The organism is Kitasatospora sp. NPDC097643, from assembly GCF_040302625.1.
Classification (GTDB): domain Bacteria; phylum Actinomycetota; class Actinomycetes; order Streptomycetales; family Streptomycetaceae; genus Kitasatospora.
Genome location: NZ_JBEOSA010000029.1, coordinates 1 through 57671, shown reverse-complemented (window position 1 = coordinate 57671; position 57671 = coordinate 1). Strand labels below are relative to the sequence as shown.

Here is a 57671-nt window from a genome sequence, read left to right as displayed (position 1 = left end):
CCTCGGTGGCGCCGACCATGACCGGGCTGATGCCGAGGCCCATCAGGACGAACCAGAGCGACATCACGCCGGTACCGGAGCCGGTGTCCAGGGTGGACATCCCGTACATCGCGGTGGTGGTGATCAGCATGCCGGCCACGATCGGGATCCGCGGGCCGAGCTTGCCGATCGCCACGCCGGCCAGCGGCGAGCCGACGATCATCATCCCGGTCATCGGCAGCAGGTGGACCCCGGCCTCGACCGGCTTCATCCCGTGCACGTTCTGCAGGTAGAAGGTCACGAAGAAGATCGCGCCGAAGAACGCGAAGGCCATCAGGACCATCAGCAGGGTGCCCGCCGACAGCGGCACCGAGCGGAACAGGCCGAGCGGGATCAGCGGCTCCTTCGCCCGGGTCTGCCAGAGCGCGAACAGCACCATCAGCACCACCGCGCCGCCCAGGAGCAGCAGCGTGGCCGGGTCCCCCCAGCCCCACTCGGGGGCCTTGATGATGCCGAAGACCAGGGCGAACATCGCCACCGAGAGCAGCGCGATGCCGGGCAGGTCGAAGGACTTGGCGGCCTTCTCGGCCCGGACGTCGCGGAGGATCCACAGGCCGAGGGCCAGGGTGAGCAGGCCGACCGGGACGTTGATGAAGAAGACCGACTCCCAGCTGACGTGCTCGACCAGCAGACCGCCGACGATCGGACCGGCCGCCGTGGAGGCGCCGATCACGCCGCCCCAGATGCCGATCGCCATGTTCAGCCGCTCGGCCGGGAAGGCGCCGCGCAGCAAGCCAAGCGCGGCCGGCTGGAGCAGCGCGCCGAACAGGCCCTGGAGGACCCGGAAGGCGATCACGGTCTGGATGTTGCCCGCGAAGCCGATCGCGGCCGAGGTGGCGGCGAAGCCGACCGCGCCGACCAGGAAGGTGTTCCGGTGGCCGAAGCGGTCGCCGATCTTGCCGGCGGTGATCAGGAAGACGGCGAGCGCCAACAGGTAGCCGCTGGTCACCCACTGGATCTCGGCGGGCGCCGCGCTCAGCTTCTCCTGGATGACCGGGTTGGCGATCGCGACGATCGTGCCGTCCAGGGCGACCATCATCACGCCGACCGCGACGGTGAGCAGGGTCAGCCAGGGGTGCCCCTTGAGACCGTCCCCGCCCGGTGGCTGCTGCTGCGGCGGATCGTCCGCCCTGGTGTTCCTGACGACGGACTGGCTCATCGGGGGCCCTCCGGGGGCGTGGCGGCGAACGGAACGTGGAAGTGGCGCCCCGGCCCACCCGTCCCCACGAGTACCCGGCCCGGCGGACGCCACTTCCGGGAGATTATGTCAGCTGCTGACATTCGGCAAACACTGACTTCTGCGCCAGGCTGACATTTGGCAGAGCGCTAAGGTTGACCTCCGCACCCCGCCCGCACCACCGCCCGGAAGGCCCCGCCATGGCCGCCGCCCACACCCCCGCCGCGCCCGCCGCCCCGGACACCACCGGACGGCTGCCCGGGCTGCGCGAACGCAAGAAGCGGCAGACCAGGGACGCCCTGGTGCAGGCCGCCCACCAGCTCTTCCTGGGCCAGGGCTTCGCCGAGACGACCGTCGACGAGATCGCCGCCGCGGTCGACGTCTCGCAGCGAACCTTCTTCCGCTACTTCGCCAACAAGGACGAGGTCGCGCTCGCCGTGATGGCCGACGCCGAGAACCACTTCATCGAGTGCGTCCGCCAACGCCCGGCCGGGGAGAGCCCGTTCGAGGCCCTGCGCGCCTCGATCGTCCAGTCCTGGCGGGACCTCGCCACCGCCGACCGCACCGGCGCGGGCTCGGTCACCAGCGCGCTGGAGCTGCTGCGGATGATCGAGGAGACCCCCACCCTGCTCGCCGCCCACCTGCGCCGGGTCACCGAGCAGGAGCGGGTGATCGTCCGGGTGCTCGCCGAGCGCGAGGGCGTCGACCCGGACCAGGACCTGCGCCCCCGGGTGCTGGCCGCCGCGTTCGGCAGCGTGCTGCGGGCCGCCCACCTGTCCTGGACGCCCGACCACGAGGACACCGGCCCGGAGGCCATGATCGCCCTGATCGACCGCCACCTGGACCAGCTCGGCCCGGCCCTGGCCGGCCACTGGCAGCACTGAGCACGGTCGCCCCGGCCCACGAGTCCGGCCCGGTGGCGCCGGGCCGGTGACACCTCTCCGGGTGATCCCCGGACAACGCCCGCCCGAAGGGGGCGTGGACCACATGGCCCACGCCCCCTTCGGCTGTTCCGGCGCGTCTCCGGGGGCGCGCCGGACGCACCCCCGACACGCGCCCGCCCCGCGATGTGTCCGCATGCGAAGCACCACGCACTGTGATGTCCTGTCACCGTCGGCGACCACCGCTGGACCGCGCCCGCCCACGGCCCGTCCGCCCGCATTCGCCCCCTCCCCCGCACACCTCCCTCCCCCAGAGGAGTCCCATGTCCGTGTCCCCACCCCATCCACAGCCCGGGCCGCGGGCCCGCCGCCGGCTGTCCGCCACCGCCGTGGTCTGCGCGGTGACCGCCGGCACCCTGCTGGGCGCCGTCGGCCCGGCCGCCGCCCACGGTGAGCCGACCGCCCCCGGGCAGAGCGACCTCACCCCGCACATCGCCTCCCCCCGGGTGATGGCCGAACTGCGGGACGACGAGGTCGCCGCGCTCGGCCCCGAGCACGCCGAGGAGCACGCCCGGGCCCGCGCGGCCATCCGCGGCATCGGCGACTACCCGCAGACCACCCGCACCAACCGGCTGAACGCGCTGACGGCCTCCCAGACCAGCACCAACGCCGCCTTCGACCCGGCCACCTTCGGGAAGTTCAACGAGTACTTCCCCTCCCCCGACTTCGGCGACCACGTGGCCCTGCTGCCGACCGGCAAGGTGCTGCTGTTCTCCTTCGAACGGATCGAGACCAACCCGGAGAAGGAGCCCGCCCCCACCCAGACCACCGGCAAGGAGAACGCCGGCCGCGCCTTCCTCTGGGACCCGGCCAAGGGCACCGGCAAGGACGCCTACAAGCAGGTCACCCCGCCGCTCGTCGACATGCCGGACGGCCTGAACGAGCAGCGCCCGGCCCCGTTCTTCTGCTCCGGCCACTCCTTCCTGCCCAACGGCATGCTCGGCGTCTTCGGCGGCAACCTGGGCGGCAACGGCGGCACCGGCGCCAAGCTCTCGCTGATCTTCGACCCGTGGACCGAGACCTGGACCCGCAACCCCGACATGGCGGTCGGCCGTTGGTACCCCTCGGTGGTGACCGGCGCCGACGGCCGGCAGCTGATCATGTCCGGCCAGTCCGAAATCGGCTGGGGCACCCCCACCCCCGTCGTCGAGCGCTTCCCCGCCAAGGGCTACCCCGTCCCGACGGCGAGGACCGACACCCCGAGGAACACCCCGGTGGACCGGTTCAGGGCGGACGCCCCGTTCACCCTGGACTACCCGCACCTGTTCTCGCTCAACGACGGCAACGTCTACGCCTTCGGCCGCGAGGCCCACCAGCAGTGGAAGTTCGACCCGGTCGCCGAGACCCGCAGCGACCTGCTCGCCCGCCCGGACGGACGCAAGCGCAACTACGGCTCCGCCGTCCCGCTGCCCGGCGGCGTCAACGGCCCGGACTCCGCGCTGATCCTCGGCGGCGACCGCGACAACCCGAGCACCCTGCGCTTCTCCAACGGCAGTTGGACCGCCGAGAAGTCCCGCGCCTTCGGCCGCACCCAGGACGACACCATCCTGCTGCCCGACGGCAAGCTGATGACCGTCAACGGCGCGTACGACATCCGCGACTACGGCAACGGCCCGTACAACCCGAACGCCGACCTCAAGTACCGCCAGGTCGAGCTGCGGGACGGCCAGGGCAACTGGAAGCTCGGCCCGGTCCAGCGGCTGCCGCGCGGCTACCACTCCAACGCCGTGGTGCTGCCCGACGGACGGGTCATGGTGACCGGCGACGAGCTCCAGCAGATCGCCAACAACCCGGACATCAACGGCACGGTGAGCGGCGTCCCCGGGACGACCGGCCCGGTCACCATGAACGGCACCATCGAGATCTACGAGCCGGCGTACCTGCACCAGGGCGACCGGCCCCAGCTGACCAACACGCCCACCACGCCGGTCGGCTACGACCGGACGTTCCTGGTCAGCACCCCGACCCCGGGGCTGGCGAGCAAGGCCGTGCTGCTGTCGCCCACCACCTCCACCCACTCGGTCAACACCAGCCAGCGGCACATCGACCTACGGATCACCAGCCGGGCCGGCAACCGGCTGCAACTCCAGGCCCCACCGGACGCCAAGGCCGCACCGCCCGGCTGGTACATGCTCTTCCTGCTCAGCGACCAGGGCGTGCCCAGCGTCGCGCAGTGGGTCCAGCTCGGCCCCTCCGCCTGATCCCCTCCCCCGACCCCGAAAGGACCACCCATGGCAGCGGATCTGCGACTGCGCGAGAGCGACGAGATCCAGGGCGACATCATCGCCGGCTTCAAGAAGGACAACATCACCCTGCTGTTCCTCAAGTTCGAGGACGCCCCCCGGGCCCGCGAGTGGCTGCGCCGGCTCACCCCGCAGATCTCCACCACCCGCCAGGTCGCCGCGTTCAACGAGGCGTTCAGCGAGGCTCGCAAGACCTCCGGCGGTGACGACCCGAGGACACTGACCGCCACCTGGCTGGGCATCAGCTTCACCCACGAGGGCCTGCGCGTGCTCTCCGGCACCGACCCGTTCGGGCAGACCCCGGCGCCGGTCGGCAGCGGCCTGGAGGCGTTCAAGGAGGGCTCGGCCGCCCGGGCCGGCGCGCTCGGCGACACCGGGGACAACTCCCCGGAGAACTGGCTGTTCGGCAACGGAAAGAACCAGCCGATCCACGCGGTGCTCAAGATCTCCGCGGACAGCGAGGACGACCTGAGCGCGGCCATCGAGGCCCAGCGGATCGCCGCCGCCGAGGCGCGGATCCTGATCGTCTTCCAGCAGAACGCCAAGACGCTGGAGGGCAGCCGCCGCGGCAAGGAGCACTTCGGCTTCAAGGACGGCATCAGCGAGCCCGGCGTCCGCTTCTTCGACCGGCCCAGCGCGACCAGGCCGGACGAGGTCGAGGGCCACCCGGGCAGCCGGATCATCCCGGCCGGCGAGTTCGTCTGCGGCGAGGAGCCGGCGCCCGGCAGCTTCACCGACTTCCCCGAGTGGTGCCGCAACGGCTCCTTCCAGGTGGTCCGCCGGCTCGCCCAGGACGTCCCCGGCTGGTGGTCGCAGGTCTCGCTCAAACTGCGGGAGCTCAAGCGGGCCAAGGCCGTTCCGGACAGCGCCACCGCCGAGTGGCTGGCCGCCCGGCTGGTCGGCCGCTGGCGCTCCGGCGCCCCGGTCTGCAAGCACCAGCTCGCGGACACCCCGAACGACCCGACGTCGTCCAACGACAACGACTTCGACTTCCGGGACGACCTGGAGGGCCTGGTCACCCCGCTCTGGTCGCACCTGCGCAAGACCAGCCCGCGCGCCGGGCTCCAGGCGCCCACCCCCAGCAACCCGCCGCTCGACGCCGCGGTCCTGGACGGCCGGCGGATCATGCGCCGCGGCACCCCGTACGGGCACCCGTTCGACCCGGCCTCGGAGGGTCCGGGCGGCCCCGACGACCCGCGCGGCCTGCTCTTCATCTGCTACCAGGCGGACATCGCGCGGCAGTTCGAGTTCATCCAGGCCGACTGGATGGACGAGCCGAACTTCCCGCCCGGTCGCACCCCGCAGCCCGGCAAGGACCCGGTCACCCAGGAGGCGCCCGACGTCGACTACGAGAGCCGGGACCAGGACGGGTCGATCAAGCACACCCCGCTGAGCTTCGAGCAGTTCGTCCAGACCACCGGCTCGGTCTACGCCTTCATGCCGTCCATCAGCACCCTGAAGGCGCTCTCCGAGGGGCGGCTCACCGGCGGATCCGGCCAGACCCAGGAGCAGGGCCAGCAGGGCGGCCAGACCCCGGTCCCGCAGGGCAAGGCCTACCCGTGCGACGAGTACCTGCCCGTCCCGGACCAGTTCCGGCGCGACGGCCAGAGCCAGTACTGGGTCGGCCACGGCGACCGGTACCGGAAGATCTCGGTCGCCGACGGCTCCGCCCACACCGACCGCACGGTCAAGGGCGACTCCCCGCTCGGCAGCCACCCCTGCTTCCAGGGCGTCAGCCGGATCGACTGCATCCTGCCGATGCCCGACCTACAGAACCCGGGCGGCAAGAGCTGGTACTGGGTGTTCCACAGCAGCAACGGCCGCCAGCAGTACCGGGTCGTCTCGATCACCTGCGGCGGCCGGCACTCCGGCACCCTGGAGCGCTCGGACCGCGACCTCGGCGCCTGGGGCTCGCTCAGCGGCGTCGAGCGGGTGGACTGCTGGCTGCCCGTCCCCGACCAGCAGCGGGTCGGCGGCAAGAGCTGGTACTGGGTGTTCCACACCAGCGGCGGCCGCCAGCGCTACCGGCTGGTCTCGGTCGCCGACGGCTCCGCCCACACCGACGTGGTCGAACGCACCGACCGGGAGCTCTCCCAGTGGGGCTCGCTGAACGGCCTGAGCCGGGTGGACTGCTTCCTGCCCGTCCCGGACCGGCAGCGGGTCGGCGGCCTCAGCGAGTTCTGGGTGTTCTCCGGCCAGAGCTACCGCCGGATCTCGGTCGCCGACGGCAGCGGCCACCCGGACCGCCTGGTCGCCGGTGACCGCTCCTGCGACGCCTGGGCCTCGCTGCTCTGACCCGGCCTCAGGGCCCGGCCTAGGGAACCCGCCCCCGGTGCGCCCGCGCGCGCACCGGGGGCGGGCTGTCGGCGGCGTGCGGTGTCGGTGGCGTGCCCTAACCTGCCGTCATGGTGACGTTCGACGAGTTCCGCGCGATGGCCCTGGCCCTGCCGGAGGCCGCGCAGGAGCCGACCTGGGACATCGAGACCCTGCGGGTGCGGGGCAAGATCTTCGCGATGGGCGCGCCGGGCGGCGGGAGCGTCACCGTCAAGGCCTCCCCGGAGGACCAGGCCGAACTGCTCGCCGCCGAGCCCGAGGTGTTCTCCGCCGCCCCGTACGTCGGCCGGCACGGCTGGGTCAGCGTCCGGCTGGACCTCGTCGACCCGGAGGAGCTGCACGACCTGGTGACCGAGGCGTGGCGGCGGACGGCGCCCAAGCGGCTGGTCCGGGAGTTCGACGCCCAGGACGGGCCCTAGGACAGGCCCCGGACCACGGAGGGACGTCGGGGCGACACCCCCGGTTCATGTGATCCATCCCACAGTTTGGTCGGGTCCGTCACCCTCCTGTGACCTCTAGGCTTGCGCAGGAAGTTGGCAGTCGAATTTCGCACCCTCCGGGCACCGCCCGCGAAACGGTGACGGGCCCGAGGGAGTTGGTGCGGTGCGCATCGGTCGACGGTGGAAGCGGGTACTGATCGGAGCGTTCGCGGGCTGCGCCGTGCTCGTCGACGCCGGTGCGGCGGCCGCCCAGGCGGCGGCCTCCACCGAGCAGTTGGCGATCTCCACGCCCCCGGCCGGCAGCGCCGCCTGGGTCCAGGACCACTCCTTCGGCCGCACCCTGCCCGACCCGGCCACCACCAGCCCGGCCGCCGCGGCCGAGTTCTTCGCCTCGCTCGCCCCCACCGAGCTGGACCGGCTGATCAAGGACTACCCGCTGGTCGTCGGCAACTACGACGGCGCCCCGCTGGACCTGCGCTACCGCGCCAACAAGATCGCGCTGACCGCCGAACGCGACCGCGCCCTCGCCCGGTCCACCGACCAGAAGCTCGACTCCGAAACCCGCGACCTGGCCGTTTCCCGCGCCAACGACGTCGCGCACCTGCTCGCCCCCGACCGCCAGATCCTGGCCTTCGACCCGCGCGGCCGCGGCCTGATCACCGAGGTGTGGGGCGACCTCGCGGACGCCGAGCGGATCTCCGTCATCGTCCCCGGCTCGGACGCCGACCTCGGCCACTTCGACCAGTCGGCCGAACCGCTGCGCGGCCCGGCCGGGATGGCCCGCGCGCTGTTCGCCGAGGAGCAGCGGCAGGACCCGGGCACCCGCACCGCGGTGATCGCCTGGACCGGCTACGTCACCCCGTCCGGCCTCGGCCCGGACGCCGTCACCTCCCGGCTCGCCGACGTCGCCGCGCCCCGGTTGCAGCGACTGCTGGCCGGGCTGCACGAGACCACCCGGCCGGACGCGCCCCCGGCGCTGCTCTGCCACTCGTACGGCTCGGTGGTGTGCGGCAACGCCGCCCCCGAGATCCCGCGCGCGGCCGCCTCGCCCTCCGACACCTCCGGCGTCACGGACATGATGGTGTTCGGCAGCCCCGGCATGGGCGTGCAGAGCACCAGCGAACTGGGCTCCGGCGTGCACGTCTGGGCCACCCGCAACCCCAGCGACTGGATCGGCAACGTCCCGTACCTGGAGGTCGGCGGCCTCGGCCACGGCGCCGACCCGACCTCGAGCGGCTTCGGCTCCGAGCAGATCTCCTCGGCCCGCTCCTCCGGGCACAACGGCTACTTCGCCGAGGGCACCGACAGCCTGCACAACTTCGCGGCGATCTCGCTCGGCCGCTACCAGGACGTCGTCCGGCAGACCTCCGGCTCCTGAACCGCTACTCGTAGAGACGCAGGGCCTCCGCCGCCGCCCGGGCCAGCTCCCGCCGGGCGGCGGGCGGGGAGAGCACCTCGACCTCCGCGCCGAAGGCGAGCAGCGCGCGGACGGCCGCCGCGGACGGGAAGGCCATCGCCACCTCGACCCACTCCTCGACCGGCCCGGCGCAGGGGCTCGGGGGCTGGGCGGTGACCCGCCCGCCGTGGATCCGGACGAACATGTCCAGCCGCCCGCGCCGGACCCGCACCCGCACCGGAAGTTCCTTCGGCAGCCGCTCCACCTGCTCGCGCAGCACCCCCCAGACGGCGGCCAGCCCCACCCCGGGGCGGCGGCGCACCGGCTCCTCGATGGTCTCGGCGACCAGCACCCGGTCGGCCCGGAACAGCCGGGGCTCGCCGTGCAGGTCGGCCACCAGGTACCAGACCGCGGCCTTGCTCACCAGGCCGTACGGATCGACCAGGTACTCCACCGGCGCGGGCGTGCCGCTGTGCCGGTAGCGCAGCCGCAGCCGCCGGTCGGCGAAGACGGCGTACTGCAGCTCACCCAGGTCCGGCCCACCGGCGGGCCAACCCGTCGCGGACGACTGGTTCCAGCGGGCCGGGTCGACCAGGATCCGCTCGCTGATCCGCTCGGCGGCCGGGCGGTGCGGGGCCGGCAGCGCGGCCATCACCTTGCGCAGCGCCGAGCCGAGCGCGCCGTCCAGCCCGAGGTCGCTGTGCGCGCCCTGGGCGGAGAGGACGAACAGCGCGCGGGCCTCGTCCGCGGTCAGCCCGGTGACGTCGGTGCGGTAGCCGGGCAGCAGGCTGATGCCGCCGTGCCGGCCGCGTTCGGTGAACACCGGCACGCCGGCGGCGGAGAGCGACTCCACGTCCCGGTAGATGGTGCGGACGGACACCTCCAGCCGGTCGGCCAGTTCGGTGGCGGGCACCCGGCCGCGGGTCTGGAGCAGGAGCAGGATCGAGAGCAGGCGGTCGGCCTTCATGACGGAAGAATCCCAGAAATCCTGACGGCGGTTGTCAGGTTTTACTGGGAGATTGCTCTCCGAGGACGAAACCCGTTCCGCCATAAGGGAGCTGACGACCCATGACCAACCACCAGGACCCGCGCCCGCAGTACCTGCTCGCCCTCGGCCAGCTGGAGAAGCTGTTCGCCGAGGTCACCCCGGAGGCGCTCGACCGCCCCACCCCCTGCACCGAGTTCACGCTGCGGCAGCTGCTCAACCACGTGGTCGGCGGCGTCCACCGCTGTGCGTACATGGGTGAGGGCGGCTGGGCCGACGACGTCCTGCCCGGCATCGTGGACCAGGCCGACGACGCCTGGCCGGCCGCCCTGGAGCGGGCCCGCGCCCGGGTCGCCGCCGCCTGGGCCGACGACGCCAAGCTGGAGCGCCCGACCCACGCGCCCTGGGGTGTCGTGCCCGGCCAGATCGCGCTCGGCGGCTACGTGATGGAGGTCGTCACCCACTCCTGGGACATCGCCCGGACCCTCGACACCGGGTTCCAGCTGGACGAGGGCCTGTCGCACACCGCGCTGGCCATCGCCCAGGCCGTCCTCCCGGCCGAGCAGCGCGGCGGTCCGGTCCCGTTCGAAGCGGTGCAGCCGGTCTCCGAGGACGCCGACGTGCACACCCGCCTCGCCGCCTTCCTGGGCCGCGCGGTCTGATCCCGGCCCGTCCACCGGCAGGCCGACGGGGCCGGCGAGCGGTACGACACCGCTCACCGGCCCCGCCCGGCCGGGCTACTCGCGCCCGACCTGGGTGAACGCCATGTCGGAGTAGCGCTCGCCCGCCACCCGGCCCGACACCGGCTCCAGCAGGGCGAGTTCGGCGTCGTCCAGGCGCAGCGTCGCGGCCGCGGTGTTCTCGGCCAGCCGCTCCCGCCGACGGGTGCCCGGGATCGGCACGACCGTCAGGCCGTGCACCTCGGCCCGCTGGTGCACCCAGGCCAGCGCGACCTGCGCCAGGCTCACCCCGCGCGCCGACGCGATCTCCCGCAGCGGCGCCAGCAGTTCGGTGTTGGCCGCCGCGTTGTCGCCGGTGAAGCGCGGCTGGGTGCGCCGGACGTCGTCCGCCGCGAGCTGCTCGGCGGCCGCGAAGGCACCGGTCAGGAAGCCCCGCCCGAGCGGCGAGTACGGCACGAAGGCGATGCCCAGCTCGGCCGCGGCCGGCACCAGCGAACGCTCGACGTCCCGGGCGAACACCGACCACTCGGACTGCACGGCGGCGATCGGGTGGATCGCGTGCGCCTCGCGCAGCTCCGCGCCGGTCACCTCGGACAGGCCGAGGTGGCGCACCTTGCCCGCCTTGACCAGCTCGGCCATGGTGCCGACCGAGTCCTCCAGCGGCACCGCCGGGTCGCGCCGGTGCATGTAGTAGAGGTCGATCACGTCCACGCCGAGGCGGCGCAGCGAGGCGTCCACGGCGGTCCGGATGTGCGCCGGGTCGTTGCTGATGCCCCGGTAGCCCGGGTCCTCCTCCTTGCGGACGAGCGCGAACTTGGTGGCGAGCACCACCCGGTCGCGGTTGGCCCGGACGAAGGGGCCGATGAACTCCTCGTTGCGGCCGAAGCCGTAACCGTCGGCGGTGTCGTACAGGGTGACGCCGGCCGCCAGGGCGGCGTCCAGGGTGGCGAGCGCCTCGGCCGGGTCGGTCGGGCCGTAGAAGTCGCTCATGCCCATGCAGCCGAGACCCTGGACTCCTACGGTCGGGCCGTCGGTGCCGAGCTGCGCGGTGGGAAGGGCGGGGACGGTCATGCGCTCTGCTTCTTCTCTCTGCTGGCTGATCGTGGCGGGCTAGTCGTGGTGGCAGATCGCCGGCCCGTCGGCGGCGGCGATCCGCCCGGCGTACAGGTCGATCTTGTAGTCGAGGACGGCGAGGGTGGCCTGGAGGTCGGCGATCCGCTGCCGGACCTCCTCGCGCTGGTCGACCAGCAGCTGCCGGCGCGCCTCGAAGGTCCGCTCACCCTGGCGGGCCATCTCCACGTACCGGAGCATGTCGGCCACCGGCATGCCGGTCAGCCGCAGCCGGCCGAGGAAGGCCAGCCGGTGCAGGTCGGCGTCGCTGTAGCGGCGCTGGCCACCGGCCGCGCGGTCGACCGGGTCGAGCAGGCCGATCCGTTCGTACCAGCGCAGGGTGTGGGCGGTCAGTCCGCTGGCCGCCGCGACCTCGCTGATGGTGTGCCGGGGCGTCCGGTCCGGATCGCCGACCGGGCGGCTGTACACCTCGGTACAGCTCCGCAGGTCGAGCTCAACGGGCGCGAGCGTGGCCATGATCGGTTCCCCCTGTGGTGAGCGGTGACAACGACGCTAACGAGTTGGAGTGCACTCCAAGCAAGCCTTCCATCCGGGTGCTCACGCCACCCTCCCCCAGCCTCCGGCCGGGAGGTACCCCCAATCCGCTTCCGACTAGAGTCGGGCGCATGGAGAGCTTGCGGATGATCGACAACTGGCCGGTGCCCCGTGCCGCGGCGGCCGTGGTCCGGGGGGCGGACGGCGCGGTGCTGGGCGCGCACGGGCCGCAGCGGCACCTGTTCCCGCTGGCCTCGGTGACCAAGCTGCTCACCTCGTACGCCGCGCTGGTCGCGGTCGAGGAGGGCGTCTTCGAGCTGGACGACCCGGCCGGGCCCGCGGGCTCGACCGTGCGCCACCTGCTCGCGCACACCTCCGGCCTGGGCTTCGACGAGGACCGGGTGTTCGGCGAGCCGGGCAAGCGCCGGCTGTACTCCAACGCGGGTTTCGACGCGCTGGCGGCCGCGCTCGCCACGGCCGCCGGGATCGAGTTCTCCCGGTACGTCGCCGAGGCGGTCTTCCAGCCGCTGGGCATGCACGACACCCTGATCAACACCGCGCACAAGTCCCCGGCCGGCGCCGGCGGCCTGTCCACCGTCGCGGACCTGGTCCGCTTCGCCGCCGAGCTGCAGTCCCCCAAGCTGCTGGACCCGTCCACGCTCCGCCGGGCCACCCGCGAGGTCGCCTTCCCGGGCACCAGCGGCGTGCTGCCCGGGTTCGGGCACCGCCGCCCGAACGACTGGGGTCTCGGCTTCGAGATCCGCGACGGCAAGGCGCCGCACTGGACCGGCACCACCAACTCCCCGGCCACCTTCGGCCACTTCGGCCAGTCCGGCACCTTCCTGTGGGTCGACCCGGAGGCGGGCGTGGCCTGCGTCGCGCTCACCGACCAGGACTTCGGCCCGTGGGCCGCCGAGGTCTGGCCGCAGCTCAGCGACGCCGTCCTCGCCGAGCTGCGCTAGAACGCAGCACTCAGCCGTACGAGACCGGCGAGTACATCTCCCAGAGCAGGAGCTGCGCGCCGGCCTCCCCGGCCGTCGGGTCGACGAAGGCCTCGCCGGTGATCCGCACGCTGTCCCCCGGCGCCATCGAGCGGCCCTCGCCCTTCGGCCCGGGCACCGTCCGGTAGCCGAGCGCACCGGCCGTCAGGTGGGCGTATCGCCAGGGGGCGTCCGGCAGTCGGGGCAGCGGCTGCCACGGCCCCGCGGTCGCCAGCCAGAGCGCGGCGTCGCTGCGGCGCAGCCGCAGGGTGTCGGCACCGGCGTCGCGGTCGAGCCCGGAGGCGAGCAGCGTCAACCCGCCGTCGGCCGGTTCCACCCGGCGCAGACCGTACGCCGGGGGCGCGTCGAACACGTCCGGCTGGAGCCACATCTGGACGAAGCGGACCGGGCCCTCGGCGCCGCCGACGTTGCGTTCGGTGTGGCTGACCCCGGAGCCCGCGCTGAGGTGCTGAACCATCCCGGGGCGGACCACCCCGCTGTGGCCGTGCGAGTCCCGGTGCGCCAGCGCGCCCTCCAGCACCCAGGTGAGGATCTCGGTGTCCCGGTGCCGATGCTCCTCGAACCCGGCGCCCGGGGCGAGGAGTTCCTCGTTGCACGCGAGCAGCGCGCCGAAGTGCGTGTTCCTCGGGTCGTAGTGCCCGGAGAAGGAGAACGCGTGGCGGGTCTCGACACCCTCGGCCGGGGTGGAGAGGTAGCGCTCGGCGGTGCGGCGCTGGTCGGCTCGGGGGCGGGCGGCGGCGTCGGTCACGGGCCCCACGGTAGCGCGGCCACTCCCGACTGTGACCATTGCCACCGTGCCGGTCCGCCGGGGGTTGTGCACGAGCAGTCACTCGGGTGAGGCAGTCTTGTCCTTGTGCCAGCCGCCTCCGCGAACGCCAAGAGCGAACCCACCCCCACACCCGAGCCGACCGGGAAGGGCCCCGCACCCAAGCCCGGCCGCGACCGACCCGGCCGCTCGGCGCCCCGGCTGACCGCCCAGGAGCGCAGAAACGCCGCCGAGCGCGCCGAGCGCCGCGCGGCGACGCTCAAGCGGCTGGAGAAGTCCTCCGGCAAGCTGGCCACCGCCGCGATCTCGCGGATGGACGACCAGCTCGGCTGGTACCGCCGGATGCCGCCGGAGCACCGCTCCTGGATCGGCCTGGTCGCCCAGGCAGGCATCGCCGCCTTCACCGAGTGGTACCGCCACCCGGACACCGCGCAGGCGATCTCCACCGACGTCTTCGGCACCGCCCCCCGCGAGCTGACCAGGGCGATCACCCTGCGCCAGACCGTCGAGCTGATCCGCACCACGATCGAGGTGATGGAGGAGGCCATCGAGGAGGTGGCCGCACCGGGCGACGAGGCGGACATGCGCGAGTCGGTGCTGGTCTACGCCCGCGAGATCGCCTTCGCCACCGCCCAGGTCTACGCCCAGGCCGCCGAGGCGCGCGGCGCGTGGGACGCCCGGCTGGAGGCGCTGGTCGTCAACTCGCTGCTGTCCGGTGACGCGGACGAGGGCGTGCTGTCCCGGGCCGCGGCACTCGGCTGGGGCCAGCCGAGCCAGGTCCGGGTGGTGATGGGCAGCGCGCCGGACGGCGACAGCGAGCTGGTGGTCGAGGCGATCCGCCGGGCCGCCCGGTACGCGAAGCTGCACGTGCTGACCGGGGTGCTGGGCAAGCGCCTGGTGGTGGTGGTCGGCGGGGACAAGGAACCGGTGCACGCGGCCCGGGCGCTGATCGGCCAGTTCGCGCCGGGCCCGGTGGTGGTCGGCCCGACCGTGCCGGACCTGCTCTCGGCGACCCGTTCGGCGCACGCCGCCGCGGCCGGTCTGCGGGCCTGCGCCGCCTGGCCGGACGCCCCCCGCCCGGTGCTCGCCGACGACCTGCTGCCCGAGCGGGCGCTGGCCGGCGACCTGGCGGCCCGCCGCCAGCTGGTGGAGGAGATCTACACACCGCTGGACGAGGCCGGTTCAGCGCTGCTGGAGACGCTGAGCGTCTACCTGGAGCAGGCGTCCTCGCTGGAGGGTGCGGCCCGGATGCTCTTCGTCCACCCCAATACGGTGCGCTACCGGCTTCGACGTGTGACCGACGTCACGGGGTACGCCCCGTCCGACGTACGTTCGGCATTCACGCTGCGGATCGCACTGGCCCTCGGTCGGCTGAGCGCCGCCGGGGAGCCGAGTTGAGCCCGATGTAGGGACCTTACAATCCCGGATGGTTTTCTTCGTTACCGTCGCCTACCCGCCCCCGGGCGCCTGGCGAGAGAGGGTTGAACCGTGCTCGTAATCGTCGCCCCTGGACAGGGTGCTCAGACCCCCGGTTTCCTCAGCCCCTGGCTGGAGCTCGACGGTGTCGCCGACCGCCTGCGTGGCTGGTCGGAGGTCGCCGGGCTCGACCTGGTGCACGCCGGTACCGAGGCGTCCGCCGAGGAGATCAAGGACACCGCCGTCGCCCAGCCGCTGCTGGTCGCCGCCGGCCTGATGACCGCGCGTGAGCTGTTCCCGGACGAGGACGCCGCCCGCAAGCTGGTCGGCGCCGTGGCCGGCCACAGCGTCGGTGAGATCACCGCCGCCGCCGGTGCCGGGGTGCTCGACGCCCGCGACGCGCTGGCCTTCGTCCGTGAGCGCGGCCAGGCGATGGCCGAGGCCGCGGCCGTCACCGAGACCGGCATGATCGCCGTGCTCGGCGGCGATCCGGAGGCCGTCGCGGCGAAGCTGGCCGAGCACGGCCTGACCGCGGCCAACAACAACGGCGGCGGCCAGATCGTCGCCGCCGGCACGCTGGCCCAGCTGGAGGCGCTGAAGGCGGACCCGCCGGCCGGCGCCAAGCTGATCGCCCTGAAGGTGGCCGGCGCCTTCCACACCGAGCACATGGCCCCGGGTGTCGAGCGGCTGGCCAAGCTGGCCCCGACCCTGACCGTGGCCGACCCCCAGGTCCGCTACGTCTCCAACAAGGACGGCGGTGTCGTCACCACCGGCGCCGAGGTGCTGAGCCGGCTGGTGTCGCAGGTCTCCAACCCGGTCCGCTGGGACCTCTGCATGGAGACCCTGGGGCAGCTGGGCGCGACCGCGGTCATCGAACTGTCCCCCGCGGGCACCCTCACCGGACTGGTCAAGCGCAACCTCAAGGGTGTGGCCACGCTTGCCCTCAAGACCCCCGCCGACCTCGACAAGGCCCGTGCCCTGGTCGAGGAGCACGGCGGGTCGGATCAGGAGAACGAGGCATGAGCAAGCCGCAGATCCGCCCGGCCACCGGCGCGCAGTTCTCGCGCATCCTCGGGGTGGGCGGCTACCGCCCGGTCCGGGTGATCCCCAACGCCGAGGTGCTGGAGTGGATCGACTCCTCGGACGAGTGGATCCGCACCCGCAGCGGGATCGCCGAGCGCCGCTGGGCCGGCCCCGAGGAGACCGTCGCCGAGATGTCGGTGCAGGCCGCCGGCAAGGCGATCGCGCAGGCCGGGATCTCCCCCGACCAGATCGGCGGCGTGATCGTCGCGACCGTCTCGCACCTCAAGCAGACCCCGGCGATCGCCACCGAGATCGCCGAGCGGCTGGGCGCCGGCAAGGCCCCCGCCTTCGACATCTCGGCCGCCTGCGCCGGCTTCGGCTACGGCCTGGGCCTGGCCGACGGCATGATCCGCGGCGGCAACGCCGAGTACGTGCTGGTCATCGGTGTCGAGCGGCTCAGCGACCTGACCGACCAGTCGGACCGCTCGACCGCGTTCATCTTCGGCGACGGCGCCGGCGCCGCGATCGTCGGCCCCTCCGACACTCCCGGCATCGGCAAGGTGATCTGGGGTTCGGACGGCTCGCAGTCGAACGTCATCTCGCAGACCCACGCCTGGGACACCGCCTTCGCCAAGCCCGACGCGGTCAACGGCGCGGGCGAGGAGGCCCGGTGGCCGGCCCTGCGGATGGAGGGCCAGGCGGTCTTCCGCTGGGCGGTGTGGGAGATGGCCAAGGTGGCCCAGCAGGCGCTGGACGCCGCCGGGATCACCGCCGACCAGCTCGGCGCGTTCATCCCGCACCAGGCCAACATGCGCATCACCGACGCCATGATCAAGGCCCTGAAGCTGCCCGACACGGTCCCGGTCGCCCGCGACATCTCCGAGACCGGCAACACCTCCGCGGCCTCCATCCCGTTGGCGATGGAGCGCATGCTGGAGAGCGGTGAGGCCCGCAGCGGCGACCTGGCGCTGATCATCGGGTTCGGGGCGGGTCTCGTCTATGCCGCGGCAGTCGTTACGCTCCCCTAGGCGCGTTTCGCCCCATCCGTTCCAAAAAGCCTGCGTCCGGCCGCCGGTCGGACGCGCTCAACACCGAAGAGGAGTAGCCAGTATGGCTAAGGACAAGGCCGAGGTCCTGGAAGGTCTCGCCGAGATCGTCAACGAGATCGCCGGTATCCCGACCGAGGACGTCGAGTTCGACAAGTCCTTCACCGACGACCTGGACGTCGACTCGCTGTCCATGGTCGAGGTCGTCGTGGCCGCCGAGGAGCGCTTCGACGTCAAGATCCCGGACGACGAGGTCAAGAACCTGAAGACCGTCGGCGACGCGGTGGACTACATCATCGCCAACAGCTGAGCGATCGACCCGTTCGATCCGCACAGCGCGTCCGACGTGCCCTCCGCACCGGACGGCTGACCGTCGGTCCGGCTCCCCGAGCCGGCCGACCCGCCGGCCGGGACGCCCCACCGGGCGCCCGGCCGGACCCTTCCTCGGCTCGCCGCCGACCCCGCACAACGTGAGAGAAGAAGAAACCAGTGACCGCTGAAAACCGTACCGTGGTCGTCACGGGTATCGGCGCCTTCACGCCGCTGGGCGGCGACGCCGCCACCACCTGGGAGAACCTGGTCGCCGGGCGCTCCGGAGTGGCGGCCCTGACCGAGGAGTGGGCCGAGGAGCTGCCGGTCAAGATCGCCGCGCGCACCGCGATCGAGCCGGGCGAGATCCTGCCGCGCCCGCTGGCCCGCAAGCTGGACCGCTCCGCGCAGTTCGCGCTGATCGCCGCCCGCGAGGCCTGGGCCGACGCCGGCTACGAGACCCCGGCCACCGACGAGTCCTCCAAGCTCGCCCCCGAGCGCCTGGGCGCCGTCATCGCCTCCGGCATCGGCGGCGTGACCACCCTCCTCGACCAGTACGACGTGCTGAAGGAGAAGGGCGCCCGCAAGGTCTCCCCGCACACCGTCCCGATGCTGATGCCCAACTCCCCGGCGGCCAACGTCGGTCTGGAGGTCGGCGCCCGCGCGGGTGTGCACACCCCCGTCTCCGCCTGCGCCTCCGGCGCCGAGGCGATCGGCTACGCGATCGAGATGATCCGCAGCGGCCGCGCCGACGTCGTGGTGGCCGGCGGCACCGAGGCCGCGGTCCACCCGCTGCCGATCGCCGCCTTCGCCAACATGATGGCGATGTCGAAGAACAACGACGAGCCCGAGCGCGCCTCCCGCCCGTACGACAAGGCCCGCGACGGCTTCGTGCTGGGCGAGGGCGCCGGCGTGGTCGTGCTGGAGTCGGTCGAGCACGCCGAGGCGCGCGGCGCCCGGATCTACTGCGAGGCCGTGGGCCAGGGCCTGTCCTCGGACGCCCACCACATCGCCCAGCCCGAGCCGACCGGCGCCGGCGTGGCCCGCGCGCTGGCCGACCTGTTCGAGCGCAACACCCTGGACAAGGCCGAGATCGTGCACGTCAACGCGCACGCCACCTCGACCCCGCAGGGTGACACCGCCGAGCTGAAGGCGCTGCGCAAGGAGCTCGGCGACGACCTCGACCACATCGCCATCTCGGCGACCAAGTCGATGACCGGCCACCTGCTGGGCGGCGCCGGCGGCATCGAGACCGTCGCCACCGTGCTGGCGCTGTACCACCGGATCGCCCCGCCGACCATCAACGTCGAGGAGCTGGACGACGACGTGGACGCGGACATCGTGCGCGGCGAGGCCCGCACGCTGCCCGAGGGCCGGATCGCGGCGCTGAACAACTCGTTCGGCTTCGGCGGCCACAACGTGGTGCTGGCCTTCCGCACCCGCTGACCCAACGCACCGCGAGGGGCCGGCGCTCTCCCCGAGAGCGCCGGCCCCTTCGTCGTGCCACCGGTCCGGTCGCGTCCGGCCGGATCAGACCACCTGGTGCAGCCAGCGCACCGGAGCCCCCTCGCCGGCGTACCGGAACGGCTCCAGCTCGTCGTCCCAGGGCTTGCCGAGCAGCCGGGCGATCTCGGCCTCCAGGTCGGCGCCCTCGCTACGGGCCCGCAGCAGGACGGCGCGCAGCCGGTCCTCGGGGATCAGGATGTCGCCGTGGATGCCCGTGACGGCGTGGAAGATGCCGAGCGTGGGTGTGCTGCTGTACCGCTCCCCCTCCGCCGTGGCGCAGGGCTCGCTGGTGACCTCGTACCGCATCAGCTGCCAGCCGCGCAGCGCGGAGGCGAGCTTCGAGGCCGTACCGGGCTCCCCCTGCCAGGAGAGCTCGGCCCGCCAGTGCCCGGGCGCGGCCGGCTGGCGGATCCAGTCCAGGCTCACCCGCACACCGAGCACCCCTGCGACGGCCCACTCGACGTGCGGGCACAGCGCGCGGGGCGCGGAGTGGATGTAGAGAACTCCACGTGTCGTCACCGGGACCTCCAGGCTGTGGACGAGGGTCGCCTTCCCCAGCTGCCTCGTGCCTGCAGTTGATCCACAGTTACCCACGTTAGCCGACATTAAGCCACTAAATTGAGCAAAACGGACAGGCTTTCGCTCAATGCTAGTCGAATCCCCAACGAGGTCTACCCCTCGGCCGGATCTCTCCCCCGAACGGCCCCATCGCGAGGCGGGACCACCGTACCGCGCCGTCCCGCACGATGGCTGACGCACTTTCGGATCCGGCCGGAATGCGGTAGTGCGGCCGGATCTCCTGCGCCCGACTGCGAACCTTCCGAAGCGAACCGCCCCGCGGCCCGGGCGGGCGGCGGGGCGGGTCAGCGGCTCCTGACGCGGGGTCAGCCGTCCAGGCGGACGACCATCTTGCCGGTGTTGACGCCGCGCAGCAGGTCGAGGAAGGCCTCGGCGGCGTGCTCGAAACCGTCCACCACGGTCTCCTCGGGGCGCAGCTCGCCGGACTGCAGCCAGCCGGCCACCTCGGCCACGAACTGCGGCTGAAGCGCCGCGTGGTCGCCCACCAGCATGCCCTCCAGGCGCAGTCGCTTGCCGATCGCCAGCGCGAGGTTGCGCGGGGCGGCGGGCGCGGCGGTCTCGTTGTACTGGGCGATGGCACCGCAGAGCACCGCGCGGCCGTGCACGCCCAGCGCGCCGATCGCGGCCTCCAGGTGCTCGCCGCCGACGTTGTCGAAGTAGAGGTCGATGCCGTCCGGGGCGACCCGGGCCAGCTGCTCGGCGACCGGGCCGTCCTTGTAGTTGAAGGCCGCGTCGAAGCCGTAGTCGTCCACCAGCTTGGCGACCTTCTCCGCCGAGCCGGCCGAACCGACCACCAGCGAGGCGCCCTTGAGCCGGGCGATCTGGCCGACCATGCTGCCGACCGCGCCGGCCGCGCCGGAGACGAAGACCTTGTCGCCCTCCTTGAGGCCGCCGACCGCGAGCAGTCCGGCGTAGGCGGTCAGCCCGGTCATGCCGAGCACGCCGAGGTAGGCGGAGAGCGGCGCGGCGGCCGGGTCGACCTTGACCGCGCGGCGGGCGTCCACGGTGGCGTACTCGCGCCAGCCGAGCCCGTGCAGCACCGCGTCGCCCGGGGCGAAGCCCTCGGCCTCGGAGGCGACCACGTAGCCGACGGCGCCGCCGTCCATGGCCTGGCCGAGCTGGAACGGCGGGACGTAGGACTTCACGTCGTTCATCCGGCCGCGCATGTACGGGTCGACGGAGAGGTAGGCGTTGCGGACCAGGATCTCGCCCGGGCCGGGGGTCTTGACCGGGGCCTCGACGAGGGCGAAGTCGGTCGGCACCGGCCAGCCCTGCGGGCGGGCGGCGAGGTGCCATTCGCGGGCGGTCGCGGGCGCTGCCTGGTCTGCCATGGGGTGCTCCTTGTGGTTCCGGCACATGAAAGGTTGAGCAACTGAAGTAACGATGGACATGAAAGGTTCACGTTGTCAACTTTTCAGGCTAAAGTGGGTGCATGGACATCCAGTCGGCCCAGGTCGCCACGCCACAGTCCGCACAGTCCGCCACGTCCGCGCCGTCCGAGCAGCCCGACGAGATCACCCGTGAGGTCGTCGACCTGATGGCCGGGCTCGTCGCGCTCTTCCACCGCGAGTACGAGGAGGCCGCCGCCGCCCGCTCGCTCACCGGTGCCCAGGCCAAGGTGCTCGCCCTGCTCCGGCGCGGCCCCATGCCGATGCGCCACATCGCCCAGACGCTCAGCTGCGAGCCGTCCAACATCACCGGGATCGTCGACCGGCTGGAGGCCCGCGGCTTCGTCACGCGGGAGGCCGACCGGCAGGACCGCCGGGTCAAGCTGGTCGCCGCCACCGACAGCGGCACCGCCGCCTCCGAGGAGCTGCGCGAGTCGCTGAACTTCGCCCGCGAGCCGCTGGCCGCCCTCGACCCGGACGAGCGGGCGGTGCTGCGCGACCTGCTCCGGCGGATGCTCACGGGCGCCACCGCCCCCGGGGCGTGAGCAGCATCACAGCCCCCTGCGGCGAACCCGACCCCCGTCGGAGGTAACCGAACAGTTCCCCGGAACGTCTAACGTTCGAGCCATCGAACACTGAAGACGGAAGACGGGGGGCGCGGAAGGATGAGCAGCGGCACGCGCAGGCGTCGCTACCTTCGGACCGCCATCGGCCTGGCCGCCGTCCTGGTGCTGTCCGTGGTGGGCGCCGGAGCCTGGTTCTACCACCGGCTGGACAGCAACATCACCACCTTCGACCCGGGCGGCGTCGCCACCGAGCGCCCGCCGGCGCCGGTGCCGGCCAGCCCCGGCGCCGCCGTACCGGTCAACGTCCTGGTGCTGGGCTCGGACACCCGGGACGACGGCAACGACGCGATCGGCGGCGGCGAGGAGGGCGTCGGCCACTCCGACACCGCGATGCTGGTGCACGTCTACGCCGACCACAAGCACGCCGTCGGCGTCTCCATACCCCGGGACACCCTGGTCACCGTCCCGTCCTGCAAGCTGCCGAGCGGCAAGTGGACCGCGCCCCGGACCAACCAGATGTTCAACTCGGCCTTCACCGTCGGCGAGTTCCCCAAGGGCAACCCGGCCTGCACCCAGAACACCGTGGAGGCGCTGACCGGCCTGCGGATCGACCACACCATCGTGGTCGACTTCAAGGGCGCGGCCGCGATGACCGACGCGATCAACGGTGTGGACGTCTGCGTCCCCAACGACGTCGACTCGCACGGCATCCACCTCAAGAAGGGCATGCAGAAGCTCGCCGGGCAGCCCGCCGTGGACTACCTGCGGGCCCGGTACGGCTTCGGCGACAACTCCGACATCGGGCGGATGAAGCGCCAGCAGGCCTTCGTCTCCTCGATGATCCGCAAGGTGCAGAACCAGGGCTTCTCGCTGCCCACGCTGCTGCCGCTGGCCGACGCGGCCACCCGCTCGCTCACCGTGGACGAGGGGCTGGGCACCGCCATGAAGCTGGTGGACTTCGCCCGCTCGCTGGAGGACATCAAGCTCTCCGACATCACCTTCGTCACCGCGCCCTGGCGCTTCGCCGGTGAGCGGGTCCAGCTGGTGCAGCCGGACGCCGACACGCTGTGGCGGCTGCTGCGCGAGGACCGCACCCTGGACGGTCAGGGCACCGCCGGCACCGGCACCCCGGCGCCCGCCCCCACCGTGCCCGGCGCCACCGGCACCGCCTCGCCGGGCACCCCGGGCACCCCGCTCGGGCCGCTCGCGCCCGAGCAGGCCGCCGCGCCGGTGGTCGTGGTCAACGGCGTCGGCACCTCGGGCCTGGCGACCTCCGGCGCGCAGACGCTGCGCGCCCGGGGCTTCCAGAACGTCTCGCTCGGCCCCGTCACCGGCGGGCGGCTGACCACCGAGGTCGCGTACGACCCGGCCCTGAAGGCCGTCGCCGACCAGGTCGCGGCCGTCTTCCCGGGGGCGCGGACGGTCGAGGACCCGGGCTCGGAGACGGTCACCGTCACCCTCGGCCGGGACTACCGGCCGACCGCCGGCACCCGGCTGGACTCGGTGGGCACCGACCCGGCCGCCTCGCCCTCCCCCTTCGCGACGGACGGCTCCACGCCCTCGGCCGGTCCCTCCACCACGGCCGGGCCGGGCAACGGCCCCAGCAGCGGCCCCAGCGGGGTCCCCACCGGGATAGCCGAGAACTCCCGCGGCGCCGACACCGACCCGTGCGCCAACCTGACCTTCGGGTGAGCGGGCCCGCCCTCGGGTGAACGCCGGCGCCCGCGCCGGGCCGGCAGGGCCCGGCTCCGAGCTCCCCGCAGGCGGGGGTGCCGGAGGCGGGCCGCTACGCGGGGTCGGGCACGCCGGTGACCACGGCGGTCAGGCGGGTGCCGGGCGGGAAGGCGCCGGCGGTGGCCAGGGCGGTCAGCGCGGCCAGCAGCTTGGCGACGTACCGGCGTTCCAGCGGGACGCCGTGGCGGCGCTCGAACCCCTCGGCGAAGGCGGCCAGTTCGGCGGGGACCTTGCCGTAGCCGCCGCCGTGGTGCCCGTGGTCGATCCGCCAGTTGCCGAACTCCCGCCCGTAGGCGGCCCGGTGGAGCCGGGCGACCTCCTCCTCCAGGTAGCCCTCGCCGCCGCGCAGCACGGCCACCCCGAGCGCCCGCGCGCCCGGCGGCAGCCCGGCCGCGATGCCGGCCAGGGTGCCGCCGGTGCCGACCGGGCAGCAGACCAGGTCGCGGGCGCCGAGGTCGGGCAGTTCGGCCGGGATGACCGCCGCGCCGGTCACCGCCAGGGCGTTGGAGCCGCCCTCCGGGAGCACCAGGCAGGGCCCCCAGCGCCGCTGGAGGCCCTCGCCCGGCGTGGCGCCACCCGCCCGGCCGGTGGCCTCGCGGTACTCCGCGCGGGTCAGGAACTCCAGTCGCATCCCGGCCCGCTCGGCCGCCCGCAGCGACCAGTTGCGCGGGCGGTCGGCCAGCTCCTCGCCCCGGACCAGCCCGACGCTCTCCAGCCCGAGCGCCCCGGCCGCGGCGGCGACCGCCCGCAGGTGGGTCGAGTACGCGCCGCCGAAGGTCAGCAGCCGGGTGTGGCCCTGCGCGACGGCGGCGGCCAGGTTGGGCGCGAGCTTGCGCCACTTGTTGCCCGGCACGCTCGGGTGCAGCAGGTCGTCACGCTTGAGCCGCAGCTCCACCCCGGCCCGGGCGAGCACCTCGTCGGTGCAGTCCACCAGCGGGGTCGGCAGCAGGGCGGGTTCGAGCATCCGGAAAGCCTACGCGCGCCCGGTCGGGGTGAGCAGCCCGAGGTTGTAGGCGGCGGCCACGGCGGAGGCCCGGTCCTTGACGTCGAGCTTGGCGTAGACGTGGATCAGGTGGGTCTTCACGGTGGCCTCGCTGATGAACAGCCGGGCGGCGGCCTCCCGGTTGGTGGCCCCGGAGGCGACCAGCCCCAGCACCTCCAGCTCGCGCGGGCTGAGCGGCTCCTGGACCGGCGTGCGGACCTGACCGAGCAGCTTGGCGGCGACGGTCGGCGCGATCACCGAGGCGCCCCGGGCGGCCTCCCGGACGGCGTGGAACAGCTCCTCCCGGGCCGCGTCCTTCAGCAGGTACCCGGTGGCGCCGGCCCGGACGGCGGGCAGCACGTCGGCGTCGGTGTCGTAGGTGGTGAGCACCAGGACCCGGCCGGGCAGGCCGCGTTCGGCCATCGTGCGGATCGTGGTGACCCCGTCCATCCGCGGCATCCGCAGGTCCATCAGCACCACGTCCGGGCGCAGCGCCTCGACCAGGACCAGCGCCTCGGCGCCGTCCCCGGCCTCGCCGACCACCTCGAAGCCGGGGGCGGCGGTGAACATGCCGCGCAGCCCGTCCCGGACCACCGGGTGGTCGTCCACCAGCAGCAGTCTGATCGTCGTTCCCTCGTCCACCGCTCTACTCCTCCACACTGATCGCCGGCAGGGTCGCGGACACCGTGGTGCCGGCGCCCGGTTCGGTCTCCAGGTCGAACCGCCCGGCCAGCCGGAGCACCCGGCGGCGCATCACGTCCAGGCCGTAGCCGCCGCCGGTGGCCCGGGAGGCCGGCTCGGCGGCCGGGTCGAAGCCGACGCCGTCGTCCCGGACGTCCAGGGTGACCACATCGGGCATGTACGACAGGGTGAGCCCGACCCGGGCGGCCCGCGCGTACTTGGCGGCGTTGGCCAGCGACTCCTGGGCGACCCGCAGCAGGGTCACCTCGACCTCGGGGTGCAGCGGGCGGGCCTCCCCGGTGACGGTCAGCGCGCTGGCGGCGCTGTGCCGTTGCTGCCACTGCTCGACCAGCTCGGCCAGCGCCTCCGGCAGGGCGGCCCGCTCCAGCTCCAGCGGCCGCAGCGCGTGGACGGCCCGGCGGGCCTGGGTGAGGCTCTCCCGGGCGAGCGCGGCGGCGTTGTCGAGGTGGCGATCGGCGGCCGCGGCGTCCTGGGCGCGGGTCTGGTCGGCGGCCTGGAGCTGGGTGACGATCCCGGCCAGGCCCTGGGCGACGGTGTCGTGGATCTCCCGGGCGAGCCGGCGGCGTTCGTCGGCGGCCCCGGCCTCCCGGGCCTGGACCAGGAGTTGGGCGTGCAGGCCGGCGTTCTCGGCCAGCATCTCGGTCAACCGCCGGTTGGCCTCGGCGAGTTCGTCGTTGGCCTCCTTGCGGCGGGCGCTCAGCCGGTCGGTGACCTCGCGGAACGCGAACATCACCCCGGCCACCACCAGGTTGAAGGCGAGGACGGTCAGCAGTCCGCCGAGCTTGGCCAGGCTGTCCGGCAGCACTCCGCCGGTCTGGGCCAGCGAGGTGGGGACGGCGGCCAGCGCGGTGCCAACCGCCCGGGCCCGCCCCCGCAGGTACTGGGCGGCGTGCAGGTAGCCGGTGAAGGCGAAGAAGCCGAAGAGCGGGTTGTCCAGCACCAGGACGGTGATCACCGCGAGCAGTCCGGTGAAGTGGGCGCCGGCGTGGCGGGCCCGGCCGTCCGGCCCGGGGTGGCGGTCCAGGGCCGTGCGCAGCAGCAGCCAGAGCAACGCGACGGCCGCCGTCGGGAGGACGGCGGCGGCGGAGCGCGCGGTCGGTACGTCGACCAGCAGGGCGAGGGCGGTGGCGATCAGCAGCGAGACGTACCCGAGCAGCGTGGCCACCCGGTCCAGCCGGTGCTGCCAGGCGCCGAGCGCCGTCTCGTCGGCCGGCCGGTCCTTGATCACTCCCACCGGAACAGCCTGGCAGCCGCGGCGCCCGCGAGCAGGGCGTACGCCGCGAGTGTGAGCAGGCCCACGCTGTTCGGGAAGTGCCCGGCCCAGGAGTCCTGGAGGGCCTGGACGGCGGCGCCGCTGGGGGTGAAGTCGCCGATCCGGTTGACCAGGGCGGGCGAGAACTCGCGCGGCAGCCAGATCCCGGAGAAGAACATCATCGGGAAGAAGGCCAGCGCGCCGACCGCGTTGCCGGCCTTGGCGGACGGGACGACCGCGGCGAGCAGCAGCCCGAGCGAGAGCAGCGCGGCGGCGGCGAGCAGGAAGGACACCACGAAGCCCAGCGGCGAGCCCGGCAGCCCGACCCCGAGGACGGTCCCGCCGACCACCACCAGCAGCACCGAGACGACGGCGATGCCCAGGTACAGCGGCAGCAGTGCGCCGAACAGCAGCCCCGGGCGGACCGGGCTGGCGGACATCCGGCGCAGCACGCCGCGTTCGCGGTAGGCGCCGAGCAGCGAGGGCAGGCCGTTGAGGCCGAGCATCATCAGGGTGAAGACGGCCAGGATCGGCGCGTACAGCTGGATGGTGCTCAGGCCGTGCATGTCCGGGGAGGCCTTGCGCAGGGACGGCACGGAGCCCAGGACGAGCAGCAGCACGACCGGGAAGGCGAGGCTGAAGAAGGCGGTCAGCGGGTCGCGCAGGAACAGGCGGCCCTCGGCCACGGCCAGGCGGCGGACGGCGCGGGTGGTGTGACGGTTCATGACGGTGGTCCCTCGGGTGTGGTGGCGGCGGGTCGGACGGCCCGGCCGGGTCGGGTGGCCCGGCCGGTCAGGAGTCGTGGCCGGTCAGGAGTCGTGGCGGGTCAGGGCGAGGTAGGCGTCGTCCAGGCTGTGCTCGCGGATCCGCAGGCCGGTGACGACGATGCCCTCGCGGGCCAGCAGGCCGGTCACCTCGTCGGCGAACGCCCCGACCCCGGAGACCTCGATCCGGCCGTCCCGCTCCTCGACCCCGGTGACCCCCGGCAGGGCGGCCAGCCGGGCCGGGTCCAGCGGCGCGGTGGGGTGGAAGGAGAGCGTGCCGCCGGTGCCGGAGCGGGCGACCAGCTCGGCGGGGGTGCCGGTGGCGACGATCCGCCCGCCGTCGAGCACGGCGGCCCGGTCGCAGAGCGCCTCGACCTCGTCCATGAAGTGCGAGACCAGCACCACCGTGACGCCCGCGTCGCGGATCCGCCGGACGAGCTCCCAGGTGTCCCGGCGGCCCTGCGGGTCGAGCGCGGTGGTCAGCTCGTCCAGGAACGCCACCTCGGGGTTGCCGACCAGGGCGAGGGCGATGAACAGCCGCTGCTGCTGGCCGCCGGAGAGCTTGTCGAAGGGCGTCCGGTGCTGGTCGGCGAGGCCCCACTCGTCCAGCAGCTCCCGCCAGTCGCGGGGGTTCGGGTAGAGCCCGGCGTACAGCTCCAACGCCTCGCCGACCCGCAACGCGCCCTGGAGCCGGGCCTGCTGGAGCTGGACCCCGATCCGGGGCCGCAGCCGGTGGGCGTCCCGCACCGGGTCCAGGCCGAGCACCCGGACGCTCCCGGCGTCGGGGCGGCGCAGGCCCTCGCAGCACTCCACCGCCGTGGTCTTGCCGGCGCCGTTCGGCCCGAGCAGGCCGAACACCTCGCCGCGCTCCACCCGGAAGGACACGTCCTCCAGCACCTGGCGCCGCCCGTAGGCCTTGCGCAGCCCGGTCACCTCGATCACGGCCATCGTGCCGCTCCTTCCTGTTCGCCCCGGCCGTTCTCCCGGCCCACAACGAGCTTCCCGCGGCGGGGGGTTGCGGCGGATCGACCGACCGGTCAGACCGGTGGGCGGCCGCGGTGGAGGGGGGATCAACCGATCGGTGGATGGGGTGGCGCGCGAGTCCCGGTCGCGTCGGCCGACCGGAAGGTGACGGGGTGCCAGTTCGATACGGTGCGTATTTAATACATGGTGTATCGTTCCGGCGTGGCTCCGTCGAAGACTGCTTCCACCGATTCAGGCCGGCCGCTGCGCCGGCGAGTTCACACCCGCGCCCGGCTGCTCGACGCCGCCGGACAGGTCCTGGTCGCGCGGGGGTACGCGAAGACCACCATCGAGGACGTGTGCGCGGCGGCCGGGTACACCCGGGGCGCCTTCTACTCCAGCTTCGAGAGCAAGCAGGACCTCGTCCTCGCGCTGTTCGACCGCCACTCCGCGCACCGGCTCGACCAGTTGGAGGGCCTGCTGCACCAGCCGGCTCCGGGCACGGCTCGGCGGATCGGGGAACTGCTCCTGGCGGTCGACCCCGACGAGCGGGACTGGATCCTGCTCTTCCTGGAGTTCCGGCTCGACGCGGCCCGCAGCCCGGAGCTCAGCGCGCGGCTGCACGAACACGACAAGGCCGTCACCGGGGCCCTCGCCCGTCTGCTGGAGCGCCACGGCGCGAAGGTCGGCGCGCAGAGCCTCGCCACGTTCCTGCTCGCCTCCCGCGAGGGCATCCTCGCCCGGATCGCCACCGGCGGACCGGGTGGTGACGAAGCGCGGGACGCCGCGGTCGACGTGGTCGCCGAACTGCTGCCAGCCCTGCTGCCCGCGCTGGAACAGGCGCCCTGAGCAGCCCCGCCCGCACCTGCCGCCCGGCCAACTGAGAGGCGTCATGCACTTAACCCCGCAGCCGGACCCGCAGCGCTGGAAGGCGCTGACCTTCATCGGCATCGCGCAGCTGATGGTCGTGCTCGACACGACCATCGTGAACATCGCCCTGCCCTCGGCCCAGGCCGAGCTCGGTATCTCCGACGGCAACCGGCAATGGGTGATCACCGCCTACTCGCTGGCGTTCGGCAGCCTGCTGCTCTTCGGCGGCCGCATCTCCGACCTCACCGGCCGCAGACGCGCGTTCGTCATCGGCCTGCTCGGCTTCGCGGGCGCGTCCGCGGTGGGCGGCCTCGCGGTCGACCCCGCGATGCTGCTCGGCGCCCGCGCCCTCCAGGGCGTGTTCGGCGCGCTGCTCGCCCCGGCCGCGCTGTCGCTGATCGCGGTCACCTTCACCGAGGCCAAGGAGCGGGCGAAGGCGTTCGGGATCTACGGCGCGATCTCCGGCGCCGGCGGGGCCGTCGGCCTGATCATGGGCGGGGCGCTGACCGAGTACCTGAACTGGCGCTCGGCGCTGTTCGTCAACATCCCGTTCGCCGCCGCGGCCGTGTTCGGCGCCGTCACCGTGGTGCGCGAGCCGGCGGGTGCCCGCAACGGCGCCCGGCTGGACGTCCCCGGGGTCGTCCTCGCCACCGCCGGCCTGCTGTCGCTGGTGTACGGGTTCACCCGCGCCGAGTCCGACGGCTGGACCGCCCCGGTCACCGTCGCCCTGTTCGTCGCCTCGGCGCTCCTGCTCGGCGCGTTCGTCCTGGTGGAGAGCAAGGTCCCGGCCCCGCTGCTGCCGCTGCGGGTGGTCACCGAACGCAACCGGGGCGGCATCTACCTCTCCCTGGGGCTGGCCGTCATCGGCATCTTCGGGCTCTTCCTGTTCATGACCTACTACCTCCAGGTCGTGAAGCGGTACAGCCCGGTCCTCACCGGATTCGCCTTCCTGCCCATGGTCGTCGGCATGGTGACCGGGTCGACGCAGATCGGCACCCGGCTGATGACCCGGGTGCCGCCCCGGCTCCTGATGGGCCCGGGCTTCCTGTCCTCGGCCCTCGGCATCGCGCTGCTCACGCAGATCGAGGTCGACAGTTCGTACGTCAGCCTGATCCTGCCCGCGCAGGTGCTCCTCGGCCTGGGCATCGGTACGGCGTTCATGCCCGCGATGAGCCTGGCCACCCGCAGTGTGCAGCCGCGGGACGCCGGCGTGGCCTCCGCCATGGTCAGCACCTCCCAGCAGGTCGGCGGCTCCATCGGCACCGCCCTGCTGAACACCATCGCGGCCGGTGCCACCACCGACTGGCTCGCCGCGCACGCCCGTTCCGCCGCCGACCGGGCCGGGCTGGCCGACGAGGCGGCCGTGCACGGCTACGCCACCGCGATGTGGTGGGCGGTCGGCATCCTCGCGCTGGCCGCGGCCACCGCGCTCGTCCTCATCAACGCCAGGCAGCAGAACGGCAGTACGGACCCCGACGACGCCGGGGCCGAGCCGGCCGACGCCGTCCCGGCGGCGGCGGCCTAGCGGCTGTGCGCCGGAACGCGGGAGGGGCCGCCGGATCGAGTCCGGCGGCCCCTCCCGCACAACACCCCGCACCCGCCTACCGGTTGGTGAGGACCGCCTTCATCACCGCACCGTCCGCCACCGCCGCGAGCGCGGCCTCGTGGTCGTCCAGCGGGTAGGACGACACCAGGCTGCCCAGGTCGAAGCGGGCCGTAAGGGCGGGCAGCAGGCGTACGTACTCGACCAGGTGCGCGCCGGTGAACGCCCAGGATCCGACGACGTCGAGCTGCCGGTACACGATCTGGTGCGGGTTGAGCAGGGTGTCGCCCGCGTCCGTGTACTGGCCGATGACCAGGTAGGAGCCGCCGCGGCGGGCGAGGGTGAGGCCCTGCGCGACCGCCGCGGGCACGCCCGCGCACTCGATGACGAGGTCGGCCCCGGCTCCCCCGGTCTCCGCGAGGACCCGCTCCGCGACGGCCTCGGCACCGCCGGGCGCGGTGACGTCGAGGTGGACGTCACCGATGCCGGCGGCGGCCGCGAGGGCCAGCCGGCTGTCCGGCCCGCCCACCAGGATGACCTTGGCTGCCCCGGCGAGCTGGGCGAACGCGGCGGCCGCCAGGCCCACCGGGCCGCTGCCCTGGACCACGACGATCTCGCCGAGGCGCACCGGCCGCCGTTCGTACAGGGCGTGCACGATGGTCGGCCCCGCACAGGCCAGGGACATCGCGGCGATCGGGTCGATGCCGGGGTCCAGCCGCACCACCGTGGTGCCGGCCTGGAGCACGATGAACTCGGCCCAGGCGCCGGAGAGTTCGGGGCCGTCGGTGGTGGAGCGGTTGACCCCGTAGGTGCGCCGGTTCTCGCACAGGGTCGGCTCCCGGTGCAGCCGGCACGGCACGCAGGAGCCGCAGGCGATCGAGGAGGCCCACATCACCGTATCGCCGGTGCGCAGTGCGGCTCCCGTGGCGTCGTGCGCGGGGGCGCCCGCACCGAGCTCGTGGACGGTGCCGAGGCCTTCGTGGCCGAGGACCAGCGGGGTGGGGATCGGCAGGTGGCCCTGCTGGAGGTGCAGGTCGGTGCCGCAGATGCCGCCGTGGCGGCAGGCGACGACCATCCCCCCGGCCGGGGCGGCCGGGACCTCGTACTCCCGCAGCGCGAGCGGCTTGCCGAACTCCTCCAGGACGACGGCCTTCCCGCGCGTCACGCCGGCACCCCTTCGAGGGCGTCGAGGAAGGGCGCGTCGAGGGTGCGCAGCGGCTCGGTGTCCCGGCACACGACGTAGTCGGGGCGCGGTTCACCGGGCCAGCTCGGCAGGTTGGCGGTGTCGTTGTAGGTGACGATGAGCAGGCGGCGCGCGAACGGCGACATGTTGAACGCCGAGCCGTGCACGATCTCGGGCGAGAAGAAGACCAGGGAACCGGCCGGGCCCTTGGGGCTGACCATGCCGCGCTCGGCGACCAGGGCGGAGAGCTGGTCGGGGGTCAGCGCGATGTCGTCCGGGTCCAGGTGCTGGGCGGACTTGGCCTCGGCCGTGCGGCTGTCCCGCACCAGCCCGGAGCGGTGCGATCCGGGCAGGAAGATCACCGGGCCGTTGAACTCGTCGACGGCGTCGACGAAGACCCCGACGTTGACCTGGAGCGGGGCGGGCAGCCGGTCGGCGATCCGCCAGGCGGCGTAGTCCTGGTGCCAGGACCACTTCTCGCCGCCGAACGCCGGCTTGGCGTTGATCTTGAACTGGTACACGTACACGTCGTCCGTGAGCAGCTGCCGCACCGGCCCGAGCACCCGGGGGTCCCGGATCAGCCCGGCGTACTCGGGCTGGCGCTGGTGCGAGGCGTACACCGCGCGCACCTCGTCCCGGGACTCCTCCCTGATCACCTGCGGGCCGCGGACCTGGCAGTCGCGCTCGAACGCGGCCCGGAGCCGTTCCACCTCCCGCTCGTCCAGCGCGGACTCCACCAGCAGGAATCCGTCCTCGTGGTAGCGGGTGACTTGTTCTTCGCTGAGACGCATGGCTGTTCCTCCGGATGGCGTGAGTGGGGGTGCGGGGTCGGGTCAGAACGGCCGGTCGCCCGCGATGGCGGTGCGGTCCGCGACCCGGCGGTTCGGGTGGTAGTCCGAGGTGGCGTAGTGCTGCACGGCCCGGTTGTCCCAGAAGGCGATGGACCCCGCCTCCCAGCGGAAGCGCACCTGGTACTCGGGGTACTCCAGCTGACGGAAGAGGTAGGCCAGCAGCTCCTCGCTCTCGTCGGCCGGCAGGCCCGCGATGTGCGTGGTGAAGATCGACGTCAGGAACAGGGTCTTGCGCCCGGTCTTCGGGTGGGTGCGCACCAGCGGGTGCTCCACCGGCGGGTAGACGCCCTGGAGGTGCGCCCGCTGCTCGTCCGTCATCAGCTCGCGGTAGTTGGCTGACGGGGTGAAGTCGTTGACCGTCTTCAGCCCGTCGATGCGCGCCTTCACCTCGTCGGGGAGGTTGTCGTACGCGGCGGCCGCGTCCGCGAACAGGGTGTCGCCGCCGCCCCCTTCGGGCAGTTCCACCATGCGCAGGACGGCGCCGAGCGGGGGCCGCTCGATCCACGGGAAGTCGTAGTGCCAGACGTTCTCGAAGCCGGGGTTGTGCTTGCCCTTCTCCAGGCGCACGACGTCCTCGCCGGTGCCCGGCGGCAGGAACGGGTGGCCCTCGATCGCGCCCCACCGGGAGGCGAAGGCCCGCTGCTGCTCGGCGTCGATGTCCTGGTCGCGGAAGAACAGCACCTTCCACTCGAGCAGGGCCCGGTCCAGCTCGGCGAAGACCTCGTCGCTCAGCGGGGTGCGCAGGTCGATGCCGTGGATCTCGGCGCCGATCAGCGGCCCCGACGGGCGCACCTCGAAGTGCTCGTACGGGCCGCCCTGCTGGCCCTCGCCGAGCCGGCGCAGCAGCCGGGGGCCGTGGTAGTCCGTCCGGCCGTCGATGCCGCGGCGGGCCAGCGACCGCACCGCCGCCAGCTCGGCGTCGACGCCCGTGGTCTCGGGGTGGTTCGGGGTGACTGTCATGGGACCTCCTGGTCCTCGGGGCGCGGGTGCGCCGGGGTCGGTGGGGGCGGCCGCCTCGGGACGGGGCCGTTGCGGTGGGCCGTTGCGCAGGGCCGTTACGCGGGGCCGTTACGCGGGGGCGGACCGCAGCCGCGCGGCGAGGAGCGGCCCGATCCGGGCCAGGGCCGGCGGCCGCATCATCCGGTGGTGGGTGGCCGGCACGTCATGGGACTCGACCGCGCCGCCGATGTGGCCGGCCCAGGCCGCCGCCGTGCTGCGGCCCGGTTCGTACGGGTCGTCGGGGTCGGACTCCGCGGCCCGGAAGAACAGCAGACCGCCCTGGATCCGGCCGGGCCGGAACGCGGCCATCAGGTCGAGGTCGTTCCGGTAGACGTCGAGGAGCGCGGCCCGGGCCTCGTCGCCGCCGAGCAGGAGCTCGTCCTCGCCGGCCGACTGGCGCAGGGCCCGGTCGAACTCCTCCTCGCTGAACCGGGGCATGGCGGCCCGGAGCCGGTCGTCCACCGGGTACGAGTCCACCAGCACGAGCAGGTCGACGGCGGCGCCCTCGCGCTCCAGCAGAGCGGCCATGGCGTGGGCCACCAGGCCGCCGAAGGACCAGCCGAGGATCCGGTACGGGCCCTCGGGACGCACCGCACGGATCTCGGCCACGTAGTCCGCGGCCATCTCCTCGACGGTGGCCGGGAGGCCCGGCGCCGTGCCGCCCCCGTGCCGCGCCTGGAGGGCGTACACCGGCTGGTCGGGGCCGAGGTGCGGCAGCAGCCCCGCGTACGGCCAGCCCGTTCCGGCGGCCGGGTGGACGCAGAACAGCGGGGGCCGGGAGCCCTCCGCCCGCAGCGGCAGCAGGGACCGCGGCGCGCCGCCGGACGACGGGTCGGCGATCCGCCGGGCGAGCCCGGCCGGGCTCGGGGACTCGAACAGGGCGTGCACCTCCAGCGGCGTGCCGAGGGCGGCCCGGATCCGCGCGACGAGGCGGGCGGCCAGCAGGGAGTGCCCGCCGAGGTCGAAGAAGTTCTCGTCGACGCCGACCGCGGGCACCTCCAGCACCTGCGCGAAGAGCTCGCAGAGCACCCGCTCCTGCTCGGTGGCCGGTTCCCGGGCCGGTGCGGCGCCGGTGAGCCGGGGCTCGGGCAGCGCCCGGCGGTCCAGCTTCCCGTTCGGCGTCAGCGGAAGCTCCGCCAGCTCGACGACGGCCGAGGGCACCATGTGGGCCGGCAGCCTCGCCCGGACGAACTCGCGCACCCCCTCCGGGTCGCACCCCGGCGTCTGCGGGACGACGTACCCGACGAGCCGGCGGTCCCCGGGCCTGACCTCGCGGGCCACCACCTCGGCGTGGACGATGCCGGGGCAGGCGGCGAGGGCCGCCTTGATCTCGCCGGGCTCGATCCGGAACCCGCGGATCTTGATCTGGTCGTCGGACCGGCCTTGGTACTCCAGCTGCCCGTCGGGCAGCCAGCGGACCACGTCCCCGGTGCGGTACATCCGGCTTCCCGGCGGCCCGTACGGGTCGGCGACGAAGCGTTCGGCGGTGAGTCCGGGGCGGTTCAGGTAGCCCCGGGCCACCCCGGCCCCGGCGAGGTACAGCTCGCCGCGCGCCCCCTCCGGGACCAGGCGCAGGCCGGCGTCCAGGACGTACGCCCTGATGTTGGGGATCGGTCGGCCGATCGGGGCGGCGGACGGCCACGCGTCGACATCCGCCGCCAGGGTGTGGGCCGTCACCAGGTGGGTCTCGCTCGGGCCGTAGTGGTTGTGCAGCCGGCGCCCGGCCTCGGCCCGCGCGAACTCGCGGACCCGGCGGCTCGGGGTGAGCGCCTCACCGCCCTGCGCCAGGACCCGCAGCGACGGGATGGTCCGCCCCTGGTCGAGGGCCGCCTCGCACAGGGCCTCCAGGACGAGGTTGGGGGCGAAGAGCTCGTTCACGCGCTCCTCGTCGAGCCAGGCGGCGAGCAGCTCGGGGTTGCGCCGGACCTCGTCGGTGGGCACCACCAGGGTCTTGCCGAACAGCACCGCGGACAGGATCTCCTGAACGGACACGTCGAAGCTGAGCGCGGTGAACTGGGCGATCCTGGTCCCGGCGGCCGAGGGGAAGGCCTCGTCGTGCCACGACAGCAGGTTGACCATCGCCTGCCCGGGCATCACCACGCCCTTGGGCCGGCCGGTGGTGCCCGAGGTGTAGATGACGTACACCGGGTGCGCCGGGTCGAGCCGGCCCAGCCGCTGCTCGTCGTCGATCTCCGTGCCGGCCGACCGCGTCAGCTCGGCCCGGGTGCGGGACTCGTCGAGGAGCAGCCGGGGAGCGTCCGTGTCCGGCAGCCGCCGGGCCGTGTCCGTGCTGGTCAGCACCAGGGCGGGCGCGGTGTCGCGCAGCATGAACGACAGCCGCTCGGCGGGGTATTCGGGATCGACGGGGAGGTAGCAGCCGCCCGCCTTGAGGACGGCCAGAACGGCGACGGCGAGGTCGGCCGAGCGGGGCAGCGCGAGGGCGACGATCCGCTCGGGCCCGACGCCCCGCGCGATGAGGAGCCGGGCGAGCCGGTTCGAGGCGGTGTCCAGCTCCCGGTAGGTCAGCGTGGCCTCCGCCGAGACGACGGCCGGCAGGTCCGGGGTGTCCGCGGCCTGCCGGGCGAACAGCTCCGGCAGGCTGGCCTCGGGATACTTCTGCTCGGGGCCGCCGAGCTCGGTGAGCAGCCGGATCTGCTCGCCCTCGGTGAGCAGTTCGACGGAGCCGACCCGGACGTCCCGGTCCGCGCTGAACGCGCGCAGGATGCGCAGGAAGCGCGCGTGGTGCGCGGCCAGCTCGTCGGCCTCGTAGCGGGACGCGTCGGCGACGAGGTCGATGCGCAGCCCCCGGCCGTCCGCACGGTCGAAGGCCGTGAACGACAGGTCCTCGACGATCCCCTGGGTCAGGTGGTGCGCGGTGGCGGGCAGACCGGCGAAGTGCAGGTCGTAGTCGAAGGCCATGATGTTGACCATCGGGCCGGTCCGGTAGCGCCCGGTGTCCGGCAGGCCGAGGTCACGCCCCAGGTGCTCGCCCCGGTGCCGCTGGTGCTTGAGCATCTCCCGGAATCCGCCGGCGACTTCACGGATGAGCTGGTGCGCCGTGAGGTCGGGGCGGACGGTGACGCGCAGCGGCAGCACGTTGGAGTACATCCCCGGCATGGTGCGCGCCGCGGCGTCGGTGCGGGCGGCCATCGGCAGGCTGAGGATGACGTCCTGTTCGCCGGAGAGCCGGTGGACCTGGGCGGCCGCGGCGGCGATCACCAGCACGGACCAGTGGGTGCGGGCCGCGCGGGCGGCCGCCTTGAGCGCGTCGGTCTCGGCCGCGGAGAGGTTGCCGGTGTGGCTGAGCTGCCCCTGCGCGGCGGGCCCGCCGGGCGGCCGGGCGGCGAGGGTGGCGACCTCCGGCCCGTCCGCGAACCGGTTCGTCCAGTAGGCCCGGTCCGCCGCGCCCCGGTCGGAGGCCTGGTAGTCGGCGTCGTCCGCCAGCATCTCCCGGATGTCCCCGAACCGGCCGGGCGGCAGGGGGAGTCCGGCGGTCATGGCGGTGTAGAGCTCGGACACCCGCTGGGCGATCAGCGAGCCGGTGTGCCCGTCCGCGACGGCGTGGTGGGCGCTGAAGTACCAGAAGCTGCGGTCCGGCCCCAGGCCGAACAGCGCGGTGGAGAAGAGCGGGCCCCGGGAGAGGTCCATCCGGCGGGCCAGGTCGGCCCGCATCCAGGCCAGCGCAGCGGCCGCCGGGTCCGGTTCGCCGCTGACGTCGAGGACCGGGAACTCCCAGTCGGCGCGGGGGATCACCTGCTGCCGCGGTACGCCGTCCTCCTCGACGAACCGGGCGTGCACCGGGACGGCCTCCGCGACGGCCTGCCGCAGCGCCGTTTCGAGGACCTGCCGGTCGAGGGCCCCGTGGAGGTCCAGGTACTCGCCGATGCGCTGTTGCGGGGCGGTCGGATCGACCTGTTCGGCCAGCCACATCTCACGCTGGGCCGTGGACACGGGAAGGTGCATGCCGCCGGATCCGAACCCTGACACTTCTCCCACACTCCTCGTGTTGCGCGCCGGTCGGCAGCTCCCCGCCGAATGCGGTGACGGAATCCGGAGGGCGTACGGAAAAGCCGCTCCACCCGCCGCTCCAGCCGCCCCCACCTGCGGGAAGAACGCTAGACGCGGGCGCTAAACCGCCACTTTCACGGCACTTTCATGCCGCTCAACAAAGCGTCCATGAATCCCCTCGGGATCTCATTCCCCAGGATCATGGAAATCACCGGACCCGGCTTTTGATTCGCGCTCCACGAAAAAATCCCCACGACCCGCCCGGCCCCGCGGGCGGAGTGCGCCGCGGGGCCGGACGGATGGTGGGGATGCGGTCGGTCGGGAGGTCGTCCGTTCAGCAGGCGAGCGGGGCGAGCGTGGCCCCGTCGAGGCCGGCGTCCCGCGCCAGCACCGACTGCTGCAACCGCCTCAGCCGGGGCCCCGGTTCGACGCCGATCTCGTCGACGAGGACGCGCCGGACACGGTTGTAGACCATGAGGGCCTCGGCCGGCCGGCCGCTGCGGTACAGCGCGAGCATCAGCAGACCGTGGAAGGTCTCCCGCATCGGCTGTTCGTCGATCAGCCCGTAGAGCTCGCCGATCAGCGGCTTGTGCCGGCCCAGGAGCAGTTCGATCTCGGCCCGTTCCTCCAGCGCGGTCGACCGCTTCTCGTCCAGCTGGTGGCCCAGGTTCTGGAGGACCGGCACCGTGCGCAGGTCCGCCAGCGCCGGGCCGCTCCACAGCCCGAGCGCCTGGGAGAGCAGCAGCGAGGCCTCCTCCAGACGGCCCGCCGCCCGCGCCTCCCCGGCCCGCAGGCAGAGCAGTTCGAAGCTGTGCAGGTCCAGGGTGAGCGGGGCGAGTTCCATCATGTAGCCGGGCGGCCTGGTCAGTAGCCCGGCCCCGTCGGAGCCCGCCCCGGCCAGGTGCTTGCGGAGCCGGGAGACGTACACCTGTAGCGCGGTGGACGCGGTGCGCGGCGGTGTGTCCGACCAGAGGGCGTCGATGAGCTGCGCCGCGGACAGCGGGCGGCCGTCGTTCAGGCACAGCAGCGCCAGCAGAGCCCTGAGCTTCAACGCCTGCGGAGTGCACGGCAGCCCGCCGTCCGCCTCCACCGCAAGCGCCCCTAGCACGCGAAAGTACACGATTCTTCTCATCCCCCGGTCAAATGGCCCGGAATCAGCAGAACCGATGGTCCGGTGAGTCCGGGCACGGCGCGTGAAGAAAGCACAGGTCGCGCCAACTCCCCCTGGCGCGGGCCACAAATCCAGGACACTACCACGCACCTGACCGGCCATTACCGGCCGCACGGGCGGCACTTCCGGCCGTTTCCGGATGCAAAGATTCCATTTGAATCCAAGTGGCAAACAGATAAAAGCAATTCCATGGATCTGAGGTTTTTCTGAGGATCCGGACGATCGTCGCCCGCTAGGGTCCGGACCACGATCGAGCCGCTGTCGACCGCCCCGCGAGGATTCGTCGCCGCCACCTCCACCAGCTGCCCACTGGCGGGTGAATCTCGGCGTGGTCACGAGTCGGCGCGGCACCCGGTGCTCTACAGTTCCGACCGGGACCGGAGACGTTCTGCCAGGTCAGGCCACTGGCCGCGGTCCCGCCTGACGGTCGGTCGCAGAGGTGGGGCGGGTGGGACTCGAACCCACGACCAAGGGATTATGAGTCCCCTGCTCTAACCGGCTGAGCTACCGCCCCGGTTCGCCGCGCGCGCCGGTCGTCGGCCACGGCAGCAGCAGACGGCCCCGAAAGGCCGTCCCGGGCAGCATAGCCGGTCGATCACCCGTGGTGCGCGCCGGGGGCGCACCTGGGTGCGCAGGGGTGCACGCCTCTCCGGGCGGCGCAGTCCGGGTGGCGGCGCGCCGCCCGTACGGGGCAGCCTGGGCGGATGACGACACGTGGGCGGCGGGACACGGCCGGCACTTCGCGCCCGGCGGGAGGGGTCGGACGCACCCCGGTGGCGGCCGGGGCGCTCGCGGTGCTGCTCGCCACGGCCGGCTGCACCACCGCCGCCGGGCCCGGCGGGGGCGTGCCGACCGTCACCTCGGCCCCCGCGACGCCGCCCGGCTCCGCCGACAGCCACGGCTGGAGCCCGCAGCGGCTGCGCAGTGCGCTCGGCAAGCACACCGGGATCACCCGCACCGCCAAGCCCACCGTGCTGAACGGTCTGGTCGGCGCCGTCTTCACCCGCAACGCCGACGGCGACCACTTCTGCACCGCCAGCGTGGTCGACAGCGCCGGGCTCAACCTCATCGTCACCGCCGCGCACTGCGTCTGGGACCCGAGGCTCGGTCAGCGCAGCGACCTGGTGTTCGTCCCCGGCTACCGGGACGGCGAGACCCCGAGCGGGGTCTGGCCGCTCCTGGCGGTCACCGTCGACGACGCCTGGAAGGACCACGCCGACCCGGACGTGGACGTCGCCTTCGCGGTCGTCCAGGCCCAGAACGGGCAGCAGGTGCAGCAGGTCCTCGGCGCCAACCGACTCGGCGTCAACCGCGGCTACCAACTGCCGGTGAAGGTCACCGGCTACCCCGGCACCAGCGAGGTCCCGATCACCTGCTCCAACACCACCACCGAGCAGAGCCCCAGCCAGCTGCGGATCGACTGCCCCGACTACACCGGCGGCACCAGCGGCAGCCCCTGGGTGACCGACTTCGACCCGGCCACCCGGACCGGCACCGTGGTCGGCGTGATCGGCGGCTACCAGGAGGGTGGCGAGAACCCCGACACCTCGTACAGCAGCTACTTCGGCGACCGCGTCCAGGCCCTCTACGACCGGGCCACCGGGTGAGGGCCCGGGCGACCGGCGGGCGGCGCCCGGGTAGCCCGCACGGGTGTCGAACGCGCGTCGAACGGTCGGCACTGGCGCCGTCGGGCACGGCCTGGTAGATCTTCCTCACGAACGGCGGAACGCACGGCCCTGGTGCCCGCCCCGAGGAACGAGACGGAGCCCCGATGGCCCCCCGCCCGGTACGGCCCGCGCGCACGGCACGGACGGTCGCCCTGGCGGCCCTGCTGCTCGTCGCGGGCACCGCGTGCGGCGGGCAGGACGGGGCGCCCACCGCCGAGGTCGCGCAGCAGAGCGCCGCGCGCGACCGGATCGGCACGCTCGCCATCCGCACCGCGCAGGGCCCGCGGGCCTGCACCGCCAGCGTCGTGCAGAGCCCCCGGCACAACCTGCTGGTGACCGCCGCGCACTGCGTGCAGAGCCGCCGGATCGGCCTGCTGGACGGCCTGGTGTTCACCCCCGGCTACCGCAACGGGTACTCCCCGTACGGGAGTTGGCCGGTGCAGTCGATCACCGTCGACCCGCGCTGGGCGGCCGGCGACGACCCGGAGTACGACGTGGCCTTCATCACGGTGCGCCCGGTCGACGGCAAGCAGGTGGAGGACGCGGTCGGCGGCAACCCGATCGCCACCGACCAGGGCTTCGGGCTGGCCGTCTCGGTGACCGGCTACCCGAACGAGCAGGACGAGCCGATCACCTGCTCGGTGCAGACCCGGTCGCAGAGCCCGACCCAGGAGCGCTTCGACTGCGGCGGCTACACCGACGGCACCAGCGGCAGCCCGTGGGTCACCTCCGGCGGCACGGTGATCGGCGTGATCGGCGGCTTCCAGGAGGGCGGGGACACCCCCGGCACCTCGTACAGCATCACCTTCGACGGCCGGGTCGCCGACCTCTATCGGCGGGCCACCACCTGAACCCCGCGGGGGGCGGGTGGACGGCCGGACGGGCGGGGGCGGCGGGGTGTGAGACGGGCAACACGAAGGCCCCCCGGTCATCCGAGGGGCCTTCGCTCTGAGCAGTCACCGGGCGGACCCGGTGCAGCTCCCGCATTTGGACTCGAACCAAAAACCTGCCGGTTAACAGCCGGCTGCTCTGCCAATTGAGCTATGCGGGATGGCGGTACTCAACTCCGTACCTGGCACAGGCGAAGGGCCCTCACAGGCCCTCCCCTGAGCTCCCCCAATTGGACTCGAACCAATAACCTGCCGATTAACAGTCGGCTGCTCTGCCAATTGAGCTATGGGGGATCGGCTCCCGCTCCGGCCCCCGGTCTCCCGGGCTCCTCGGCGCTCGCTGCGGGACATACATTAGCGCACTCGGGGGGGTGGTCCGCCAATCGCTTTCCCCGGACGCCCCCGGGGCCCCACCCGGCGCGCCCGGCGCGCGCCCGGCCCGGCGCCCGGGGATGCTGGGGGCGCGGACGGTTCGCCGTCCCGATCGACGGGTAGGGCAATGCGGCAGAAGGCCGCCAGGAGAGGGTGGATCCGATCATGTGGAAGCTGTCGTTGGCCGCCGGGTTCGCGGCCGGCTACGTCCTGGGCTCGCGGGCCGGGCGCCGGCGCTACGAGCAGATCGCCAAGGTCACCCGGCAGATCGCCCAGAGCCCCACCGTGCAGGGGGCGACCGACCGGGCCAAGCAGCAGGCCGGGGCGGTGGCCGGGAAGGCCGCCGGCGCCGTCGCGGACAAGGTCGGGGACCACCTGCCGCACGCCGTCACCGACCGGGTGCCGTACTTCAACCGGAGCCGGGACGAGGACGACGGCTGGGGTACCTTCCGCCCGTGACGGGGCGGTGACACCACCGCGAACGAGGGCCCGTCGGCGGGTTCCGAACAGGCAACGGCTCACCCGGTCCGGACGCGTTCCGGGCCGGGCTGCGGGATGATCTCGACATGGCCATCGTCGCGGGGATAGACAGCTCCACCAGCCGCACCCGGATCGTCGCGTGCGACACCGAGACCGGCGCGGTCCTGCGGTCCGGCAAGGCGCCGCACCCCGTCCCCGAGGACCCGGCCGCCCGGGCCGGCGAGGCCGACCCGCAGCTGTGGCTGCACTCGCTCGGTGACGCCGCCGCCGGCGGTCTGCTGGAGGGCGTCCGGGCGATCGGCGTCAGCGCGCAGCAGCACGGCATGATCGGCCTGGACGCGGGCGGCGTGCTGGTCCGCCCGGCCATCCTGTGGAACGACCCGCGCTCCAGCGGCGCCGCCGCCAAGCTGCTGGACGCGCTCGGCGGCCCGGCCGCCTGGACCGCCGCGATCGGCGCCGTGCCCGCCCCCACGTACACCATCGCCAAGCTGCGCTGGCTGGCCGAGTTCGAGCCCGCCAACGCCCGCCGGGTGGCCGAGGTGCTGCTGCCGCACGACTGGCTGGTCTGGCAGCTGCTCGGCCACCCCAAGCGCCGCACCACCGACCGGGGCGACGCCTCCGGCACCGGCTACTGGTCGCCGATCACCGGCGAGTACCGCCAGGACCTGATCGAGCTGGCACTCGGCCACGAGCTGCGGGTGCCCGACGTCCTCGGGCCCGCCGAACCCGCCGGGCACACCCCCGAGGGCCTGCTGATCTCGGCCGGCACCGGCGACAACATGGCCGCCGCGCTGGGGCTGGGCCTGGGCCCCGGCGACGCGGTGGTCTCGCTCGGCAGCGCCGGGACGATCTTCGCCGTGCACGAGCAGGCCGTGGTGGACGCCAGCGGGCTGGTCTCCTCCTTCGCCGACGCCACCGGCCGCCACCTGCCGATGGTCGCCACCCTGAACGCCGCCCAGGTGCTCCGCTCCACCGCCGCCCTGCTCGGCGTGGACCTGGAGGGCCTGAGCGACCTCGCCCTGCACTCCTCCCCCGGCGCGTACGGGCTGGTGCTGCTGCCCTACCTGGACGGCGAGCGGACGCCCGCCCTGCCGCACGCGGCCGGCACCCTGACCGGGCTGCGGGCCGAGTCGCTGACCCCGCAGCACCTGGCCCGGGCCGCCGTCGAGGGCATGCTCTGCAACCTCGCGGACGCGCTGGACGTGCTGCGCGCCCGGGGCGTCGGGATCAAGCGGGTGTTCCTGCTCGGCGCGGCCGGGCGGCTGCCCGCCGTCCGGCACATCGCCCCGCCGCTGTTCGGCGTCCCCGTGGTGGTGCCGCCGCCGGGCGCGCACGCCGCCCGCGGGGCCGCCCGGCAGGCCGCCTGGGCGCTGGCCGGGACGCCGGAGCCGCCGGTCTGGGAGCTGCCGGACGCCGAGACCTCCGCGCCGGAGGGCGAGCAGGACCTTGCGATCGGTGCGGCGGTGCGTCAGCAGTTCCGGGCCGCCCGCGAACAGATCCACCCGGAGACGGCGGGCTGAGCGGCCGACAAGGGCCGAACGGCCCGGGCGACCGGAACGGCCTGAACGGTGCAGTGCAGATGCGTCACCGGACGGCCGGTGGCAGCGTGTGACGCGACACTGCCACCGGCGGAAAGGCGACAGGAAGCCATGGCACTGCACAAAGGGGCCGGCGACGACCGCCGGCTGAGCATCAGTCCGTTCGTCGGCACGGCCGACCCGCTGGGCCCGATGGAGCTGTCACCGCCGCTGCACCGGCTCGCCGACGGCCCGGTCGCGGCCGACACGGCGTACCAGCTGATCCACGACGAGCTGATGCTGGACGGCAACGCCAAGCTCAACCTGGCGACCTTCGTCACCACCTCGATGGAGGTGCAGGCCACCCGGCTGATGACCGAGTGCCTGGACAAGAACATGATCGACAAGGACGAGTACCCGCAGACCGCCGAACTGGAGCGGCGCTGCGTGGCGATCCTCGCCGACCTCTGGCACGCCCCCGACCCGGACGGGGCGGTCGGCTGCTCCACCACCGGCTCCAGCGAGGCCTGCATGCTGGCCGGCATGGCGCTCAAGCGCCGCTGGATGCGCCGCAACGCCGAGCGCTACGCGGCCGGCGCCCGGCCCAACCTGGTGATGGGCGTCAACGTCCAGGTGTGCTGGGAGAAGTTCTGCACCTTCTGGGAGGTCGACGCCCGCCTCGCGCCGATGGAGGGCGAGCGGTACCACCTCGACGCCGAGCAGGCGGTCGCGCTGTGCGACGAGGACACCATCGGCGTGGTCGGCGTGCTCGGCTCCACCTTCGACGGCTCCTACGAGCCGATCGCGGAGATCTGCGCCGCGCTGGACGAGCTCCAGCAGCGCACCGGCCTCGACGTCCCGGTGCACGTGGACGGCGCCTCCGGCGGCATGGTGGCGCCCTTCCTCGACCCCGAGCTGGTCTGGGACTTCCGGCTGCCCCGGGTCGCCTCGATCAACACCTCCGGGCACAAGTTCGGCCTGGTCTACCCCGGCGTCGGCTGGGCGCTCTGGCGCGACAAGGAGGCCCTGCCGGAGGAACTGGTCTTCCGGGTCAACTACCTCGGCGGCGACATGCCGACCTTCGCGCTCAACTTCTCCCGGCCGGGCGCGGAGGTGATCGCGCAGTACTACGTGTTCCTGCGGCTCGGCCGGGACGGCTTCCGGGCCGTCCAGGGCGCCTGCCGCGAGGTCGCCACCTACCTGTCCGCGGAGATCGAGAAGCTGGGCGGCTTCCGGCTGCTGACCCGTGGTGACGAGCTGCCGGTCTTCGCCGTCACCACCACCGACGACGTGCCGTTCGACGTCTTCGACGTCTCGCGACGGCTGCGCGAGCGCGGCTGGCAGGTGCCCGCGTACACCTTCCCGGAGAACCGGACGGACCTCGCCGTGCTCCGGGTGGTCTGCCGCAACGGCTTCTCCCGCGACCTCGCCGACCTGCTGCTGGGCGACCTCAGCCGGCTGCTGCCCGAGCTGCGGCGCCAGCCCTCCCCGCTGAAGGAGCTCGGGGTGCCGGCCCGGGAGGGCTTCCACCACTGATCCTTCGGGCCTGAAACGTGATCACGGCGGGGAGGGCGCAGTGAAGCGCCCTCCCCGCCGTGTGTCCCGGCGAGCCGGGGCAGCCTCCCCCCGCGAGGCTGCCCCGACCGGTGGGGGAGTCGGGACATGGGTGCCGGGTCACCGCTCGGTGCCCGAACGGTGTCCCGACGAAGCATCCGGGTGGCGAACCACGCCGGCGAGAGAACTGTGCACGACGGGCACATGAATGTTCGAGCGTCCCCGGGGGTTGTGAGACACTCCTGTCCGTCTCAGCGCCATGACCTGGGGTTTGAGACGGCAAGCAGATGAGGTTGGAGAAGCGGAGACACCTGAACGGCCCGGGCTGGCGCCCGTCCGCTATCCCCGGTCCCCCGTTCCGTCTCGCATGTTTGGAAGGCCCCATGGGTTCCGCCTGGAAGAACCTGCCCGAAGAGCTGTCCGAGCCCGCCAGAAGCCTCGCCGAGGAACTCCGGGCCATCAAGGACGCCGCCGGACTCTCGCTGTCCGAGCTGGCCACCCGGACCCACTACAGCCGCGCCTCCTGGGAGCGCTGGCTGAACGGCAAACGGGTCATCACCGAGCAGGCGCTGGACGCGCTGATCGGCGCGGTGGACTGCGACGGCCCGGCGCTGCGGACGCTCTGGGAGCAGGCGGTGGCCGCGCCGGCGCCCGGGACGGACGGCGAGAGCCCCGAGACCCCGGCGGCCGACCCGACCGAGGACGCCACCCGGGCCGAGGCCGAGGAGCCGGTCGACGCCGGAGCGGTCGAGGAGACGATCGAGGCCGGAGCTGACGAGGCGCCCGGCGGGGAGCCGGAGCGGACCGTCCCGTGGTGGCGGCGGCACCCGGCGGCGCTGCTGACCGGTGCGGCCGTGCTGGCCACCCTGCTGGTGCTGGTCGGCGTACGGGCCACCCGGGACCACGCACAGCCCGCGGCCGTCGCCGATCCCGTCCCGACCGCCACCGTGCCGACCGCCACGCCCGCCAAGCCCGCCCCGGCGGCCCCCACCTGCCAGGCCGTCGGCTGCGCGCACAAGGACCCCAAGGCCACCGGCTGCGGCAAGGACGCCCGCACCCTGCAGACCGACGTGGTCGCCAAGGTCGTCGTGTACCTCCGGTACAGCCAGAAGTGCCAGGCCGCCTGGGCGGCGATCACCGAGGGCCAGCCCAACGACTTCGCGACCATCTCCGACAGCGCCGGCAACACCGAGACGGCGATGATCCACTGGGGGTACGACAACTACTCGATGATGCTGAACGCGGCGGACCCGGCGGTCAGCTTCCAGGTCTGCGGCACCCAGCCGGCCGGGCACGCCTGCACCACGTCGGTCTCCGACCTGGCCGGCGTGGTGGCCTCGACCCCGATCCCGATCGGGCCCGCCTCGCCGCCGCCGGGCGCCGGCGCGACGGCCACCGACTCGCCCTCGGCCGCCCCCTCGGCCGCCCCCTCGGCCGTCCCCTCGGCCACCGTCCCGGTCACGTCGTCCGGCTCGCCGTCGGCGACGCCGTCCGCGACGCCGTAGAAGGCTAGTCGAGGTAGCCGCGCAGCTGTTCGGCGTAGGCGTGGTCGCGGAGCTTGACCAGGGTCTTGGACTCGATCTGGCGGATCCGCTCCCGCGTCACGCCGAACACCGCGCCGATCTCCTCCAGCGTGCGCGGACGGCCGTCGTCCAGGCCGTAGCGCAGCTGGACGACCTGGCGTTCCCGCTCGCCCAGGGTGGCCAGCACCGCGTCCAGGTGCTGACGCAGCAGCAGGAAGGTCGCGGACTCGGCCGGTGAGGCGGCGTCGGCGTCCTCGATCAGGTCGCCGAGCGCGACGTCGTCCTCCTCACCGACCGGGGTGTGCAGCGAGATCGGCTCCTGGGCGAGCCGGAGCAGCTCGCTCACCCGCTCCGCGGTGAGCTCCAGGGCGGCGGCGATGTCGGCCGGCGCCGGTTCCAGGCCGCGTTCCTGGAGCAACGCGCGCTGCACCCGGACCACCCGGTTGATCAGCTCCACCACGTGCACCGGCACCCGGATGGTCCGGGCCTGGTCGGCCAGCGCCCGGCTCATCGCCTGCCGGATCCACCAGGTGGCGTAGGTGGAGAACTTGTAGCCGCGGGCGTAGTCGAACTTCTCCACCGCCCGGATCAGGCCCAGGTTGCCCTCCTGGACGAGGTCCAGCAGGGTCAGGCCGCGGCCGACGTAGCGTTTGGCGACCGAGACCACCAGGCGCAGGTTCGCCTCGATCAGTCGGCGCTTGGCGATCCGCCCGAGCACCACCAGGGTGTCCAGCTCGCCGGCCAGCGGGTCGGGCGGCGGGGGGTCGCGGTGCAGCCGCTCCTCGGCGAACAGGCCGGCCTCGACCTGACGGGCCAGCTCCACCTCCTCGGCGGCGTTGAGCAGCCGGATCCGGCCGATCTCGCGCAGGTACTGGCGGAGCAGGTCGGCGGCCGGGCCGGTGCCCTCGGCGCGCTCGGCGCGGCCGTCCTCGGGCTCCTCCTCGGCCTCCGCCTCCCGGTTCTCCGCGGGGTCCGAGGTCTCCTCCGGGTCCGGGTTCTCCTCCGGGTCCGGGTCGAGGCTCTCCGGGTGACCCTCCGGCAGGCCCTGGGCGGGCACCCGGGCGCCGTCCGGGGGCGCCGCCCCGGCCCGGCCGTGGTCGGTCTCCTGCTCCCCGACGGGGTCGGGTCTCGTCGTGCTGGTCGATCCGGCGGTCGGGTTGGACGGAGCGGCAAGGCCTTGGTCCACGGGCATCCCCTCGGGGCGGGCGCGACTCTGGCGGACCCGCGCTGAACGGAGGTGGGACGTCCTCCAGTGTGCGGTACGCCACACTCCGTGGCCGAGACTCGTGCGCCGACTTTCTGCGCGCGGTCGGTCGCGGCCGGCCGGGTGCTACAGCGCGGCCGCGCCGCGGCTGCGCAGCTGCTGGCCGTACTGCTGGAGCTGCCACAGCTCGGTCTGCACGGCGTGCAGCTGCTCGGCCTCGGCGCGCGGGCCGAGGCGCTGGAGGTAGCCGCGGACCTCGGCGATCCGGCGGTCCACGGCCAGCAGGCGCAGCTTGACCAGGAACTCCCCCGCGTAGACCGCGTCCGCCTTGCGGCGCGAGCGGACCGGCTCGACGGTGAGTTCGGTCACCAGCGAGCGCACCCGGTCGTCCGGGGCGGCCTCGCGGACGGCGCTGGTGAAGTCGGGCAGGGTCGCCCCGTACGCGGCGCCGCCGGCCTTGGCCACGGCCTGCCGGACGGCGGTGTACGGCGGGGTGGGGAACTCGTCGTCGCCGTAGTGGTCGAAGGCCGGGCTGACCAGGTCCGGGTGCTGGAGAGCCAGCTTGAGCAGCTCGCGCTCGACGAACTGCGCCGGGTCCCGCGGGTTGAGCCGGAAGACGGGCTGGGCCGGGCGGACCGGCGCGGGCGGCTCGGGGCGCCGCTGGCCGTTGGCCCGCGGGTTCTGCTGGCGCTCGCGGTCCCAGCGGGCCAGCTGGCCGACCCGGCGGACGACGAAGGGCTCGTCGAGGATGCCGAGCATGCCGGCCAGCCGGACGGCGTACTCGTGCTGGATCGAGCGGTCCTTGATCTTGGCGACGATCGGCGCCGCCTCCTCCAGGGCCGCCGACCGCCCCTCGGGGGTGTCCACCCGGTGCCGGGCGACCACCGAGTTCAGGGCGAACTCGAAGAGCGGGACGGGGTGGTCGATCAGCTGCCGGACCGCCTCGTCGCCCTGGGCCAGGCGCAGCTCACAGGGGTCCATGCCGCCCGGGCTGACCGCGATGGAGGTCTTGGCGGCGAACTTCTGGTCGTCCTCGAAGGCGCGCAGGGCGGCCTTCTGGCCGGCGGCGTCGCCGTCGAAGGTGAAGACGGTCTCCCCGCGGTACTGCGAGGTGTCCATCAGCAGCCGACGGATGATCTTGATGTGGTCCTCGGCGAACGCCGTCCCGCAGGTGGCCACCGCCGAGGTGACCCCCGCCAGGTGGCAGGCCATCACGTCGGTGTAGCCCTCGACCACCACCGCCCGGCCCGACTTGGCGATCTCCTTCTTCGCCAGGTCGATCCCGTACAGCACGTGGGACTTCTTGTAGATCGGCGTCTCGGGGGTGTTGAGGTACTTCGGGCCGTTGTCGTCCTCGCGCAGGCGGCGCGCGCCGAAGCCGACCACCTCGCCCGCGATGTCCCGGATCGGCCAGACCAGGCGGCCCCGGAAGCGGTCGATCAGGCCGCCGCGCTGGCCCTGTGAGGCGAGGCCGCCGAGCAGGATCTCCTTGTCGGTGAAGCCCTTGCCGCGCAGGTAGCGCACCAGGTGCTCCCAGCCGGCCGGGGCGTAGCCGACCCCGAAGGTCCGCGCCGCCTCCTCGTCGAAGCCGCGCTCGGCCAGGAAGCGGCGGCCGATCTCGGCCTCCGCCGAGGCCAGTTGCTCCTGGTAGTAGGCCGCGGCCACCTTGTGCGCCTCGACCAGCCGGGTCCGCTCGCCCTGCTGGTGGCGGGGGCTGTAGCCGCCCTCCTCGTAGCGCAGGGTGATGCCGGCCTGGGCGGCCATCCGCTCGACGGCCTCGGCGAAGGTGAAGTGCTCGATCTTCATCAGGAAGGCGATGGTGTCGCCGTTCTCCTGGCAGCCGAAGCAGTGGAAGACGCCCTTGGCGGGGTTCACGTAGAAGGAGGCGGACTTCTCGTCGTGGAAGGGGCAGACCCCCTTGTACTCCCCGCCGCCACCGTTGGTCAGCTGTACGTAGTCGCCGACCACCGCGTCGATCGGCAGTGCGCTGCGCACCGCCTGCACGTCCTCGTCCCTGATCCGCCCGGCCACCCAGGAAGTCTACTGGGAGGAGACGGAAGTCCACCGGGAAGATCACGCCCGGCCTCGGCACCTCACGCCCAGGCGGCGCCGACCAGCTTGGCGTGCAGGGCGAGCGCGGAGGCGTCGGTGAGGGTGGCGATCTGGTCGATCACCGTGCGCAGCGCGGCGCGGTCGTCCTCGGCCTCGCGGTAGAGGGCGGCGAAGACCGGGTCCAGCCCCTCGGGGGCGCGCTGGGCGAGCACGTACGCCAGCTCGGCGATCACGATCCGCTGCCGGGCCCGCAGCTGGGCCTGCTCGTCGCGCTGCATCACGAAGCGGACGGCGACGGCCTTCAGCACCGCGCACTCCAGCCGGACCTCGCGCGGGACGACCAGCTCGGCCGCGTAGCGGGTGAGCCGGCCGGGGCCGTAGCGGGCCCGGGTGGCCTGCTCGGCGGCCAGGCAGAAGCGGCCGATCAGCTGGCTGGTGAGGTCCTTGAGCCCGGCCCGGGCGCGCGCGGTGCCGTCGTACGCGCGGGGCCACCAGTCCTGGGCGAGCAGCCGGTCCAGGGCGGCGGCGAGCTCCTCCGGTTCGGCGTCGACGGCGTAGCGCTCGGCGACCTTGAACAGTTCGGCGCGCTCGCTCGGGGCGCGCAGCGCGGCCGGGTCGATGTGCCCGGCCTGGAGGCCGTCCTCCACGTCGTGGGTGGAGTAGGCGACGTCGTCGGACCAGTCCATGACGGTGGCCTCGAAGCACTTGCGGCCGGCCGGGGAGCCGGCCCGCAGCCAGCGGAAGACCGGCAGGTCGTCGGCGTAGACGCCGTACTTGTGCGAGGCCGGGTCGACGGGGTGGGCGCCGCGGGTCCACGGGTACTTGGTGGCGGCGTCCAGGGCGGCCCGGGTCAGGTTGAGGCCGACGCTGCGGCCGGGCCAGGGAGCGAGCCGAGCGGCGGGCTGCTCGCCCTCCGGGGCGAAGCGCTTGGGTTCGAGCCGGGTGAGGATGCGCAGCGACTGGGCGTTGCCCTCGAAGCCGCCGCAGGCCTCGGCGGCCTGGTCCAGGGCCTCCTCGCCGGTGTGGCCGAACGGCGGGTGGCCGATGTCGTGGGCCAGGCAGCCGGTCTCCACGAGATCCGGGTCACAGCCCAGCGCGGCACCCAACTCCCGCCCGACTTGCGCGCATTCGAGGGAGTGGGTGAGCCGGGTGCGGGGGAAGTCACTGCGCATCGGGGCGACCACCTGGGTGGTGCCGGCCAGCCGGCGCAGCGCGGCGGAGTGCAGGACCCGGGCGCGGTCGCGCTGGAACGCCGTACGGCCGGGGCGCTTGTCCGGTTCGGGGACCCAGCGGGCCTCGGCGGTGTGGTCGTACGGGATCGGGGCGGCGAGGCGGTGCGCGGTGTCATCCATATGCCCCTCACGGTACGCCGCGCCCCTGACACCGGGGGTGAGCCGCGCGCGAAGGGGCGCGCAAGGGGGCGTGAACCCTGTGCAGCGCGCCGGGGATCAGCCCTTGACGGCCTTCAGGACGGCGGCCGCCACCGCCTGCTGGCCCTTGGCGTTGGGGTGGATCGCGGCCAGGCCCGGGGCCGGGAAGGGCGGCTCGACCCAGCGGGCGGCCTCGCCCGCGCACATGTCGTGCCCGGCCGAGGGTGCGGCGGCGTCCACGAAGACCGCGCCGGCGCCCTCGGCGCGCTTCCTGAGCATGCCGTTGAGCTGCTGCTCCTTCTCCACCAGGAAGCCGAGGTCCGGTCCGGCGACCGTGCGGCCCAGCACCGGCAGACAGCTCGCCGGGTCGGCCGGGAGCAGCGCCGGGTAGCCGACCACGTAGACCCGGGCCTGCGGGGAGCGGCGCTTGATCTCCTGGAGGGCCTGGCCGAGCCGTTCGCCGGCGGCCTCCACCTTGTGCTGCACCTGGTCGCCGCCGCCGTCCGCGGCGTAGTGCTCGCGGCAGGGGGCGTCGGCCCGGTCGGAGCCGACCAGGCCCTTCACCGCGTCCACCAGGTTCTCCTTGGCGCACTCGGTGACGACCTCCATGAAGCCCGCGTCGTTGCCGCCGATCCCGACGGTGACCAGCCTGGTGGCCGGGGTGAGCGCGTCCAGCTGGGGCGGGTTGGCGCCGCTGTCGGTCTGCTGGGCGCGGGTGAGGTCCCCGGTGCGGGCGCCGCTGCAACTGACGTCCTGGAACTGCCCGGGGGCCAGCCCGAGCTCCTTCGCCACCAGGGAGGGGTAGTTGACCGCCGAGCGGGCGCAGCCCCGGGGCTCGCCCACCTGCGGGGTGATCTTCAGGCCGGCGGTGTACGAGTCGCCGAGCGCCACGTACGGCCCGGTGGGCGTGGGGGTCGGGGTGGGCGTGGGGGTCGGCGTCGCGGTCCGGCCGGGCTGGCCCTGGGCGGGCAGCGCGCCCGCGAAGCCCCGTTCCTGGCCGCCCGAGCCGCCCCCGCCGCTGCACCCGGCCAGCAGCAGCACCGCCAGCCCGGCCGTCAGGGCGACGGTCGGGCGCGTGGACATCGGCATGGATCCCCCCGGGGGTGGAGTCGCGGGCAGCTCGGTACGGCGGCGGCCCGTCCCCCGGGCACCGCGGGGCCCAACGAACGGCGGCCGCCGGATGACTCCCGGAATTCGATACTCCGGTTACGCCGGAGCCGCGGCCTACTCGGTGCCGCGCTCGTGCTCGGCCAGGAACTGCTCGAAGCGCCGCCCCAGCTCGTCCGCCGAGGGCAGGTCCACCGGCTCGGCCAGCAGGCTCGGCCGGTCCTCCGCGCCCGCGACGGCGTCGTACTGGCCCTCCATGCCGCGGATCGCCGAGCGCAACTCGCCGTCCCCCTGCGCCAGCTGCTCCTCGATGTCGGCGTACACCCGGCCGACCTCCTCGCGCAGCGGGGTGCCGGGCAGCACCAGGCCGGTGGCGGACTGCACCGCCTCCAGCAGCAGCACGGCGGCCGCCGGGTAGGCCGAGCGCGCCACGTAGTGCGGCACGTGCGCCGCGAAGCCCAGCACGTCGTGCCCGGCCTCGGCGAGCCGGTACTCCAACAGCGCCTGCGCACTGCCCGGGACCTGCGCCTGCTCGAACCACTGCGGGTAACCCGCCACCAGGTCGAGCCGGTTGCCGTGCGGGGTCAGGCCGACCGGGCGGGTGTGCGGCACGCCCATCGGGATGCCGTGGAAGTCCACCGAGAGCCGGACCTCGAAGCGCTCGACCAGCTCGCGGACGGCGCGGCCGAAGCGCTCCCACTCGACGTCCGGCTCGGGCCCGGTGAGCAGCAGGAACGGCGAGCCAGCGGCGTCGCGCACCAGCTGGAGCAGGATCTCCGGCGGGTCGTAGGACGTCCAGTGGTCGCGGTCGAAGACCATCGCCGGGCGGCGCGCCCGGTAGTCGACCAGCCGGTCGTGGTCGAAACGGGCCACCACCTGCGGCGAGCCCGTCTCCAGCAGGTGGGCCACCACCTGGCCGCCGGCCTCCCCGGCGTCCATGAAGCCCTCGAAGTGGTGGAGCAGCACGAGGCCGGCACCGGTGTCGCTCAGCTCCACGTTGGCCGCGGCCACGGCGGCCACGCCCTGCTCGTCCAGCTCGTACAGCGCCTGGAAGTCACGCACCGCGCACCCAACCCCGTTCTCTACTCGTCCCGACGTACCGGCTTCTCGTCCTCTCCAGCGTGCCGGGCGCCGCCGGAATTCCCGCCCGCGCCGGACGACGTCCCCGCGGGCCGTGACCCACCACCGCGCACCATGATCGCATCCGAAGGAAAAGCCCCTGGTCACGGGTGTTCGAAAGCCCGCTCCGGGGTGCCCCGGAGCGGGCCGCGCGGCCATTCGCGTGCCGCGAAGTGACGCACCGCCTTCTGGCGGGTATCGTCCTCTCGCTGCCTCGCATCGTCGCGTCGTCGTCACGTCGTCCCGTAACGCCGTCGACCACGTCCCGGCCCGGTGCTCGGCCAGCCACCCACGACGCTTCTTGCCTTCACCTGGCCGCCTGCTTCCCTTCGCGCTCTCGTTCCCTTCTCGGCCATTTCGCGGACGCACACTGTCCCCTCGCTCATCCCGCCGGACCGGTCCGTGGACCCGTGTCCGTTCCGGCACCGCGCCGCCCGTTCCGGGCCGCCGCCCCCGCCCCGCCCGACCGGACCTCCGGCGTGCACGGGTACCGGTGGGCGGACTCCGGACCGGGGCGAACAGTCCGACGCAGCCCGTGCCGCACCCCGGCCCGGGAGGCACCCTCCGACCGATGAAGGACCGAAGGTTCCGTGCCCGTACCTGTCATCCTCACCGGCCGCACCGTGCGGCTGGAGCCCCTCGCCGCGCACCATGCCGAGGCCATCGCCGAGGCCGGCGCCGAGGACCGTACGACCTACGCCTTCACCCCCGTCCCGCACGGCCTGGAAGCGGCCCGCGACTACATCGCGCGCGCCCTCGCCGACCAGGCCGCGGGCCGTTCGCTGCCGTTCGCGACGGTGAACGTCGCCGACGGCCGGGTGGTGGGTTCCACCCGCTTCCTGGAACTCGACTACTGGCAGGGCCCGATGGTGTGGCCGCCGGTGCCCGGCGTGCCGTTCGGCGATCCGGCCACGGCCGTCCCGGACGCCGCCGAGATCGGCAACTCCTGGCTCTCCCCGCGTGCCCAGGGCACCGGCATCAACACCGAGGCGAAGCTGCTGATGCTGCGCCACGCCTTCGAGACCTGGGGCGTGCAGCGGATCTCGATGCGCGCCGACGCCCGCAACCAGCGCTCGCGGGCCGCGATCGAGCGGCTCGGAGCCACCTCCGAGGGCGTCCGCCGGGCCCACTCGCGCGGGCTGGACGGGGTGGTGCGGTCCACCGCGTTCTACTCGATCCTCGACACCGAGTGGCCGGCCGTCCGGGACATCATCGAGCTGCGGATCGCCGCCGCCACCTCGCCCAGCGCACCGGACCCGGAGATCAACAAGGAGTGCCTTAGACACGGCGGCACTGGCTCCGGGCACCTGATCACGGCCTGGACGGCCTGACCGGCCCGAACGACCCCCGCGGCCGAGCGGCTACCCCCGGTAGCCCTCGGCCGCCAGCCGCAGGACAGCCGCCAGCGACTCCCCGTCGCCCGCACCGGTGAAGCGGCCGGGGTGCCACTCGACGAGGGCCGACACCGGCCGCCAGCCACCCCTGACCCGGACCACCCGGACCTCCCAGATCGTGCAGCCGGTCCAGCTGCGGCGCAGGTGCAGCACGCCCTCGGCGGTGTGCGAGATCCATCTCCGGTCCATCCCACCCGGACGCAGCCCGGCCCTGATCCGCCGCCACTGCTCGTCGGTCCAGACGAGGTCCGGCACCGGGCACGGGCGCGGCAGCAGCATCGGCTCCGCGGGGTCGGGGACGGCGGCGACGGCGCCGGGCTCCGGGAACGCCCAGGCGGGCAGCGGTTCGCGGGCGGCCACCCAGTCGGCCGGGATGCCCGCCGTACCGGTGTGCGCGGCGACCACGCCGCCGGTGATCGCGGCGACGGTGTCCATGTCGCCGCCGGGCGCGACCGCGTCCCAGACCGCGGCCGGGTAGTCGGTGAGCCGGCGGGCGGCGCACCAGAGCGCGTACGGGACGGTGTCGGCGGCCGTCGTCCGGCTGCCGTTGCCGAGCACCCGGGCGACGACGCCCAGGTCCGGCTCGTCCAGCAGGGCGATCGCCTCGGTCAGGCCGGCGTGGACGGCGCCGCGCGGGGTGAGTGCGGCCACCGCGGCCAGGAAGCCGCGCGGCGTGGTCGGCTCGGTCCGGGCGCGGACCGCGTACGCCGCCGCCACCGCGACCGCGATCGCGCCGTCCACGGCCTGCGGGTGGGTGTGCGTGACCACGGCGGTGTCGGCGGCAGGCCGCACCACGGCGGCCGGATCCGCCGCGTACGCCGCGCCCAGCGGGGCCACCCGCATCGCGGCGCCGTTGCCGTAGGAGCCCTGGCCGTCGAAGAGTTCGGCCGCCAGCCGCCGCGCGTCGCCGCCCTCGCGGATCAGCCGCAGCAGGCGGTTGGCGGCCGGGCCGTAGCCGCGGTCGAAGTCGTGGCGCACGGCGAAGGCGTGGGTGAGGTCGAAGGTGTCGATCGTGCCGCGTTCGGTGTGCGCGGCGTACACCGAGCAGGCCATCTCGGTGTCGTCCGTCCACGGCCAGGGGCCGGGCGGGGCGGTACGGGCGGCGAGGTGGGCACGGGCGGTCTCGGGGACGAAGAGCTGTGCGCCGAGGGCGTCGCCGACGGAGAGGCCGACGAGCGCGTCGAGCGCCGGGCCGGCCTGGGGAGTCGTCACCTGTGGAGTTGTCATATGGCTCCAGCTGAGCGGACCCTGCGGCCCGGCGTCAACATGTTTGCGGCGACTCCCCCGACGAGGGATGTTTCGCATACCTCCGATCCGGGCGGGAAGCACCCTGGGCATGACCCGTGCGAACCCGCTCGACCCCCTGCGGCTGCTCGGCGCCGACCAGCAGCACATCGTCACCCGCGCCCAGCTGCGCCGGCTCGGCGTGCCCTCCGGCACGATCGCGCACCGGCTGCGGCCCGGCGGGCCCTGGCAACAGGTGCTGCCGCGGGTGATCTGCCTGCAGTCCGGCCGGCTGACGGCCCACCAGCGGCTGCGCGCGGCCCTGGCGTACGCGGGGCCCAAGGGCCGGGCGCCGGAGGGTGGCGAGGTACTGCTGACCGGGATCGCGGTGCTGGCCGACGCCGGGCTGCCGAGCGCCGACCACCCGGCCGACCTCGGCCCGGTGGACGTGCTGATCCCGGGCCAACGCCGGGTGGGCGACCGGGAGTTCGTCCGGATCCACCGGGCCGCCGGGCCGATGCCGGCCGGCTTCGAACGGGACGACGGGCTGTGGAGCACCACCGTGGCGCGGGCGCTGGCCGACCTCGCGCCGCGGGAGACCGGGCAGCGGCGGTTCCGGGCGCTGTGCGCGGAGGCGGTGCAGCGGCGGCACTGCGAACTCGGCGAGTTGCTCGACCAGTTGCTGACCCGGCCGGGCGCGCTCGGGCTGCCGCAGGTGGCCCGGGTGGTCGAGGACCTGACCGCCGGGGTGCGCTCGGTGGTCGAGGGCGAGGCCCGCCAACTGCTGGCGCACGCGGGCCTGCCCGAACCGCTCTGGAACCCGGTGCTGTTCCTCAACGGCCGCTTCCTCGCCGTCCCGGACGCCTACTGGCCGCATGCCTGCGTGGCCCTGGAGATCGACTCCCGCGCCTGGCACCTGCGCCCGGCCGACCACGAACGCGGCCTGGCCCGTGCCAACCGGCTCACCGCCGCCGGCCTGCCGGTGGTCCGCACCACCCCGGTCCAGCTGCGCCGCGACCCGGCCCCGGTGCTGCACGAGCTGACCGGCCTGCTCACCACCGGCCCGCACGGCCCGCACGCCCGGATCAGCTGGCGCCGGGCCCGGTGAGAGTGCCGTCAGCAGCGCGGGTCGATCTCCTGGAAGGTGGTGTAGTGGTCGGGGGACCAGTACTGCTCGCCGGCGGTGCCGGTGACGACTCGGCGGGTACCGCGGTCGTTGGAGCCCGGGGTGACCACGGTGAACTCGTGGTAGTAGCCGTCGGCCTTCTTCGGGAGCCGGCTCTCGCGGTTCTCGAAGACGATGCCGTCGCGGTTGTACGGGTACGGGCCGCCCTTGGCGATCAGGCCGAGGGTGTCCTGGGCCTGGCTGGGGAGTTTGGTGCGGCAGACGTCGGCCAGTGCGGGGTCGGCGGGCACCCAGGTGCCGGCCGGGGCGGGCGGGGTCGACCGGGGGGCGGAGGGTTTGGGGGCCGCGCCGGTCGCGGTGGCGGTCGCGCCGGTCGTGGCGGTCGCGGCGGCCTTGGGCTTGCTGCTCCCCTTGTTGTTCGTGAGGAGGTAGCCGACCCCGGCCAGGAGTGCCACGACCGTCAGGATCAGGACGGCCACGACGAGCGGGCTCTTGCGTCTGGTCATGCGCCCCAGCTTGGCAGGCCGCCGGGCCGGGTCCGGCCAGGGCCGCACGTGACCGCCGCCACGAAGACGTACGGCCGGGCGGGAACGGACGCCGTTGTCCGTTC

Annotated in this window: 48 protein-coding genes and 3 tRNA genes (1 of these 51 running past the window's edge); 24 read left to right on the top strand and 27 right to left on the bottom strand. The window is 73.8% G+C overall.

Annotation, left to right across the window (positions count from 1 at the left end; all coding sequences use genetic code 11):
• Nucleotides 1-1198, bottom strand: the 5' portion of a protein-coding gene (locus ABTY15_RS19940) for an MFS transporter (protein WP_350593025.1). Its footprint begins 407 nt before the window's first position; only the first 1198 of its 1605 coding nucleotides appear in the window; it begins with the start codon at nt 1196-1198; its stop codon lies off the left edge, out of view.
• Nucleotides 1199-1371: 173 nt separating this feature from the next.
• Between ABTY15_RS19940 and ABTY15_RS19935 the strand changes: the two genes are divergently transcribed.
• The 5 genes from ABTY15_RS19935 (at nt 1372) to ABTY15_RS19915 (ending at nt 8552) form a co-directional block, all read left to right on the top strand.
• The gene (locus ABTY15_RS19935) at nt 1372-2100 is read left to right on the top strand and encodes a TetR family transcriptional regulator (RefSeq protein WP_350593019.1); all 729 of its coding nucleotides are present in this window, start codon (nt 1372-1374) and stop codon (nt 2098-2100) included.
• Between the two features lie 320 nt (nt 2101-2420).
• Entirely contained in the window at nt 2421-4358 is a 1938-nt protein-coding gene (locus tag ABTY15_RS19930; protein ID WP_350593015.1) for a galactose oxidase early set domain-containing protein, read from the top strand.
• Nucleotides 4359-4388: 30 nt separating this feature from the next.
• Nucleotides 4389-6695 carry a Dyp-type peroxidase gene (locus tag ABTY15_RS19925; RefSeq protein WP_350593009.1) on the top strand — a complete coding sequence of 769 codons (2307 nt, stop codon included), beginning with the start codon at nt 4389-4391 and terminating at the stop codon, nt 6693-6695.
• Nucleotides 6696-6805: 110 nt separating this feature from the next.
• Nucleotides 6806-7153: an MmcQ/YjbR family DNA-binding protein gene (locus tag ABTY15_RS19920; protein ID WP_350593001.1), complete on the top strand. Its 348-nt coding sequence runs from the start codon at nt 6806-6808 to the stop codon at nt 7151-7153.
• Nucleotides 7154-7337: 184 nt separating this feature from the next.
• Nucleotides 7338-8552, top strand: a complete 1215-nt coding sequence (locus ABTY15_RS19915) for an alpha/beta hydrolase (protein WP_350592994.1) — start codon at nt 7338-7340, stop codon at nt 8550-8552.
• 4 nt (nt 8553-8556) lie between these two features.
• Here ABTY15_RS19915 and ABTY15_RS19910 read toward each other — a convergent pair whose 3' ends face one another.
• The gene (locus ABTY15_RS19910) at nt 8557-9537 is read right to left on the bottom strand and encodes a helix-turn-helix transcriptional regulator (RefSeq protein ID WP_350592987.1); all 981 of its coding nucleotides are present in this window, start codon (nt 9535-9537) and stop codon (nt 8557-8559) included.
• A gap of 101 nt (nt 9538-9638) precedes the next feature.
• Between ABTY15_RS19910 and ABTY15_RS19905 the strand changes: the two genes are divergently transcribed.
• Nucleotides 9639-10217, top strand: a complete 579-nt coding sequence (locus ABTY15_RS19905; RefSeq protein WP_350592979.1) for a TIGR03086 family metal-binding protein — start codon at nt 9639-9641, stop codon at nt 10215-10217.
• A 75-nt stretch (nt 10218-10292) separates the two neighbouring features.
• Here ABTY15_RS19905 and ABTY15_RS19900 read toward each other — a convergent pair whose 3' ends face one another.
• The gene (locus ABTY15_RS19900) at nt 10293-11306 is read right to left on the bottom strand and encodes an aldo/keto reductase (RefSeq protein WP_350592974.1); all 1014 of its coding nucleotides are present in this window, start codon (nt 11304-11306) and stop codon (nt 10293-10295) included.
• A gap of 39 nt (nt 11307-11345) precedes the next feature.
• Entirely contained in the window at nt 11346-11822 is a 477-nt protein-coding gene (locus ABTY15_RS19895; protein WP_350592969.1) for a MerR family transcriptional regulator, read from the bottom strand.
• Between the two features lie 149 nt (nt 11823-11971).
• On the opposite strand from ABTY15_RS19895, the gene ABTY15_RS19890 reads away from it, so the two are divergent.
• Nucleotides 11972-12802 (top strand): serine hydrolase domain-containing protein, encoded by an 831-nt coding sequence (locus ABTY15_RS19890; RefSeq protein WP_350592965.1) that lies wholly within the window; start codon nt 11972-11974, stop codon nt 12800-12802.
• Between the two features lie 10 nt (nt 12803-12812).
• On the opposite strand, the gene ABTY15_RS19885 is transcribed toward ABTY15_RS19890, so the two are convergent.
• Nucleotides 12813-13589, bottom strand: a complete 777-nt coding sequence (locus tag ABTY15_RS19885) for a pirin family protein (RefSeq protein WP_350592961.1) — start codon at nt 13587-13589, stop codon at nt 12813-12815.
• 219 nt (nt 13590-13808) lie between these two features.
• Here ABTY15_RS19885 and ABTY15_RS19880 point away from each other — a divergent pair, with 219 nt between their 5' ends.
• The 5 genes from ABTY15_RS19880 (at nt 13809) to fabF (ending at nt 18847) form a co-directional block, all read left to right on the top strand.
• Nucleotides 13809-15005, top strand: coding sequence for a PucR family transcriptional regulator (locus tag ABTY15_RS19880; RefSeq protein WP_350593257.1), 1197 nt, complete (start codon nt 13809-13811; stop codon nt 15003-15005).
• A gap of 90 nt (nt 15006-15095) precedes the next feature.
• Nucleotides 15096-16046, top strand: a complete 951-nt coding sequence (locus tag ABTY15_RS19875) for an ACP S-malonyltransferase (RefSeq protein ID WP_350592956.1) — start codon at nt 15096-15098, stop codon at nt 16044-16046.
• Nucleotides 16043-17074, top strand: coding sequence for a beta-ketoacyl-ACP synthase III (locus ABTY15_RS19870; RefSeq protein ID WP_350592949.1), 1032 nt, complete (start codon nt 16043-16045; stop codon nt 17072-17074). Before ABTY15_RS19875 ends, ABTY15_RS19870 begins: the two co-directional genes overlap by 4 nt.
• An 82-nt stretch (nt 17075-17156) precedes the next feature.
• Complete coding sequence (locus ABTY15_RS19865; RefSeq protein WP_350592942.1) at nt 17157-17402, top strand: acyl carrier protein; 246 nt, start codon at nt 17157-17159, stop codon at nt 17400-17402.
• 179 nt (nt 17403-17581) lie between these two features.
• Complete coding sequence (gene fabF, locus ABTY15_RS19860; protein ID WP_350592936.1) at nt 17582-18847, top strand: beta-ketoacyl-ACP synthase II; 1266 nt, start codon at nt 17582-17584, stop codon at nt 18845-18847.
• 84 nt (nt 18848-18931) lie between these two features.
• Here fabF and ABTY15_RS19855 read toward each other — a convergent pair whose 3' ends face one another.
• Together ABTY15_RS19855 and ABTY15_RS19850 are read right to left on the bottom strand one after the other, a co-directional pair.
• Entirely contained in the window at nt 18932-19426 is a 495-nt protein-coding gene (locus ABTY15_RS19855) for a DUF3145 domain-containing protein (RefSeq protein WP_097238046.1), read from the bottom strand.
• Between the two features lie 365 nt (nt 19427-19791).
• The gene (locus tag ABTY15_RS19850) at nt 19792-20817 is read right to left on the bottom strand and encodes an NADP-dependent oxidoreductase (RefSeq protein WP_350592927.1); all 1026 of its coding nucleotides are present in this window, start codon (nt 20815-20817) and stop codon (nt 19792-19794) included.
• Between the two features lie 101 nt (nt 20818-20918).
• Here ABTY15_RS19850 and ABTY15_RS19845 point away from each other — a divergent pair, with 101 nt between their 5' ends.
• On the top strand, nt 20919-21419 hold the full coding sequence (locus ABTY15_RS19845; RefSeq protein ID WP_350592923.1) for a MarR family winged helix-turn-helix transcriptional regulator: 501 nt from the start codon (nt 20919-20921) through the stop codon (nt 21417-21419).
• A gap of 120 nt (nt 21420-21539) precedes the next feature.
• Entirely contained in the window at nt 21540-23132 is a 1593-nt protein-coding gene (locus ABTY15_RS19840) for an LCP family glycopolymer transferase (RefSeq protein ID WP_350592916.1), read from the top strand.
• Between the two features lie 94 nt (nt 23133-23226).
• On the opposite strand, the gene ABTY15_RS19835 is transcribed toward ABTY15_RS19840, so the two are convergent.
• The 5 genes from ABTY15_RS19835 to ABTY15_RS19815 all read right to left on the bottom strand — a co-directional run bounded on the left by ABTY15_RS19835 (nt 23227) and on the right by ABTY15_RS19815 (nt 27822).
• Nucleotides 23227-24138, bottom strand: a complete 912-nt coding sequence (locus ABTY15_RS19835) for a 1-aminocyclopropane-1-carboxylate deaminase/D-cysteine desulfhydrase (protein WP_350592910.1) — start codon at nt 24136-24138, stop codon at nt 23227-23229.
• A 9-nt stretch (nt 24139-24147) separates the two neighbouring features.
• Nucleotides 24148-24798 (bottom strand): response regulator, encoded by a 651-nt coding sequence (locus ABTY15_RS19830; protein ID WP_350592905.1) that lies wholly within the window; start codon nt 24796-24798, stop codon nt 24148-24150.
• Nucleotides 24799-24802: 4 nt separating this feature from the next.
• Nucleotides 24803-26092, bottom strand: coding sequence for a sensor histidine kinase (locus ABTY15_RS19825; protein ID WP_350592900.1), 1290 nt, complete (start codon nt 26090-26092; stop codon nt 24803-24805).
• A complete protein-coding gene (locus ABTY15_RS19820) occupies nt 26083-26835 on the bottom strand; it encodes an ABC transporter permease (protein ID WP_350592893.1) in 753 nt (250 codons plus the stop codon). The genes ABTY15_RS19825 and ABTY15_RS19820 overlap by 10 nt, the downstream gene beginning before the upstream one ends.
• Nucleotides 26836-26919: 84 nt before the next feature.
• A complete protein-coding gene (locus ABTY15_RS19815; protein WP_350592885.1) occupies nt 26920-27822 on the bottom strand; it encodes an ABC transporter ATP-binding protein in 903 nt (300 codons plus the stop codon).
• 237 nt (nt 27823-28059) lie between these two features.
• Between ABTY15_RS19815 and ABTY15_RS19810 the strand changes: the two genes are divergently transcribed.
• Entirely contained in the window at nt 28060-28686 is a 627-nt protein-coding gene (locus ABTY15_RS19810; RefSeq protein WP_350592881.1) for a TetR/AcrR family transcriptional regulator, read from the top strand.
• A 43-nt stretch (nt 28687-28729) separates the two neighbouring features.
• The gene (locus tag ABTY15_RS19805) at nt 28730-30232 is read left to right on the top strand and encodes an MFS transporter (protein ID WP_350592876.1); all 1503 of its coding nucleotides are present in this window, start codon (nt 28730-28732) and stop codon (nt 30230-30232) included.
• Nucleotides 30233-30308: 76 nt separating this feature from the next.
• Here ABTY15_RS19805 and ABTY15_RS19800 read toward each other — a convergent pair whose 3' ends face one another.
• The 6 genes from ABTY15_RS19800 to ABTY15_RS19775 all read right to left on the bottom strand — a co-directional run bounded on the left by ABTY15_RS19800 (nt 30309) and on the right by ABTY15_RS19775 (nt 38976).
• Complete coding sequence (locus ABTY15_RS19800) at nt 30309-31415, bottom strand: zinc-binding dehydrogenase (RefSeq protein WP_350592868.1); 1107 nt, start codon at nt 31413-31415, stop codon at nt 30309-30311.
• Complete coding sequence (locus ABTY15_RS19795) at nt 31412-32224, bottom strand: phytanoyl-CoA dioxygenase family protein (protein WP_350592862.1); 813 nt, start codon at nt 32222-32224, stop codon at nt 31412-31414. The genes ABTY15_RS19800 and ABTY15_RS19795 overlap by 4 nt, the downstream gene beginning before the upstream one ends.
• A gap of 42 nt (nt 32225-32266) precedes the next feature.
• Nucleotides 32267-33244, bottom strand: coding sequence for a TauD/TfdA dioxygenase family protein (locus ABTY15_RS19790; RefSeq protein ID WP_350592857.1), 978 nt, complete (start codon nt 33242-33244; stop codon nt 32267-32269).
• A gap of 108 nt (nt 33245-33352) precedes the next feature.
• Nucleotides 33353-37234 carry a non-ribosomal peptide synthetase gene (locus tag ABTY15_RS19785; RefSeq protein WP_350592849.1) on the bottom strand — a complete coding sequence of 1294 codons (3882 nt, stop codon included), beginning with the start codon at nt 37232-37234 and terminating at the stop codon, nt 33353-33355.
• A gap of 391 nt (nt 37235-37625) precedes the next feature.
• On the bottom strand, nt 37626-38399 hold the full coding sequence (locus ABTY15_RS19780; RefSeq protein WP_350592844.1) for an AfsR/SARP family transcriptional regulator: 774 nt from the start codon (nt 38397-38399) through the stop codon (nt 37626-37628).
• 503 nt (nt 38400-38902) lie between these two features.
• Nucleotides 38903-38976 (bottom strand) — tRNA-Ile (locus ABTY15_RS19775).
• A 190-nt stretch (nt 38977-39166) separates the two neighbouring features.
• Here ABTY15_RS19775 and ABTY15_RS19770 point away from each other — a divergent pair.
• The gene (locus tag ABTY15_RS19770; protein ID WP_350592840.1) at nt 39167-40069 is read left to right on the top strand and encodes a trypsin-like serine peptidase; all 903 of its coding nucleotides are present in this window, start codon (nt 39167-39169) and stop codon (nt 40067-40069) included.
• 164 nt (nt 40070-40233) lie between these two features.
• Complete coding sequence (locus ABTY15_RS19765) at nt 40234-40980, top strand: trypsin-like serine peptidase (RefSeq protein ID WP_350592836.1); 747 nt, start codon at nt 40234-40236, stop codon at nt 40978-40980.
• A gap of 127 nt (nt 40981-41107) precedes the next feature.
• Here the strand turns inward: ABTY15_RS19765 and ABTY15_RS19760 are convergent.
• Nucleotides 41108-41180 (bottom strand) — tRNA-Asn (locus ABTY15_RS19760).
• Between the two features lie 60 nt (nt 41181-41240).
• Nucleotides 41241-41313 (bottom strand) — tRNA-Asn (locus ABTY15_RS19755).
• A 231-nt stretch (nt 41314-41544) separates the two neighbouring features.
• On the opposite strand from ABTY15_RS19755, the gene ABTY15_RS19750 reads away from it, so the two are divergent.
• The 4 genes from ABTY15_RS19750 to ABTY15_RS19735 all read left to right on the top strand — a co-directional run bounded on the left by ABTY15_RS19750 (nt 41545) and on the right by ABTY15_RS19735 (nt 46447).
• A complete protein-coding gene (locus tag ABTY15_RS19750; RefSeq protein ID WP_350592831.1) occupies nt 41545-41850 on the top strand; it encodes a hypothetical protein in 306 nt (101 codons plus the stop codon).
• A 107-nt stretch (nt 41851-41957) separates the two neighbouring features.
• Nucleotides 41958-43391, top strand: coding sequence for an FGGY family carbohydrate kinase (locus tag ABTY15_RS19745; RefSeq protein ID WP_350592829.1), 1434 nt, complete (start codon nt 41958-41960; stop codon nt 43389-43391).
• A gap of 129 nt (nt 43392-43520) precedes the next feature.
• The gene (gene gad / locus ABTY15_RS19740; RefSeq protein WP_350592824.1) at nt 43521-44924 is read left to right on the top strand and encodes a glutamate decarboxylase; all 1404 of its coding nucleotides are present in this window, start codon (nt 43521-43523) and stop codon (nt 44922-44924) included.
• A 401-nt stretch (nt 44925-45325) separates the two neighbouring features.
• The gene (locus ABTY15_RS19735; protein ID WP_350592818.1) at nt 45326-46447 is read left to right on the top strand and encodes a DUF2690 domain-containing protein; all 1122 of its coding nucleotides are present in this window, start codon (nt 45326-45328) and stop codon (nt 46445-46447) included.
• A 4-nt stretch (nt 46448-46451) separates the two neighbouring features.
• Here ABTY15_RS19735 and ABTY15_RS19730 read toward each other — a convergent pair whose 3' ends face one another.
• The 5 genes from ABTY15_RS19730 to ABTY15_RS19710 form a co-directional block, all read right to left on the bottom strand.
• Nucleotides 46452-47657: an RNA polymerase sigma factor gene (locus tag ABTY15_RS19730; protein ID WP_502893542.1), complete on the bottom strand. Its 1206-nt coding sequence runs from the start codon at nt 47655-47657 to the stop codon at nt 46452-46454.
• A 138-nt stretch (nt 47658-47795) separates the two neighbouring features.
• The gene (gene dnaG / locus ABTY15_RS19725) at nt 47796-49700 is read right to left on the bottom strand and encodes a DNA primase (protein WP_350592808.1); all 1905 of its coding nucleotides are present in this window, start codon (nt 49698-49700) and stop codon (nt 47796-47798) included.
• 62 nt (nt 49701-49762) lie between these two features.
• Complete coding sequence (locus ABTY15_RS19720; protein WP_350592801.1) at nt 49763-51073, bottom strand: deoxyguanosinetriphosphate triphosphohydrolase; 1311 nt, start codon at nt 51071-51073, stop codon at nt 49763-49765.
• Between the two features lie 96 nt (nt 51074-51169).
• On the bottom strand, nt 51170-52174 hold the full coding sequence (locus tag ABTY15_RS19715) for an SGNH/GDSL hydrolase family protein (RefSeq protein WP_350592795.1): 1005 nt from the start codon (nt 52172-52174) through the stop codon (nt 51170-51172).
• A gap of 141 nt (nt 52175-52315) precedes the next feature.
• Complete coding sequence (locus tag ABTY15_RS19710) at nt 52316-53260, bottom strand: PAC2 family protein (protein WP_350592786.1); 945 nt, start codon at nt 53258-53260, stop codon at nt 52316-52318.
• A gap of 647 nt (nt 53261-53907) precedes the next feature.
• Between ABTY15_RS19710 and ABTY15_RS19705 the strand changes: the two genes are divergently transcribed.
• Nucleotides 53908-54648, top strand: a complete 741-nt coding sequence (locus ABTY15_RS19705; RefSeq protein ID WP_350592778.1) for a GNAT family N-acetyltransferase — start codon at nt 53908-53910, stop codon at nt 54646-54648.
• A 30-nt stretch (nt 54649-54678) separates the two neighbouring features.
• On the opposite strand, the gene ABTY15_RS19700 is transcribed toward ABTY15_RS19705, so the two are convergent.
• Nucleotides 54679-55923: an ADP-ribosylglycohydrolase family protein gene (locus tag ABTY15_RS19700; protein ID WP_350592770.1), complete on the bottom strand. Its 1245-nt coding sequence runs from the start codon at nt 55921-55923 to the stop codon at nt 54679-54681.
• A 124-nt stretch (nt 55924-56047) separates the two neighbouring features.
• Here ABTY15_RS19700 and ABTY15_RS19695 point away from each other — a divergent pair, with 124 nt between their 5' ends.
• Complete coding sequence (locus ABTY15_RS19695) at nt 56048-57043, top strand: putative endonuclease domain-containing protein (RefSeq protein WP_350592764.1); 996 nt, start codon at nt 56048-56050, stop codon at nt 57041-57043.
• A gap of 8 nt (nt 57044-57051) precedes the next feature.
• Here ABTY15_RS19695 and ABTY15_RS19690 read toward each other — a convergent pair whose 3' ends face one another.
• Nucleotides 57052-57567, bottom strand: a complete 516-nt coding sequence (locus tag ABTY15_RS19690; RefSeq protein WP_350592757.1) for a ribonuclease — start codon at nt 57565-57567, stop codon at nt 57052-57054.
• Nucleotides 57568-57671 lie beyond the last annotated feature (104 nt).

Coding starts and splice junctions, on each gene's coding strand:
- ABTY15_RS19930 (WP_350593015.1), top strand. CDS start 2,421: ATGTCCGTGTCCCCACCCCATCCACAGCCCGGGCCGCGGGCCCGCCGC.
- ABTY15_RS19925 (WP_350593009.1), top strand. CDS start 4,389: ATGGCAGCGGATCTGCGACTGCGCGAGAGCGACGAGATCCAGGGCGAC.
- ABTY15_RS19920 (WP_350593001.1), top strand. CDS start 6,806: ATGGTGACGTTCGACGAGTTCCGCGCGATGGCCCTGGCCCTGCCGGAG.
- ABTY15_RS19910 (WP_350592987.1), bottom strand. CDS start 9,537: ATGAAGGCCGACCGCCTGCTCTCGATCCTGCTCCTGCTCCAGACCCGC.
- ABTY15_RS19905 (WP_350592979.1), top strand. CDS start 9,639: ATGACCAACCACCAGGACCCGCGCCCGCAGTACCTGCTCGCCCTCGGC.
- ABTY15_RS19900 (WP_350592974.1), bottom strand. CDS start 11,306: ATGACCGTCCCCGCCCTTCCCACCGCGCAGCTCGGCACCGACGGCCCG.
- ABTY15_RS19895 (WP_350592969.1), bottom strand. CDS start 11,822: ATGGCCACGCTCGCGCCCGTTGAGCTCGACCTGCGGAGCTGTACCGAG.
- ABTY15_RS19890 (WP_350592965.1), top strand. CDS start 11,972: ATGGAGAGCTTGCGGATGATCGACAACTGGCCGGTGCCCCGTGCCGCG.
- ABTY15_RS19870 (WP_350592949.1), top strand. CDS start 16,043: ATGAGCAAGCCGCAGATCCGCCCGGCCACCGGCGCGCAGTTCTCGCGC.
- ABTY15_RS19865 (WP_350592942.1), top strand. CDS start 17,157: ATGGCTAAGGACAAGGCCGAGGTCCTGGAAGGTCTCGCCGAGATCGTC.
- ABTY15_RS19850 (WP_350592927.1), bottom strand. CDS start 20,817: ATGGCAGACCAGGCAGCGCCCGCGACCGCCCGCGAATGGCACCTCGCC.
- ABTY15_RS19845 (WP_350592923.1), top strand. CDS start 20,919: ATGGACATCCAGTCGGCCCAGGTCGCCACGCCACAGTCCGCACAGTCC.
- ABTY15_RS19840 (WP_350592916.1), top strand. CDS start 21,540: ATGAGCAGCGGCACGCGCAGGCGTCGCTACCTTCGGACCGCCATCGGC.
- ABTY15_RS19835 (WP_350592910.1), bottom strand. CDS start 24,138: ATGCTCGAACCCGCCCTGCTGCCGACCCCGCTGGTGGACTGCACCGAC.
- ABTY15_RS19820 (WP_350592893.1), bottom strand. CDS start 26,835: ATGAACCGTCACACCACCCGCGCCGTCCGCCGCCTGGCCGTGGCCGAG.
- ABTY15_RS19815 (WP_350592885.1), bottom strand. CDS start 27,822: ATGGCCGTGATCGAGGTGACCGGGCTGCGCAAGGCCTACGGGCGGCGC.
- ABTY15_RS19805 (WP_350592876.1), top strand. CDS start 28,730: ATGCACTTAACCCCGCAGCCGGACCCGCAGCGCTGGAAGGCGCTGACC.
- ABTY15_RS19795 (WP_350592862.1), bottom strand. CDS start 32,224: ATGCGTCTCAGCGAAGAACAAGTCACCCGCTACCACGAGGACGGATTC.
- ABTY15_RS19790 (WP_350592857.1), bottom strand. CDS start 33,244: ATGACAGTCACCCCGAACCACCCCGAGACCACGGGCGTCGACGCCGAG.
- ABTY15_RS19770 (WP_350592840.1), top strand. CDS start 39,167: ATGACGACACGTGGGCGGCGGGACACGGCCGGCACTTCGCGCCCGGCG.
- ABTY15_RS19765 (WP_350592836.1), top strand. CDS start 40,234: ATGGCCCCCCGCCCGGTACGGCCCGCGCGCACGGCACGGACGGTCGCC.
- ABTY15_RS19745 (WP_350592829.1), top strand. CDS start 41,958: ATGGCCATCGTCGCGGGGATAGACAGCTCCACCAGCCGCACCCGGATC.
- gad (WP_350592824.1), top strand. CDS start 43,521: ATGGCACTGCACAAAGGGGCCGGCGACGACCGCCGGCTGAGCATCAGT.
- ABTY15_RS19735 (WP_350592818.1), top strand. CDS start 45,326: ATGGGTTCCGCCTGGAAGAACCTGCCCGAAGAGCTGTCCGAGCCCGCC.
- ABTY15_RS19730 (WP_502893542.1), bottom strand. CDS start 47,657: ATGCCCGTGGACCAAGGCCTTGCCGCTCCGTCCAACCCGACCGCCGGA.
- ABTY15_RS19720 (WP_350592801.1), bottom strand. CDS start 51,073: ATGGATGACACCGCGCACCGCCTCGCCGCCCCGATCCCGTACGACCAC.
- ABTY15_RS19715 (WP_350592795.1), bottom strand. CDS start 52,174: ATGTCCACGCGCCCGACCGTCGCCCTGACGGCCGGGCTGGCGGTGCTG.
- ABTY15_RS19695 (WP_350592764.1), top strand. CDS start 56,048: ATGACCCGTGCGAACCCGCTCGACCCCCTGCGGCTGCTCGGCGCCGAC.
- ABTY15_RS19690 (WP_350592757.1), bottom strand. CDS start 57,567: ATGACCAGACGCAAGAGCCCGCTCGTCGTGGCCGTCCTGATCCTGACG.